The organism is Pseudomonas citronellolis, assembly GCF_029335315.1.
GTDB lineage: Bacteria > Pseudomonadota > Gammaproteobacteria > Pseudomonadales > Pseudomonadaceae > Pseudomonas > Pseudomonas citronellolis_A.
Genome location: NZ_JARJLT010000199.1, coordinates 1 through 45,335, shown reverse-complemented (window position 1 = coordinate 45,335; position 45,335 = coordinate 1). Strand labels below are relative to the sequence as shown.

Sequence of the window (45,335 nt, the reverse complement as noted above, 5' to 3'; positions counted from 1 at the left end):
CGCTCTGGCCAGCAGCCTGTAGCCTGCCGCCATCAGTTCCAACCCGCCCGGTCCATCAGCTTGATGGCCTCGGCCTGGCGCTTGCCGGCGACCTCCACCGGCAGGCTGTCGGCCTTGAACGTGCCCCAGGCGGCGACTTCCTCGGAGGGCGCGACCTTCGGGTTGGCCGGGAATTCCTGGTTGATCCCGGCGAACAGCGCCTGGGCCTCGGGGCCAGTCATCCACTCCACCAGGGCCTTGGCCTGCTCGGGGTGCGGCGCATACCTGGTCAGGCCGATGCCCGAGAGGTTGACGTGCACGCCACGGTCGCCCTGGTTCGGCCAGAACAGCTTGATCGGCAGGTCGGGCTTCTGCTGGTGCAGGCGCCCGTAGTAGTAGGTGTTGACGATGCCGACGTCGCACTGGCCGGCGGCGATGGCCTGGAGCAGCGCGGTGTCGTCGGAGAACACGTCGGTGGCCAGGTTGTTCACCCAGCCCTTGAGGATCTGCTCGGTCTGCTGCTCGCCGTGGGTCTCGATCAGGGTGGCGGTCAGCGACTGATTGTAGACCTTCTTCGCCGTGCGCAGGCACAGGCGGCCTTCCCAGTGCTTGTCGGCCAGCGCCTCGTAGGTGCTCAGCTCTTCCGGCTTCACCCGCTGGGTGGAGTAGGCGATGGTCCGCGCGCGCAGCGACAGGCCGGTCCAGCTGTCACTGCCGGAGCGGTACTGCGCGGGGATGTTGGCGTCCAGCGTCGGCGAGTCGAAGCTCTGCAGGATGCCCATCTTCTCGGCCTGCCAGAGGTTGCCGGCGTCCACGGTGAGCAGCAGGTCGGCCGGGGTGTTGGCGCCCTCGGCCTTGATCCGCGCCATCAGCGGCGCTTCCTTGTCGGTGATGAACTTCACCTGCACGCCGGTCTTCTTGGTGTAGGCGTCGAACACCGGCTTGATCAGCTCATCGATGCGCGAGGAGTACACCACCACTTCGTCGGCGGCCTGGGCGGCGCCGGCCGTGGCGGTGAGGACGAGGGATGCGAGAAGGCCTGTGCGAACCGACATGCTGGCGACTCCTGGGTAACGGAATGAGGTGCCAGATGATAAGGAACCGCATTTACCCCCGGAGCCGGCCTTTGTGACCGGGTGTTTCACCTCGCCGCGACACAGGGTCGCGGCGGCTCAGACCCGCGCCAGGCCCGGCAGGTCGCCGGACAGCCCGAGCGCCTGGCGCACGAACAGGCCCTTGGCCTCGTGGTGGCGGTCGACCAGGCGCAGGCCGGCGTTGCGCAGCCAGCGCACGGCCAGCGGGTCGGCCTGGAACAGGCGCTGGAAGCCTTCCATCGCCGCCATCATCGCCAGGTTGTGCGGCATGCGCCGGCGCTCGAAGCGGCTCAGCACCCGTTCGTCGGCGATGCGCTCGCCACGGGCGTGGGCGTGCAGCAGCACCTCGGCGAGCACGGCGGCGTCGAGGAAGCCGAGGTTGACCCCCTGCCCCGCCAGCGGGTGGATGGTGTGCGCGGCGTCGCCGATCAGCGCCAGTCCCGGCTCCACGTAGCGCTTGGCGTGGCGCTGGCGCAGCGGGATACACAGGCGCGGGTCGACCTGCTCGACCGCCCCCAGGCGCTCCTCGAAGGCCTGGCCGAGGGCGGCGCGGAAGCCGTCGTCGTCCAGCGCCATCAGGCGTTCGGCCTGCTCCGGGGTGGTCGACCAGACGATCGAGCACCAGTGCGCATCGCCCTCGCGGGACAGCGGCAGGAAGGCCAGCGGGCCGTCGTCGGTGAAGCGCTGCCAGGCGGTGGCCTGGTGCGGTTTCGCGCAGCGCACGCTGGTGACGATGGCGTGGTGCAGGTAATCCCATTCGCGGGTGGCGCAGCCAGCCAGGCGGCGCACCGCCGAGTTGGCGCCGTCGGCGGCGACCACCAGCGGCGTGCGCACCTCGCGGCCGTCGGCCAGGCTCAGCAGCCAGTCGTCGCCGGAATGCCGCAGCCGCTCCAGGCGCGCGCCGGGCAGCAGGCCGATGGTGGAGTCGTGCAGGCGCTCCAGCAGGGCGTCCTGCACCACGCGGTTCTCGACGATGTGGCCGAGCACTTCGGCGTGCACGCTGGCGGCGCTGAAGTGCACCTGGCCAGTGCCGGAGCCGTCCCACACGTGCATTTCGCGGTAGGGCTCGCTGCGTCGCGCAACGACGCCGTCCCAGGCGTGCAGGCGCTGGAGGATGCGCCGGCTGGCCTCGGACAGGGCGCTGACGCGCGGCTCGAAGGGCGCCTCGCGGTCGAAGCGCTTGACGCTCAGCGGCGAGCCGTCGATCAGCAGGATTTCCAGGCCGCTGCCCTGCAACGCCAGGGCCAGCGCGCTGCCGACCATCCCCGCCCCGACAATCACCAGATCCGCGTGCATCTGCATTCCTTTTTCCATGTCGTCAGCCGGCCTTGCGCAGGCGCGGCTTGAGCCTGATGTAGAGGGTCTTCTGCACCCGCGCGACCAGCGTGCCCTCGCCGTCGCGCACCTCGGCGTGCAGCTTGGGCAGGAACTTGCCGCCATCGGCGGTGCGCTCGCGGGCCTCGTCCAGCAACTGCTGGTCGATGCGGAAGTCGGCGTAGACCGGCCCCTTGCCCGGGGTGATGAATTCGATGTTGGCGGCCTTGTCCCAGATGATGAAGTCGCGGCCCAGGTTCTCCATCAGCATCAGCATGAAGAAGGGGTCGGTCATGCTGTACAGGCTGCCGCCGAACTGGGTGCCGACGTAGTTGCGGTTGAACCACGAGAGCACCATCTTCACCCGCACCTCGCGGAAGTCCGGGCTGATGTGGCGCACCCGCACGCCGGCGCCGATGTAGGGCGGGTAGAGGTTCAGGCCGATGCGCAGCAGGCGCGCGCGACGGGCCATTCGGCGTGCCGACATGCCCTCTCCCTAGACCGGCCGGGCGCCCAGGCCCATGGCCTGGCGGGCGAACCAGCGTTTGGCCGGGGGCAGCAGGTCGAGGCCGAGCAGGCCCAGGTTGCGCCCGGCGGCGAGCATCGGCTGGGCGTTGGAGAACAGCCGGGTGACGCGGTCGGAGAAGCCCACGGTCATCTGCTGGTCGAGACGCTGGGCGTCCAGGTAGCGTTGCAGCGCGGCGAAGTCGCCGGGCGCGGTGTCGGCGCCGAGCAGCTGGTCGGCCAGGGCCTGGGCGTCGCGCAGCGACAGGTTGAAGCCCTGCCCGGCGATCGGGTGCAGGCTGTGCGCGGCGTTGCCCAGCACCACCAGGTGCGGGCGTACCTGCTCCTCGGCCTCGCTCAGGGTCAGCGGGTAGCAATGGCGCGCGCCGACCTGGCGGAAGCCACCGAGGCGATAACCGAAGGCCGCCTGCAGTTCGTCGAGGAACTGCCGCTCGGGGATGTCGCGCAGGCGCTCGGCGTCGCGCGGCGGGCGCGTCCAGACCAGCGCGCAGCGGTTCTCCGGCAGCGGCAGCAGGGCCATCGGCCCGTGTTCGGTGAAACGTTCGAAGGCCTGGCCGCGGTGTTCCTCGGTCGGGCTGACGTTGGCGATCAGCGCGGTCTGCCCGTAGGGCGCCTGGCGCACGCCGATGCCCAGCTGCTCGCGCAGCCCGGAACGGCCGCCGTCAGCCAGCACGGCGAGGTCGCAGTCCAGCAGCGAGTCGTCGTCCAGGGTCAGCCGGTAGCCGTCGCCCAGGGCTTGCAGGCGGCGCACTTCGGCCGGGCAATGCCAGCTCACCACCTCGCGGTCCAGCGCCTGCCACAGGCACTGGCCGAGCCAGGCGTTCTCCACCACGTAGCCCAGCGCCGGCACGCCCTCCTCCACCGCCGTCAGGCGCGCGGAGCCGAAGCGCCCGCGGTCGGACACGTGGATCTGGCTGATCGGCGCGGCGCGCTGGGCGAGGTGCTGCCACAGGCCGAGGCGTTCGTAGATCTGCCGGCTGCCGAAGGACAGCGCCGAAGAGCGGGCGTCATAGCTGGGCTGGTAGGCGTCGCCGGGGGCGAACGGCTCGACCAGCACGATCCGCCAACCGCGCTCGCGGGCGCCGGCCTGCAGGGTCAGCGCCAGGCTGGCGCCGACCAGGCCGCCACCGATGATCGCCAGGTGCGCGCGTTGCATCTCAGGCCGCCCGCGCCTTGCCGGCCTCGGCCATCAGCGCTTCGATGGCGGCGACGGTCTTCGGCACGCCGTCGGTCAGCACTTCGCAGCCGGACCTGGTCACGACCACGTCGTCCTCGATGCGCACGCCGATGCCGCGCCATTTCTTGGCGACGCTGGTGTTGTCCGGCGAGATGTAGATGCCCGGCTCGACGGTCATCGACATGCCCGGCTCGAGCACCCGCCATTCGCCGCCGACGCGGTACTCGCCGACATCGTGCACGTCCATGCCCAGCCAGTGGCCGGCGCGGTGCATGTAGAAGGCCTTGTAGGCCTCGCTGGCGATCAGCTCGTCGACGTCGCCTTCGAGCAGGCCGAGCTTCACCAGGCCGGCGGTGATGACCCGCACGGTGGCCTCGTGGGCTTCGTTCCAGTGGCGGCCCGGGGCGATGAAGTCGAAGGCCGCCATGTTGGCTTCCAGCACCAGTTCGTAGATGGCCTTCTGCTCGGGGCTGAACACCCCGTTGGCCGGGAAGGTGCGGGTGATGTCGCTGGCGTAGCAGTCGATCTCGCAGCCGGCGTCGATCAGGATCAGGTCGCCGTCCTTGATCTGCGCGTCGTTCTCCCGGTAGTGCAGGATGCAGGCGTTGCGCCCGGTGGCGACGATCGAGCCGTAGGCCGGCATCTTCGCCCCGCCCTGGCGGAAGGCGTAATCCAGTTCGGCTTCCAGGTGGAACTCGTAGAGCCCCGGACGGCACGCCTGCATCGCACGGATGTGGGCACCGGTGGAAATTTCGGCGGCGTAGCGCATCACCTTCACTTCACCGGCGCTCTTGTACAGGCGCTGGTCGTGCAGCAGGTGGTCGAGGGCGACGAACTCGTTCGGCGGCTGCGCGCCCTGGCGGGCCTTGGAGCGGATCACGTTGATCCAGTCCATCAGCCGGCGGTCGAACTCGGGGTTGGCGCCCAGGGCGTAGTAGACCCGCTCGCGGCCTTCGATCAGGCCGGGGAGGATGTCGTCGATATCGCCGATGGGGAAGGCGTCGTCGGCGCCGAAGTCCTTGATCGCACCGTCCTGGCCGGCGCGCAGGCCGTCCCACAGCTCACGCTCGGGATCGCGCTCGCGGCAGAACAGCACGTACTCGCCGTGCTCGCGGCCGGGGATCAGCGCCATCACCGCTTCCGGCTCGGGGAAACCGGTGAGGTACTGGAAGTCGCTGTCCTGGCGGTACACGTGCTCGACATCGCGGTTGCGGATGTACATGGGCGCGGCCGGCAGGATGGCGATGCTGTTGGGCTCCATCTGCGCCATCAGCGCCTTGCGCCGACGGGCGAATTCCGATTTGGCGATACGGATCATGCAGCTACCTCAGTGCAGGGAGGGTTTCTCGGCCGGCGCCGGCACCTTGCCGAACTCGGAGAACAGCAACAGCGGGGCGACCCGCAGGTATTCCTGGACTTCCATGTAGTCCGCCTCGCCATCCTCGGACTCTTCCAGCTGGCCCTGGACCTGGGCGATGGCGGCGATGTCCTGGAGCACTTCGTCGGCTTCGTCGGACAGGCTCGGCTGGCGCAGCGCCAGGCCGAAGCCGGCGAGGAAGCCCTGGCACCACTGGCCCAGGGCCTGGGCGCGCTCGGTCAGCGGCGCGTCGTCGTTGGGCAGCATCAGCACCACGGCCATCTCGCCGGCGCCGAAGTCCTGCTGGACCATGCCGAGCAGGCCGCCGAGGGCCGCCTGCAGGCGTTCGCCGAGGTCGCCGCCGAGCAGTTCGCTGGCGGCCTGCAGCCACTCGGACTGGTCGAAGCCGGAACCGGCGCAGACGCGACCGAGCAGGTGGCCGTGGAGCTCGGCCGGAGAGATCGGCAACGCGGCCTCGGCGAGCAGGTTGGAGAAGGCGGTGTAGGCGGAATTCACTGTGGACATGCTGCGGGACCTGATATCGACGCTAGGCGCCATCGGGCGCTACGCATAGAATGAGAGTCGCTATCCTAGCACCGCCGGGCGCGGTCAGACCATGCGACGGCGTGTCGGACGGGCGTCGCGTTGACCCGTGCGGCGCTGCGCCCTATATAGTTCCCGGTCATTCCCTTTGCCCAAGCGAGAGCCCATGGAAGACGCCGACCTGCACGCGCTGATCGCGAAATTCGACCAGTTGCTCCAGCGCCTGGAGCAGCTCAAGGCGGAGAACCGGCTGCTGCGGTCCCACGAGAAGAGCTGGCGCGAAGAGCGCGCTCATCTGATCGAGAAGAACGAATTGGCGCGCCACAAGGTCGAAGCGATGATTTTGCGCCTGAAAGCCCTGGAGCAGGACTCATGAGCCAGTCGAACACCCTGAACGTGCAGATCCTCGACAAGGAATACTGCATCACCTGTCCCGCCGACGAACGCGTCAACCTTGAGAGCGCCGCGCGCTACCTCGACAGCAAGATGCGCGAGATCCGTTCGAGCGGGAAAGTCATCGGCGCCGACCGCGTCGCCGTCATGGCCGCGTTGAACATCACCCACGACCTGCTGCACAAGCAGGAGCGCATGGACAACGAGCACAGCACCACCCGCGAGCGGGTGCGCGAGCTGCTCGAGCGCGTCGACCGCGCCCTTACCACCGATCAGCCCGGGAGTGAAGACTGACCGGGAGCGAAAGCCTGGGGTATACTGGCCACGCTCCCTGGTGTGTTGGCCAGTCGGTGATGTCCCTGAGCCGATAATCGCAACAACGGAGGTTGCCAGTTGGGCTGGTGTGCATGTCCGCACGACGGAAAGCCTTAAAGCCTACTGCAACCGCCACCTTGAACTTTCGGGTTCAAGGGCTAACCCGACAGCGGCATGTCCGGGGAGCTTCATTCCTTCCATGATCCACGCCCAAGACCTCTCCCGCCCTGCCCTGCGCCGCCTGCTGCGCCAGGCCAGACGCGCACTCAGCCCGCACCAGCAACGCCAGGCCGCCCGCGCCCTGCAGCGCCAGATGGCGCAGCATCCGCTGTTCCGCCGCGCCCGCCATATCGCCCTGTACCTGCCCGCCGACGGCGAGATCGACCCGCGCCCGCTGCTCGCGGCCGCGCAGAAACGCGGCAAGGCCACCTACCTGCCGGTACTCAGCCGCTGGCCGCACACGCACATGACCTTCCAGCGCGTCGGCGTGGGCGAGCGCTGGACGCGCAACCGCTTCGGCATCGCCGAGCCGCTGCCGGATCGCGGGCGCCAGCGCGCGGCCTGGGCGCTGGACCTGGTCCTGCTGCCACTGGTCGGCTTCGATGAGCAAGGCGGACGCCTGGGAATGGGCAAGGGTTTCTACGACCGCACCCTGGCATACCTGGGGCGGCGCAAAATTTGGCGGAAACCGACACTTTTGGGCCTGGCACACGAATGCCAGAAGGTCGACAGGCTGGACCTGGCCAGCTGGGATGTGCCCTTGCAGGGCATCGTCAGCGACGCCGGCTGGTATGGCGCGCTCGCAACGGCGCCGCGATCCCTGCGGCAACCGGCGGAGTGAATCAGGGCTGTTTGGTGACCTGGACCGGCGCGCTGCCCTGGCGGTCCCAGAGGCTCTGGGTGTAACCAGTGGTGACAACGCCCAGGCCGAAAATAATCACCAGCACCCACAAAAGATCGGGCTTACGCTTCATCGATTGCCTCCCCCTTCCAGGCAAACTGTCAACGATGGCCGGCGGTGGTTTTTGGTCCGTCCGGCGCGCCAAGCTGAAAACGGCGGCATTCTCCGACAATGGCAAGCGTCCCGCAATTGCATGCCCGTTCCAGTCGTCGGAGTCAGTCGCTTCCTACGAAACGGCGAAACTGGAGCAAGGTTCATGCCGCACTGGCTGATGAAATCCGAACCCGACGAACTGTCGATCCACGACCTGCAGCGCAAGGGCACGGCGCGCTGGGATGGCGTGCGCAACTACCAGGCGCGCAACTTCGTGCGCAGCATGCAGGCGGGCGAACTGTTCTTCTTCTACCACTCCAGCTGCCCGCAACCGGGCGTGGCCGGTATCGCGCGCATCGAAGGCGAGCCCTACCCCGACCCCACCGCGCTGGACCCGCAGAGCCCCTACCACGACCCCAAGGCAAGCGCCGAGAAGAACCCCTGGAGCGCGCGCGACGTGAGCTTCGTGGAGGCCTTCCGGGAAGTGCTGCCGCTGGCCACGATCAAGGCCGCCGCCGGGCTGGAGGAGCTGGCCCTGGTGCAGCGCGGCAGCCGCCTGTCGGTGATGCCGGTGAGCGAGGAGCAGTGGCAGATCATTCTGGGGTTGGCCAGGCGCTGAGGCGCTGGTGCTCTTCGTAGGAGCGAGGGGCGCCTAGTTCTTGCTCGCGAAGGGTGGCTGTCGGTGGGTACGGTGTGGAAGATGAACTCCGCAACCCTCTCCCCAGCCCTCTCCCTTCAGGGAGAGGGCTGGGGAGAGGGAACGGAACTCAACCTCGCACCGAAGGAACCGGCAGGCGCCCGTTCACGAGCAAGCCCCAACCTCAAGCCATCTGCGAAATGGTCTTGCGGAAGCGCCACAGCGCGCCGCCGAAGAAGGCCGCGCCGATGCCGACGATCGCCAGCAGTTGCGGCCAGACGATGGACAGCCCGGCGCCGCGGAACAGGATGGCCTGGGCCAGGCTGACGAAGTGCGTGGTCGGGGCGAACAGCATGATGTTCTGCACCAGCTCCGGCATGCTCTCGCGCGGCGTGGTGCCGCCGGAGAGGATCTGCAGCGGCATCAGGGTGAGGATCACCAGCAGCCCCAGCTGCGGCATCGAGCGCGCCACGGTGCCGAGGAAGATGCCCATCGAGGTGGTGGCGAACAGGTGCAGCGCCGCGCCCAGCAGGAACAGCGCCACCGAGCCGCTGATCGGCACGTCCAGCCAGCCGCGCACCACCAGCTGCAGCGACAGCGCCGCGGCCACCAGCACCACCACGCCCATCGACCAGACCTTGGCCAGCATGATCTCGAACGCGGTCAGCGGCATCACCAGCAGGTGCTCGACGGTGCCGTGCTCGCGCTCGCGGATCAGCGCCGCGCCAGTGAGGATGATCGACAGCATGGTGATCTGGTTGATCACCTCCATCACCGCGCCGAACCAGGCCTGGGTCAGGTTCGGGTTGAACTCCATGCGCACCGCCAGTTCCGCCGGCATGCTCGCCTCGGCGCGGTAGCGGCCGACGAACTCGCGCACTTCGGTGGCGATGATGTTCTGGATGTAGCCGGCGCCGGAGAACGCCTGGCCGGTCTGGGTGGCGTCGACGTTGACCTGGATCGCCGGCTGGCGGCCGGCCAGCACGTCGCGCTGGAAGTCCGGCGGGATGTCCAGGGTGAAGGTGTACAGGCCGGTGTCCATGCCGCGGTCCATCTGCGCGTGGCCGATCATTTCCGGGGTACGGAAGTACGGGGCCTGGAACGCGTTGATGATCCGCGAGGAAAGCTGCGACTGGTCTTCGTCGACCACCGCGATGGGCGCGTGGTGCAAGGTTTCCGGCACGCCGGTGGCGGAGCTGTAGACGCCCAGGGTGAAGGCCCAGGCGATCAGGATCAGCATCGCGTAGTCGCGGCACAGGCTGCGGAATTCCTTGATGCCCAGGTTGAAGATGTTGGCCAGCTTGCGCATCAGTCCTCCTGCTTCTTCAACAGGGCCACGCTGAGCAGCGTGAGCACGACGATGGAGGCCAGCAGCGGCAGGTAGTACGGCCACAGGTCGGCCAGCCCCAGCGCCTTGGAGAAGGCCCCGCGGCTGATGATCAGAAAGTGCGAGGTCGGGTACAGCTTGCCGATCAGCGCCGCCGCGCCCTCCAGCGAAGACACCGGGTGGATCAGCCCGGCGAACTGGATCGCCGGGATCATGGTGGCGATGGCGGTGCCGAACACGGCGGCGATCTGGCTCTTCATGAAGGTCGACAGCAGCAGCCCGAGGCCGGTGCTGGTGATCACATAGAGCAGCGCGCCGATGCTCAGCGCCAGCAGGCTGCCCTTGAGCGGCACCTGGAACAGCAGCACCGCCATGGCCAGCATCAGCACGAAGTTGACCATGCCCATGCCGATGTACGGCAGCTGCTTGCCGAGCAGGAATTCCAGGCGCGTCACCGGGGTGACGTAGAGGTTGGTGATCGAGCCCAGCTCCTTCTCGCGCACCACGCCCAGGGCGGTGAGCATCGCCGGGATCATGATCAGCAGCAGCGGGATCACCGCCGGGACCATGGCCTTGAGGCTCTCCACGTCGGGGTTGTAGCGGTAGCGCAGCTCGGTGCTGGCCGCCGCGCTGGCCTCTGCGTTGCCGCTCTGCCGGGCGAGGTCGGCCAGGTAGCTGGTGTGCAGGCCCTGCACGTAGCCCTGCACGGTGGTGGCGCGGGTGGGCATGGCGCCGTCGATCCACACGCCGATGGCCGGATCGTCGCCGCGCTTGAGGTCGCGGCCGAAGTTCGGCGGGATTTCCACCGCCAGGCTCAGCTCGCCGCTGCGCAGGCGCCGGTCGAGGTCGTCCGGGTCGCTGATCGCCGGGTGTTCGATGAAGTAGCGCGAGCCAGCGATGTTCAGCGCGTAGGCCTGGCTGGTGGTGGTCTGGTCGCGATCGAGCACCGCGTAGGACAGGTCCTCGACGTCCATGTTGATGCCGTAGCCGATGATGAACATCAGCAGCGCCGTGCCGAGCAGCGCCAGGGTCAGGCGGATCGGGTCGCGGCGCAGCTCCATGGATTCGCGCCGCGCGTAGCTGAACAGGCGCAGCGGGCTGAAGCGCTGGCGTTGCGCGCGCGGCGTGGCGGCCGGCGCGGCGCTGACCGGCGCCTCGGGCGCCACGGGAGGCGTCGCGGCGCCGCCGGCGGCCTCTTCCAGGTAGGCGATGAAGGTGGCTTCCAGGGTCGGCAGGCCGCGCTTGTCGATCAGGCCTTGCGGGGTGTCGCTGTCGAGCACCTTGCCGGCGTGCATCAGCGAGATGCGGTCGCAGCGCTGCGCCTCGTTCATGAAGTGGGTGGAGATGAAGATGGTCACCCCGTCGCGCCGCGACAGCTCGACCATCAGCTGCCAGAAGCCGTCGCGGGCCACCGGGTCGACGCCCGAGGTCGGCTCGTCGAGGATGAGGATTTCCGGCTTGTGGATAACCGCCACCGCCAGCGACAGGCGCTGGCGGATGCCCAGCGGCAGGCTGTCGGGCAGCTCGTCGCGGACCTTGCCGAGGTCGAAGCGCGCGAGCATTTCCTCTACCCGCGGCTCGATCTCGGCGGGCGGCAGGTGGAACAGCTTGGCGTGCAGTTCGAGGTTCTGCAGCACCGTCAGTTCGGCGTACAGCGAGAAGGCCTGGGACATGTAGCCGACCCGCCGGCGCGTCTCCATGTCGTTGGCGTCCACCGGCTGGCCGAACAGCGCGCAGCTGCCTTCGCTGGCCGGCAGCAGGCCGGTGAGCATCTTCATGGTGGTGGACTTGCCGCAGCCGTTGGAGCCGAGGAAGCCAAAGATTTCCCCGCGCTCGATGCGGAAGCTGACGTGGTCCACCGCGACGAAATCGCCGAAGCGGCAGGTCAGCCCCTCGGCCTCGATGGCGATCTGCGGCGCGCCCTCGTTGTGCGGGCGGGGTGGAATCACCAGTTCGTGGTAGCCGGCGCGCTTGCGCTCGGGCAGCAGGGCGACGAAGGCCGCCTCCAGATTCTGCGTGGCGGTCTGCTCGCGTAGCTGCGCCGGGGTGCCGGTGGCCAGCACCTTGCCTTCGTCCATCGCCACCAGCCAGTCGAAGCGCTCGGCTTCCTCCATGTAGGCGGTGGCCACCAGCACGCTCATGCCCTGGCGGCCGGCGCGGATGCGCCCGATCAGCTCCCAGAACTGGTTGCGCGACAGCGGGTCGACGCCGGTGGTGGGCTCGTCGAGGATCAGCAGGTCGGGGTCGTGGATCAGCGCGCAGCACAGCCCGAGCTTCTGCTTCATGCCGCCGGACAGCTTGCCCGCCGGACGCTCGGCGAAGGGCGCAAGGCCCGTGCTCTGCAACAGGTCGGCGATGCGCCGCTCGCGCTCCGCCTTGTCGTGGCCGAACAGGCGGCCGAAGAAGTCGACGTTCTCGAACACCGAGAGCGTCGGGTAGAGGTTCTTGCCCAGGCCCTGGGGCATGTAGGCGATGCGCGGGCACACCGCGCGGCGGTGGCGGGCGTCGCGCATGTCGCCGCCGAGCACCTGCACCTGGCCGTCCTGCAGCTTGCGCGCGCCGGCCAGCAGCGCCAGCAGGCTGGACTTGCCGACGCCGTCCGGGCCGATCAGGCCGACCATGCAGTTGGCCGGGATGTCCAGGCTGACGTCGTCCACCGCGCGGGTCGCGCCGTAGCGCAGGGAGACGCCGGCCAGGCTGGCCACCGCCTGCGCGACGTTCATTGCGGGACCTTGATCTGCAGGTTGTCCGGCCACTGCGCTTCAGGGTCCAGGCGCAGGTAGGCCATGCCCGGCACACCGGTCTTCACATAGGTGACGTACTTCTCCAGCAGGCCCGGATCGAGGCGCGCCTTGACGCGGAACATCAGCTTCTCGCGCTCGTTGGCGGTTTCCACGGTCTTCGGGGTGAACTGGGCGACGCTGGCGACATAGGAGACCTTGGCCGGGATCACGTACTGCGGCACCGCGTCGATCACCAGGCGCACTTCCTGGCCAAGAGCCACGCGGCCGGCCTGGGCGGAGGGCAGGAAGAAGGTCATGTAGACGTCGGTGAGGTCGACCATGTTGAGCAGCTTGCCGCCGGCGGCGAGCACTTCGCCGGGCTGCGCCACGCGGTACTGCACGCGGCCGTCGCGGGGGACGCGCAGCAGGCTGTCGTCGATGTCGGCCTGCAGCCGGGCGACGCTGGCGGTGGCCGCCTCGATCGCCGATTGCGCCTCGATCACCTGGGAGCGCCCGGCCTCGATCGCCGCCTGTGCCGAGACCACCTGGGAACGCGCAGCGGCCAGCGCGGCCTGGGCGCTCTGCAGGGTGGCGCGGTCGTCGTCGAGTTGCTGTTGCGGCAACGCGTTGCGCTTGACCAGCTGCTCGGTGCGGCTGAAGCGCTTCTGCGCGGCGGTGAGTTCGGCCTGGCGCTGCGCCACCACCGCTTCGGCGGTGCTCTTCTCGCTGTTGCGCTGGGCCACCACGGAGCCGGCGGTGAGCTTGGCGTTCTGCGCCTGGCGCACTTCGGCCTGGGCCTGGGCCAGCTGCGCTTCCAGGACCTGGGTGTCCATGCGCGCGACCACCTCGCCGAGCTTGACGAAGTCGCCCTCGTCCACCTTGATCTCGGCGACACGGCCGGGCAGCTTGGTGGCCACGTCCACTTCGGTGGCCTCGATGCGCCCGTTGCCGCCGGCGAAGCCTTCACCCAGGCCGTTCGGTTTCAGCGTCTGCCAGGCCAGCGCGGCGACCAGCGCACAAGCCGCGACTATCGCGCCACGGAACAGCCAGCGTTTCGAATTGCCCTTCATCGTACCCCCTGCTCGTCGGCCATTTCGACAAATCATGTAGGGATCTTCAGCGAAGGGAGGGGAAAAGACCTTGATGCAGGTCAGAGCCGCCGGTTTAAGGCCCTGAACACCCGGCGACTGCGCACGATTCCTGCTTTACGTCACGGCTGCACGATCAGGTTGTTGAACAACAGATCGTCCACCAGCGGCTTCCCTTCCTCTGCGTTGAGGACCGTCTGTACCTGTTTGAGCGCCTCCTGGCGCAGCTTTTCCTTGGCGTCGACGCTGCCGAGGGTCTCGTCGGTCTGCTGGGCGAACAGCATGATCAGTTGGTTGCGGATCAGCGGCTCATGGTGCTCGACCTTGTCCTGGGCCTCCTTGCCGGTGACCTTCAGGGCGATGTCGGCCTTGAAGTACTTGAGCTTGGGCCCGCTGCCGTAGTTGCCCACCAGCGCGGGAGTGAGGTCGACGAACAGCGGCTTGTTGGCGTCTTCCGGCTTGGCTTCCTCCTCCGCCATCACGGGGGTGAAGGACAGGACCAGCAACAGGGCGATCAGGGCTCTCAAGGCGACTTCTCCATGCACGATGCCGGCAAGCATAGCCATACCGGGCGCGCGACCCAAGCCCGACGGTTATGCAGCGGCATAAGCCGGGGCCATACTCGTTTGCCCCCCGCCATGCCACTCCTACACTGCCGGGCATTACACGAAAGGAGTACCTCCGATGAAAGCCGTGCTGTGCAAAGCCTTCGGCCCCGCCGAAACCCTGGTGCTGGAAGACGTCGCCAGCCCCGAGCCCAAGAAGAACGAGGTTCTGCTGGACGTCCACGCCGCCGGGGTGAACTTCCCCGACACCCTGATCATCGAGGGCAAGTACCAGTTCAAGCCGCCCTTCCCGTTCGCCCCGGGCGGCGAGGCGGCCGGCGTGGTCGCCGCGGTCGGCGAGAAGGTCAGCCACGTGAAGCCCGGCGACCGGGTCATCGCCCTGACCGGCTGGGGTAGCTTCGCCGAGCAGGTCGCGGTGGGCGGCTACAACGTGCTGCCGATCCCGGCGGGCATGGACTTCACCACCGCCGCCGCGTTCGGCATGACCTACGGCACCTCGATGCACGCGCTCAAGCAACGCGGCAACCTGCAGCCGGGCGAGACCCTGCTGGTGCTCGGCGCCTCCGGCGGCGTGGGCCTGGCGGCGGTGGAGATCGGCAAGGCGATGGGCGCCAAGGTGATCGCCGCGGCCAGCAGCGATGCCAAGCTGGAAGTGGCCAAGGCCGCCGGCGCCGACGTGCTGATCAACTACAGCGAAGGCAGCCTGAAGGACAAGCTCAAGGAAATCACCGGCGGCCAGGGCGTGGACGTGATCTACGACCCGGTGGGCGGCGAGCTGTTCGAGGAAGCCTTCCGCAGCATCGCCTGGAACGGCCGCCTGCTGGTGGTCGGCTTCGCCAGCGGGACCATTCCCTCGCTGCCGGCCAACCTGCCGCTGCTCAAGGGCGCCTCGGTGGTCGGCGTGTTCTGGGGCGCCTTCGCCCAGCGCCAGCCGCAGGACAACGCGGCGAACTTCCAGCAGCTGTTCCAGTGGTTCGCCGAGGGCAAGCTGAAGCCGCTGGTGTCGCAGACCTATCCGCTGGAGAAGGCGGCGAATGCGATCAACCACCTGGGGCAGCGTCGGGCTGTCGGGAAGGTGGTGGTGCAGGTGCGCTGAGGGTGTTCGGCCTGATGTAGCGGTGTGGGGGATGGGCCTCGTTCCCTCTCCCTAACCCTCTCCCTGAAGGGAGAGGGGACTATCCGTGCCAACGGGCATATTGGCTTTCGCCGGCAATACCGGAGCTGCAATGAGCGCCGGTATTGCACTTCACACCGAACGGCCCCCTCTCCCTTCAGGGAGAGGGCTGGGGAGAGGGTGCTCTTCGGGATGAGCACCAAGCGCCACCGACAAACGCCCGTTCGCGAGCAAGAACTGGGCGTCCCCCTCGCTCCTACGAAAAGCCGTGATCCGCCGTCGACCTCGGTGCCGGGGCCAACGGCGGATAACCGCGAACGGTTATCCGCCCTACGTTCAGCCGTACAACTGCTTGAAGCGCTCGCGCAGCTGGTTCTTCTGCACCTTGCCCATCACGTTGCGCGGCAGCGCGTCCACCACCAGCACCCGCTTGGGCTGCTTGTAGCGCGCCAGCTTGCCGTCGAGGCCGGCCAGGATCGCGTCCTCGCTCGGCGCCTCGCCCGGCTTGGCCACCACCACCGCCGTCACGCCCTCGCCGAAGTCGCGGTGCGGCAGGCCGATCACCGCCGACTCGGCCACGCCCGGCAGGGTATCGATGATCTGCTCAAGCTCCTTCGGGTACACGTTGTAGCCGCCGCTGATGATCATGTCCTTGCTGCGCCCGACGATCTGCACGTAGCCCTTGTCGTCGATGAAACCGATATCGCCGGTCATGAAGTAACCGTCCGCGCGCAATTCCTCGGCGGTTTTCTCCGGCATCCGCCAGTAGCCACGGAACACGTTGGCGCCGCGCACCTCGATCATCCCCGGCTCGCCCTGCGGCAGCAGCTTCGCCTCTTTCTCGGTCGGGTCGGTGATGCGCAGCTCCACGCCCGGCAGCGGGAAGCCGACGGTGCCGGCGATGCGCTCGCCGTCCAGCGGGTTGGAGGTGTTCATGCCGGTCTCGGTCATGCCGTAGCGCTCCAGGATCGCCACCCCGGTGCGCTCGCGGAAAGCCTTGTGGGTCTCGGCGGTGAGCGGCGCGGAGCCGGAGACGAACAGGCGCATGTGCGCCACCGCCTCGCGGGTCAGGCCGGGTTGGTCGAGCAGGCGCGTGTAGAAGGTCGGCACACCCATCAGCAGGTTCACCTGGGGCAACAGCTGCAGCACCTGCGCGGCGTCGAACTTGTCCACATACAGGAGCGAGCCGCCGGCCATCAGCAGGCTGTTGATGGCCACGAACAGGCCGTGGATGTGGAAGATCGGCAGCGCGTGCAGCAGCCAGTCGTCCGCCGTGATGGCCCAGGCCTGGACCAGCGCGCGGGCGTTGGAGACCAGGTTGCCGTGGCTGATCATGGCGCCCTTGGAGCGCCCGGTGGTGCCCGAGGTGTAGAGGATCGCGGCGAGGTCGTCGGCGCTACGCTGCACATCGAGGAAGCGCCCCGGCTTGCCTTCCACGTGGGGCATCAGGCTGCCTTCGCAGCGCTGGCCAAGGCTGGCCACGCGAGCCACGCCACACTGCTCGGCGAGCGCCCGGGCCTGCCCCTCGAAGGCCGGGGCGCAGACGAACAGCGAGGGCTCGGCGTCGCCGAGGAAGTAGCTCAGTTCGTCGGCGGTGTAGCCGCTGTTCAGCGGCAGGTAGACGGCGCCGGCACGCAGGGTGCCGAGGTAGAGCATGACCGCCTCGGGGCTCTTGTCGACCTGCACGGCGACGCGGTCGCCCGGCTTCACGCCGAGCTCCACCAGGGCGTGGGCGAACTGCGCGCTGCTGCGCAGCATCTCGGCGTAGCTGTAGCCGCCGCCTTCCGGGGTGCGGAGGAAGGGCTTGCTGAGGTCTTCGGGCAGGTGCTCGCCGATGGCGGCGAAAAGGCTCTGGTTCATGGTTTGTCCTGGCGGCGTGGCTTGGCCGGTGGCGGGAGATGACGCTTGACCTCGTTGGCGGCGATCACCGTGCCCTGGTTGGCGTAGGCTTCGTGGTTTTTTTCGATCTGACGCAATTCGTAGCGGTAGTTGACCATCAGCCCGGCAGCCTGGCGCAGGCCGCCGGCGGAAAGGTCGCCGCGCCAGTTCAGGCGTTCCAGGCGCGCGCCGTTGCCGAGGTGGAAGCGCGCCACCGGGTCCAGCGGCTGGCCCTGGGCGTTCTTCGCCCGCAGGAAGTATTCGGCGGCCAGCGCCAGCAGCGGCTGTTCCAGGCGCGGCGGTGGCGGCGCGTCGGGCTTGAGCGCCTTCAGGCATTCGGCGACTTCGGCGCGCTCGGCCTGGCTGTCGAGCCAGCGGCGGAAGCCGGGCACCGGCGAAAGGGTGACGTACTGCTTGAGCCCCGGCACTTCGCGGGCCAGCTCCTCCACCACCTGCTTGATCAGGAAGTTGCCGAAGGAGATGCCGCGCAGGCCCTCCTGGCAGTTGCTGATGGAATAGAACACCGCGGTGTCCGGCGCCTCGGCGGCCTCGTTGCGCGGCTCGAGGATTGCCGCGATGGCCGCCGGCATCTGTCGGGTCAGCGCCACCTCGACGAAGATCAGCGGTTCCTCCGGCAAGGCCGGGTGGAAGAACGCGAAGCAGCGCCGGTCGGCCGGCTGCAGGCGGCTGCGCAGGTCGTCCCAGTCCTTGATGGCGTGGACCGCCTCGTAGCGGATGATCTTTTCCAGGATCGCCGCCGGGGTCGACCAGTCGATGCGCCGCAACACCAGGAAGCCGCGGTTGAACCAGGAGGCCAGCAGGTGCTGCAGGTCGTGGTCGACCGCCGCCAGTTGCGGCCGCGCCTTGAGTTCCTGCAACAGCAGGCGGCGCATGGCGATCAGCTCGGCGGTGCCGCCGGGGGCCTGGTTGAGGCGGCGGAACAATTCCTGGCGCGGCGGCTCGCAGGCCTCGAACAGCGCGGTGACCTGCTCGGCGCCGGGCTGCTCCAGGTAGCGCCGGCAGGCGTCGGCGAGGGCTTCACGGGGCGGCGCGAAGTCGTTCAGCAGGTTGTCGAAGAAGGCCTTCTGCTGCTCCACCGGACAGTCGCGGTAGGCGCACAGCACCTGCCGCGCCAGCGCCACGCCGGACGCCTCGCCGTGCCCGGAGAGCAGGCGACGGCTGGCTTCGAGCAGGGTCGCCGCGCTGATCGGCGCCGGCTCGCGGGACTCCAGCAACTGGCGCCCGCGCTCACTGATGCTCTGCAACAGTTCCTGGAAGAAGCTGACGTTCATGGAGCCTCCTTCTGTGCCGCGCGTCACTGCGCCAGGAGCGGCGGCGGGCAGCGGCGGTACCAGTGGGTGGCCTGCTCGTAGGCGTGCGCCAGTTGCAGCACGGCCATGTCGGCCTGGTGCCGGCCGATGATCTGCAGGCCCATGGGCAAGCCCTGTTCATTGAAGCCTACCGGGACGTTGGCCACCGGGCAGCCGGACAGGGTGGCCGGGATCACCACTTCCATCCAGCGGTGGTAGGTGTCCATGGCGCGGCCGGCGATTTCCTGCGGCCAGTGCTGGGCCTTGTCGAACGGGAACACCTGGGCGCTGGGCAGCAGCAGGTAGTCGTAGCGCTCGAACAGGCGCTGGATGGCGCGGTACCAGTCGCTGCGCGCCACCGTGGCCTGGTACACGTCCATGGCCGACAGGCGCAGGCCGTTCTCCACTTCCCAGTGCGCTTCGGGCTTGAGCAGTTCGCGCTTGCCCGGGTCGGCGTAGGCCGCGCCCAAGGAGCCTGCGACGAACCAGTGGCGCAGGGTACGCCAGCAGTCCCACAGGCGCTCGGCGGAATAGCCCAGCTCGCAGGGTTCGACCTCGCAGCCGATGGCCTGGAAGTCGGCGAACGAATGCTGGCACAGCTCCAGCACGCCGCGCTCCATCGGCAGGTGGCCGCCGAGGTCGCCCAGCCAGCCCAGGCGCGCGCCCTTGAAGTCGCGCTCCAGCGGGCCGGCGAAGGCCGCGCCGGATTCGGCGATGGACAGCGGCGCGCGGGCGTCGGCGCCGGCCTGCACCGACAGCAGCAGGGCCACGTCGCGCACGCTGCGGCCCATCGGGCCTTCGTAGCCGAGCTGGTCGAAGAACAGGTCGGCGGCGTCGTCGAAGGGCACGCGGCCCTGGGACGGGCGGAAGCCGATGATGTTGTTGAACGCCGCCGGGTTGCGCAGCGAGCCCATCATGTCGCTGCCGTCGGCCACCGGCACCAGTTGCAGGGCCGCCGCGGCCGCCGCGCCGCCGCTGCTGCCGCCGGCGGTGCGGGTCGGGTCGTAGGCGCAGCCGGTGGCGCCGAACAGCGGGTTGTAGCTCTGCGAGCCGAGGCCGAATTCCGGGGTGTTGCTCTTGCCGATGAGGATGGCGCCGGCGGCGCGCACGCGCTCGACCATGATGCCGTCGCGCTCGGGCACGTAGTCGCGGTACAGCGGCGAACCCAGGGTGGTGCGGATACCCCTGGTCAGCGACAGGTCCTTGATCGCGTGCGGCAGGCCGTGCATCCAGCCCCGGTACTCGCCACGCGCCAGTTCGGCGTCGCGCGCGTCGGCCTGGGCCAGCAGGCGCTCGGCCGGCTCCAGGCTGACCAGGGCGTTGACCGCCGGGTTGAAGCGCTCGATGTGCGCCAGGTAGTCGCCCATCACCTCGCGGCAGGAGACCTGGCGCAGGCGGATGAGCTGCGCCAGTTCGTGTGCCTGGAGCTGGACGAGGGGGCTGATCTTCGGGTTCTGGCTCATGTGACGCGGCCTTTTGTTTACTGGGTTCCCGCGTTCGCGGGAATGACGGAACGATGTTTGTGCAGATGCGACTTTTGGCGTGGTGAGCGAAGCCACGGCGCCCGCCGGCGCCCCGCTCCACCCCGTCACCCCCGCGAACGCGGGGGCGCAGCGCCTTCGATCAGCGCATCAGGTTGGTCCACAGGCGGTCGGCCAGGCGGATCGCGCCTTCGCCGCAGGTCTGGCTGAAGACCACCTTGGTGCCCTCGGGGATGTGCAGCTCCGGGGCGTCCTTCAGGCTCGGGTCGAGGAAGGCGTCGGTGCCCTTGATCGGGCTCTGGTGCTTGAGGAAGTTCTGCGTCAGCGCGGAGTTCTCCGGCTGGCTCATGAAGGCGATGAACTGGCGGGCGGCGTCGGGGTTCTTGCTGCCCTTGGGGATCACCAGGTTATCTACCCAGGCCATCACGCCTTCCTTCGGGTAGAGGTACTTCAGGCTCGGCTTCATCTCCCGGGCGCGCAGCGACGAGCCGCCCCAGAACAGCGACATCGAGGTTTCGCCGGAAGCCAGGTTCTCGCGCACCGAGCCGGCCTTGGAGCTGTAGGTCTTGACGAAGGGTTTCTGCGCCTTGAGCAGGCTGAGCACCTGCTGCACCTGTTTCGGGTCCTCGCTGCAGGCGGGGATGCCCAGGTACAGGCTGGCGGTGTCCATCACCTCGTTGACCGAGTCGAGCATGTTGATCTTGCCCTGCAGCTCCTGCGGCGGCTGGAACAGCAGCGCGTAGCTGTCCGCCGGGCCCTTGTAGGTGGCGGTGTCGTAGACCACGCTGGTGGTGCCCCAGATGAAGGGCACCGAGTAGCCACCCTCCGGGTCCCAGGTGGGTTTCTGCAGGTTGTCGACGATGTTCGCGTAGTACGGCTGCTTGATCGGGTCGAAGCGCTCCAGCAGGTTCTCGTGGACCAGGATCGGCACGAACTGGTGCGAGGGAATGGCCACGTCGTAGCCGCTGCCGCCCTGCTTGAGCTTGGCCAGCAGGGTCTCGTTGGAGTCGTAGGAATCCACGGTGACCTTGATGCCGGTCTGTTTCTCGAACTTCTCCAGGATCTGCGGCGAGAAGTAGCCGCTCCAGCTGATGACGTTGACCTGCCCGGCGGCGTTGGCCGCGCCGGCCAGGCTCAGCGACAGGGTGGCGGCGATGACGGCGATCGACTTGCTCATGTTGACTCCGAGTGGTGGCGTGGCGCTCAGGCTTTGGCTTTGCCGAGCAGGAAGGAAAGGCTGACGAAGAACACCGAAACCCCGAGGATCAGCGTCGACACCGCGTTGACGTCGGGGGTCACGCCCATCCGCAGCAGGCCGAAGATGAAGATCGGCAAGGTGGTGGTGCCGGCCTGGGAGACCATCATCGAGATCACGAAGTTATCCAGCGAGACGATGAAGGCCAGCATCAGCCCGGAGAAGATCCCCGGCATCAGCAGCGGCAGGGTGACCTTGCGGAAGGTCCGCCAGGGCCCGGCGTAGAGGTCGGCGGCGGCCTGCTCCAGGGACAGGTCCATGTCCTCCAGGCGGGCGCGGATCGGCAGGTAGGCGAAGGGAATGCAGAACACCGTGTGGGCGATGATCAGGTTGCCGTAGCCCAGGGAGATGCCGAGGCTGGAGAACAGCGCCAGGGTGGCGACGCCGACGACGATCTCCGGCAGCACCAGCGGCAGCATGATGGTGCCCATGGACAGGCGCATGCCCTTGAACTTCGCCCCGCGCGAGGTGCCCAGCGCGGCCAGGGTGGCGATCGCGGTGGCGATCATGCTGGCGCACACGGCGATCAGCAGGCTGTTGCCGGCGGCGCTGCGCAACGCCTGGTTGGCGAAGGCGGCGCGGTACCAGTCGAGGCTGAAGCCGGTCCACACGGTGGCGGACTGGTTGGCGTTGAACGAGTAGACCACCAGCACCACGATGGGCGCGTAAAGGTAGAGGTAGAACAGCAGGCTGAAACCGCCGAAGCCGGGGAAGTCCTGCACGCCGAGGCGGCGCTTGCGCATCAGGGCCAGCATCACACACCTCCCCGGGCTACGCGCAGGCGCTCGGCGCGCAGGGCGTAGAAGGTCAGGGCGAGCATCACCACCGCCATCAGCACCAGCGACAGGGCGGCACCGAAGGGCCAGTTACGCGAGTCGGCGAACTGCCGGAAGATCAGGTTGCCGAGCATCATCTTGGTGCCGCCGCCGAGCAGCTCGGGGGCGATCATCGCGCCCAGGCACGGCACGAAGGTGAGGATGGCGCCGGCCAGGATGCCCGGCCGGGCGATCGGCAGGACCACCTTGCGCAGGGTGCGCAGGCGCCCGGCATAGAGGTCCTGGGCGGCTTCCAGCAGGCGCATGTCCATTTTCTCCAGGGTCGAGTAGATCGGCAGCACCACGAAGGGCGCGTAGGTGTAGACCAGGCCCAGCAGCACCGCGCCGTCGTTGTAGAGCAGCGGCAACGGCTGCTGGATCAGGCCCAGGCCCATGAGGCCGTTATTGATCACCCCGGTGCCACGCAGCAGCAGAATCCAGGCGTAGGTGCGGATCAGCAGATTGGCCCAGAACGGCACGGTGATCAGGAAGATCAGCAGGCCGCGCCGGCGCGCCGGCTGCATGGCCAGCCAGACCGCGACCGGGAAGCCGACCAGCAGGGTGATCGCCGTGGTCGCCGCGGCGATGCCCAGCGAGCGCAGGGCGATGACCAGGTAGGAGTCGGCGAAGGCCAGGCTGTCGTCCAGCTGGCGCTCGAACAGCAGCGAGATGTAGGCGTCGGCGCTGAACGCGTGATTGACGCCACCGTAGGGGTTGGCCTGCATCAGCGAGTAGGCGACGACGATGAGGATCGGCACCACCAGGAACAGACCGATGGCCAGCAGCGCCGGCGAGACGCCGAGCAGGCCGCCCAGAGCCCGGCGCCGCTCCAGGGCGTTGCCGGGGCGAGTCGTGAGGGAAGTCATGGTGCGTTCCTCGGCTCAGTCCAGCAGCACGCTGGCGCTATCGCGGTCGAACTGCAGGCCCAGGCGCTCGCCCGGGGCGAAGCGCCGGCTCTGCCCGGCGCAGTTGGGCGTGCGCACGCGCAGGCGGGTGCCGTCGGTGAGCTGCACCTGGTACTGCAGGTCGGTGCCCAGGTAGATCTGCTCGGCCAGCGTGCAGGGGGTGGCGTCCGGGGTGTCGGCGCCGACCAGGCGCAGGCGCTCGGGGCGGATCGACAGGGTCACCTCGGCGCCCTGGCGCAGGCCCTCGCGGCTCGCCGCGCGCAGCGTCTGGCCACCGGGCACGCGGAACTGCGCCTGGTCGCCGGCCAGCTCCGCGACCTGCGCGGGGAGGAAGTTGGTCTCGCCGATGAAGTCGGCGACGAAGCGGTTGCGCGGCTGCTCGTAGATGTCCGCCGGGCGCCCGACCTGCTGCACCTCGCCATTGGCGAGCACGGCGATGCGGTCGGACATGGTCAGGGCTTCTTCCTGGTCGTGGGTGACGAAGATGAAGGTGATCCCGGTCTTCGCCTGGATGCTCTTGAGCTCCTCGCGCATGGCCTGGCGCAGCTTCAGGTCGAGCGCCGAGAGCGGTTCGTCGAGCAGCAGCACCTTGGGCTGCGGAGCCAGCGCGCGGGCCAGCGCCACGCGTTGCTGCTGGCCACCGGAGAGCTGCGCCGGGCGGCGCTCGGCGAAGCGTTCCATCTGCACCAGGGCGAGCATCTGGCGCACCCGCTCGGCGACCTCGGCCTTGCCCAGGCGCTTGCCCATGGGGTGCGATTCCAGGCCGAAGGCCAGGTTCTGCGCGATGGTCATGTGCGGGAACAGCGCGTAGTGCTGGAACACCGTGTTGACCGGGCGATCGTAGGGCGCGCGGTTGGCGATGTTCTCGCCGTAGAGGAGGATTTCCCCGGCGGTGGGAAACTCGAAGCCGGCGATCATCCGCAGCAGGGTGGTCTTGCCGCAGCCGGAAGGCCCGAGCAGGGTGAAGAACTCGTTGTCGCGGATGTCCAGGTCGACGCTCTTCAGCGCCACCGGACCGCTGTCCGGGTCGCCGTAGACCTTGCGCACCGAACGAATGGAGACGGCGGCCGTCTGCAGGCTGTGCAGGGCACTCATGGATGTACCTCCGGTTCCCTCTCCCGCTGGCGCTGTCACGCGCGGGAGCTTGTACTTGTTGTGGCAGGAATGGGGAAAAGCAGTGCAGCGGCGCCGGTGTCCGGCTTTGTTGTGGTGAGGCTGCTGGGGTCGAGTGTGGCCAGATTGCGGTTGAGCAAAAAGCTCAATTTTCTTACAGTCGGTATTAAATAATTTAACAGCGCACGAGGCCCACCCTCATGTCCCTCCCCCGCTTGCCGCCGCTCAACGCCGTGCGCGCCTTCGAGGCGGCCGCGCGCCTGGGCAGCTACGTCGCCGCCTCGAAGGCGCTGCACGTGACCCAGCCGGCCATCGGCCGCCACGTGCGCCTGCTGGAGGACTGGCTGGGCGTGCAGCTGCTGGAACGCACGCCGCGCGGGGTCAGCCTGACGCCCGCCGGGCAGCGCTACTACGCGAAGATATCCACGGCGCTGCAGCAGATCGCCGAGGCCAGCCGCGAGCTGGCTCCGGGCGGCTCGGCGCGCTGGCTGAAGATCCTGGTGGTGCCGGCGTTCGCCAAGCGCTGGCTGATGCCCCACCTGGAGACCCTGCGCCAGCAGCGGCCGGGGCTGAAGGTGGCGATCGAGCCGAACCCGACCTTTGCCGAGGTGGACGGCAACAGCGCCGACCTGGGCATCGCCTACGGGATGCCCGGGCAGTACCCGCAGAGCCAGGCCACCCTGTTGCACCCGCAGGTGTTTCCGGTGTGCTCGCCGGCCTACCTGGCGGCCCACGGCCCGCTGGACAGCGCCGAGGAGCTGGTGAGCCACGAGCTGATCCACGTCCACGACGGCGAATGGTGGAACGCCTGGTTCGCCGCCAACCAGCTGGACATCCGCGTCAGCCCCGACGTGCTCTACGTCAGTAATGACCACGCGCTGTCGATGGCCGAGGCCGGCGCCGGCATCGCCCTGGCCAATGACGTGCTGGTGCGCCGGGAGCTGGAGTCCGGCGCGCTGGTGCGCCCGCTGCCGAACCAGGTGCGCCTGGAGAGTTACCAGTTGCTGATTCCGCCGGGGCCGAGCAGCGCCGATATCGAGTGGTTCCGCGACTGGCTGGCGGAGACCCTGGCGGCGGAGTTTCCCGCGGCGTTACCGTAGGAGCGGACGCCGTCCGCGATGGGTGGACCCCGTAGGGCGCATAACGCCAACGGCGTTATCCGCCGCAAGTCCCAGCCATGGCGGCGGGTTGGTGGTCGGCAACGGCGGATAACCGCGAACGGTTATTCGCCCTACGGCGCCGCCCCTTGCAGGAGCGCGCCATGCGCGCGATCACGGGCAAGGCCCGCGCCTACAGGTGGAGATCGGCGGGCGCTCAGCCGCGCGGGGCGTAGGCGAAGACGTCGGCGCGCATCTGGTGCGCGTCCATGCCGGCGGCCACCAGGGCGTCGAGGGTGGCGTAGACCATCGCCGGCGAGCCGCTGGCGTACACGGTCAGACTGCCCAGGTCGGGGAAGTCCTCGCACACCGCTTCGTGCAGCAGGCCGCAACGGCCCTGCCAGCCGCAGCGGTCGCTGACCACCTTGTGCAGGTGCAGGTTGGCCAGGCCCTTCCACTCGTCCCAGTGTGGCAGCGCGTAGAAGTCCTCGGGCCGGCGCACACCCCAGTACAGGTGCACCGGGTGGGCGAAGCCGCGCGCGCGGCAATGCTCGATCAGGCTGTGCATCTGGCCCATGCCGGTGCCCGCGGCGATCAGCACCAGCGGGCCGTCGGGCAGCTCCGCCAGGTGGGCGTCGCCGAAGGGCAGCTGGACGCGGGCGAAACGCTCGCGACGCAGTTGCGCCAGCAGTTCCAAGGCGCTGTTCTCGCGCGCCAGGATGTGCAATTCCAGGTCGCGCCCCTCTTCGGGCGCCGAAGCCAGGGAGAAGGCCGAGTTGTTGCCGCCGTCGCGCTCGATCAGCAGGTACTGCCCGGCGTGGTAGCGCGGCGGCTTGCCGGCCGGGGCGCGCAGGCGCACGCGCCAGACGTCGCCGCCGGCGTCCTCGCAGAGGGTCAGCTGGCAGGCCAGGGTGCGCACCGGCAGCTCGCCCGGGGCCAGCACGCCGTCCCAGTGCAGCACGCAGTCTTCCAGGGGCTCGGCCAGGCAGGTGAACAGCTCGCCGTGGTCGCGCACCTCGCCGGACTGGCGCACGCTGCCTTCCACCAGCAGCGCGGCGCAGACATGGCAGTTGCCGTTGCGGCACGCCTGCGGGCAGTCGAAGCCCAGGCGCCGCGCGGCGTCGAGGATGCGTTCGCCGGGCTGCGCCTCGAAGGTCGCGCCGGAGGGTTGCAGGGTCACACGCACGGCCGCTTCCCCATCAGTCGATCCCCAGGCTGGCCCAGAGCTCGTCGACGCGACGGGTCACCGCCTCGTCCTTGACGATGGCGCGACCCCACTCGCGGCTGGTCTCGCCGGGCCACTTGTGGGTGGCGTCCAGGCCCATCTTCGAGCCCAGGCCGGAGATCGGCGAGGCGAAGTCGAGGTAGTCGATCGGCGTGTTGTCGATCATCACCGTGTCGCGCTTGGGGTCCATGCGCGTGGTTATCGCCCAGATCACGTCGTTCCAGTCCCGCGCGTTGATGTCGTCGTCGGTGACTATGACGAACTTGGTGTACATGAACTGTCGCAGGAACGACCAGACACCCAGCATTACGCGCTTGGCGTGGCCGGGGTACTGCTTCTTCATGGTCACCACCGCCATGCGGTACGAGCAGCCTTCCGGCGGCAGGTAGAAGTCGGTGATCTCGGGGAACTGCTTCTGCAGGATCGGCACGAAGACTTCGTTCAGCGCCACGCCGAGGATCGCCGGCTCATCCGGCGGCCGCCCGGTGTAGGTGCTGTGGTAGATCGGTTTCTGGCGGCGGGTGATGCGCTCGACGGTGAACACCGGGAAGCGGTCGACCTCGTTGTAGTAGCCGGTGTGGTCGCCGTAGGGACCTTCATCGGCCATCTCGCCGGGGTGGATCACCCCTTCGAGGACGATCTCGGCGCTGGCCGGCACCTGCAGGTCGCTGCCCACGCACTTCACCAGTTCGGTGCGATGACCGCGCAACAGGCCGGCGAAGGCGTATTCGGAGAGGCTGTCCGGCACCGGGGTCACCGCGCCGAGGATAGTCGCCGGGTCGGCGCCCAGGGCCACGGCCACCGGGTACGGCTGGTCGGGATGCTTCTGGCACCACTCGCGGTAGTCCAGGGCGCCGCCGCGATGGCTGAGCCAGCGCATGATCACCTTGTTGCGGCCGATCACCTGCTGGCGGTAGATACCGAGGTTCTGGCGCTCCTTGTTCGGCCCGCGGGTGACGGTCAGGCCCCAGGTGATCAGCGGCGCGACGTCGCCGGGCCAGCAGGTCTGCACCGGCAGCTTCGTCAGGTCGACCGCCTCGCCTTCCTCGATGACTTCCTGGCAGGGGCCGTCGCGGAGCACTTTGGGCGCCATGCTGATGACCTTCTTGAAGATCGGCAGCTTGCTCCAGGCGTCCTTCAGGCCCTTGGGCGGCTCGGGTTCCTTGAGGAAGGCCAGCAGCTTGCCGATCTCGCGCAGTTCGGAAACGTCCTCGGCGCCCATGCCCAGGGCCACCCGCTCGGGGGTGCCGAACAGGTTGCCGAGCACGGGGATGTCGAAGCCGGTGGGTTTCTCGAACAGCAGGGCCGGGCCCTTGGCGCGCAGCGTGCGGTCGCACACCTCGGTCATTTCCAGCACCGGTGACACCGGCACCTGGATGCGCTTGAGCTGGCCGCGCTGTTCCAGGGCGGCGATGAACTCGCGCAGGTCGCGATACTGCATGGAAGTCTCGATGGCGAAGGCGAAGATGCGACAGTTTAGCCGTTAACACCCCTTCGCAGAAACACGAAGGCCGGGTTTCCCCGGCCTCGTGGCTTGCTGCTACCGCACAACCGCGCTTACTTGCTGCGCTTCATCGAGTCGAAGAACTCGTCGTTGGTCTTGGTCTGGCGCAGCTTGTCGAGCAGGAACTCGACGGCGGCGATCTCGTCCATCGGGTGCAGGATCTTGCGCAGGATCCACATGCGCTGCAGCTCCTCCTCACCAGTCAGCAGTTCTTCGCGACGGGTGCCCGAACGGTTGATGTTGATCGCCGGGAACACGCGCTTCTCGGAGATGCGACGGTCGAGGATGAGTTCCGAGTTGCCGGTACCCTTGAATTCCTCGTAGATCACTTCGTCCATCTTCGAGCCGGTCTCGATCAGCGCGGTGGCGAGGATGGTCAGCGAACCGCCTTCCTCGATGTTGCGCGCGGCGCCGAAGAAGCGCTTGGGCTTCTCCAGGGCGTGGGCGTCGACACCACCGGTGAGGACCTTGCCGGAGCTCGGGATCACGGTGTTGTAGGCACGCGCCAGGCGGGTGATGGAGTCCAGCAGGATGATCACGTCCTTCTTGTGCTCGACCAGGCGCTTGGCCTTCTCGATCACCATCTCGGCGACCTGCACGTGGCGGGTCGGCGGTTCGTCGAAGGTGGAGGCGACCACTTCGCCGCGCACGGTGCGCTGCATCTCGGTCACTTCTTCCGGGCGCTCGTCGATCAGCAGGACGATCAGGTGGCACTCGGGGTTGTTGCGGGTGATGTTCGCCGCGATGTTCTGCAGCATGATGGTCTTGCCCGCTTTCGGCGGGGCGACGATCAGGCCGCGCTGGCCCTTACCGATCGGCGCGCAGAGGTCGATCACGCGGCCAGTGAGGTCCTCGGTGGAGCCGTTGCCGGCTTCCATGGTCAGGCGCTTGGTCGGGAACAGCGGGGTCAGGTTCTCGAAGAGAATCTTGTTCTTCGCGTTCTCCGGACGATCGAAGTTGATCGAGTCGACCTTGAGCAGGGCGAAGTAGCGCTCACCCTCCTTCGGCGGGCGAATCTTGCCGACGATGGTGTCCCCGGTGCGCAGGTTGAAGCGGCGGATCTGGCTGGGCGAGACGTAGATGTCGTCCGGGCCGGCCAGGTACGAGGAGTCGGCGGAGCGCAGGAAGCCGAAGCCGTCCTGGAGAATCTCCAGCACGCCGTCACCGGAGATTTCGTCGCCGCCCTTCGCGTGCTTCTTCAGCAGCGCGAAGATGATGTCCTGCTTGCGCGAACGGGCCATGTTTTCCAGGCCCATGGCATCGGACATTTCCAGCAATTCGGCAATCGGCTTTTGCTTGAGTTCGGTCAGATTCATAAGAAGGAGGAGTAAATGAGATGAAAGAGAAAGAGGAAAACAAGCGTGTGAGCTTGCTGAGGCCGTGCCGCGAGTGACGACAGGATCGCTTGGAAATTCGAATAGGAAGTGCGTCGGCGACGGCTTGAAGGGGCAACGCAAAACAACGTTGCAGGCCCGAATGTAACACTGGCGCCCCGGGGCGTCTAGGGGACGAAATGAAAAAAGCCCCGCATCCGGCGGGGCTTTTTCACGGGCTGCGTCGACTCAGATGTTGCTGTCGAGGAAGGCCGCCAGTTGCGACTTGGACAGTGCGCCGACCTTGGTCGCTTCGACGTTGCCGCCCTTGAACAGCATCAGGGTCGGGATGCCGCGCACGCCGTACTTCGGCGGGGTTTCCTGGTTCTCGTCGATGTTCAGCTTGCAGACCTTCAGTTTGCCCTGATAGTCCTTGGCGATCTCGTCGAGTACCGGCGCGATCATCTTGCACGGGCCGCACCACTCGGCCCAGTAGTCCACCAGCACGGGACCGTCGGACTTCAGGACGTCCTGCTCGAAGCTGGCATCGGTAACGCTGACGATATGTTCGCTCATGAAATCTCTCCGTGGGAATCGGATGCGAATAAAAGTGGCCCCATCATATCCCGGCTTCATCCCCTTCCGAAAGGCGCTGGCGATTGAGTGTCGCTATCGCCGGTGCGGCAAAAAGCGATCGAAGGGGCGCCGTTCGTTGGCACCCGAGGGCTATCGTGGCAGGATGGCGGGGTTAACAAACGGACCTTCCAAGATGCCCCATACCCCCGCCAAGACCTTCCCGCTGATCGCCGCGCTGGACCTGGGTTCCAACAGCTTCCACATGGTCCTGGCCAAGGCCGATCACGGCGAGATCCGCATCCTTGAGCGACTGGGCGAGAAGGTCCAGCTGGCCGCCGGCATCGGCGACGACCGCCTGCTCAGTGAAGAAGCCATCCAGCGCGGCCTGGACTGCCTGCGGCGCTTCGCCCAGCTGATCAACGGCATGCCGCCGGGCTCGGTGCGCGTGGTCGGTACCAACGCCCTGCGCGAGGCGCGCAACCGCAACGAATTCACCCGCCGCGCCGAAGAAATCCTCGGCCACCCGGTGGAAGTCATCTCCGGCCGCGAGGAAGCGCGCCTGATCTACCTGGGCGTCTCGCACACCCTGCCGGACACCGCCGGGCGCCGCCTGGTGGTCGACATCGGCGGCGGCAGCACCGAGTTCATCATCGGCCAGCGCTTCGAGTCGCAGCTGCGCGAGAGCCTGCAGATGGGCTGCGTCAGCTACACCCAGCGCTACTTCAAGGACGGCAAGGTCACCCCGGCCCGCTACGCCCAGGCCTACACCTCGGCGCGCCTGGAGCTGATGGGCATCGAGAACAGCCTGCGTCGCCTCGGCTGGGACGAGTCCCTCGGCGCCTCCGGGACCATCCGCGCGGTGGGCCTGGCGATCCAGTCCGGCGGTCACGGCAACGGCGAGATCAACCCCGAAGGCCTGGCCTGGCTCAAGCGCAAGGTGCTCAAGCTGGGCGACGTCGAGAAACTCGACCTGGACGGCATCAAGCCGGACCGCCGGCCGATCTTCCCGGCCGGCCTGGCCATCGTCGAGGCGCTGTTCGATGCCCTCGAACTGAAGCAGATGTCGCACTCCGAGGGCGCCCTGCGCGAAGGCGTGCTCTACGACCTGCTGGGCCGCCACCACCACGAGGACGTGCGCGAGCGCACCATCAGCGCGCTGATCGAGCGCTACCACGTCGACCTCGACCAGGCCGCCCGCGTCGAGGCCAAGGCCCTCCAGGCCCTGGACCAGGTCGCCGAGACCTGGGGCCTGCAGGACGACGGCCACCGCGAGCTGCTCGGCTGGGCGGCGCGCACCCACGAGCTGGGCCTGGACATCGCCCACTACCACTACCACAAGCACGGCGCCTACCTGATCGAGCACTCCGACCTCGCCGGTTTCTCCCGCGAGGACCAGCAGGTGCTGGCGCTGCTGGTGCGCGGCCACCGCCGCAACATCCCGGCGGACCGCTTCGCCGAGCTGGGCGTGGAAGGCGACAAGCTGATCCGCCTGTGCATCGTGCTGCGCTTCGCGATCCTCTTCCACCACATCCGTGGCACCCAGGAAATGCCCGAAGTGACCTTCCAGGCCGGCCCGAAGAGCCTGGAAGTGCGCTTCCCGAAAGGCTGGCTGGAGGCCAACCCGCTGACCCAGGCGGACTTCGAGCAGGAAGCCGGCTGGCTCAAGCGCGTGGACTACCAGCTCAGCGTCAGCTGAGGCGCCGCCGCAACGCACGAAGGCCCCGCCGCGCCAGCGCCGGGGCCTTTTTCGTGACGCCGCCACTGGCGGCGTAGCGATGTACACCTCGTAGGGCGCATAACGCCCCAGGCGTTATCCGCCGCCGGGCCCTCGCGCCGGGGCCATCGGCGGATAACCGCGAACGGTTATCCGCCCTACGCCAACCCCGCGGCATCGCAAAGAAAAAGCCCCGGCGCTGGCGCGGCGGGGCTTTCGTCTTGCACCGGGGGCGATCAGCGCGCGCTGATCACCGGCGTGCACAGGCGCTCCAGCAGCATGGCCTGGGCGTTGCGCGGGTTCTGGTTGCCGGTCGGGCTCAGGCGCTGGTAGCTGCCGTCGGGCTGCAGCACCCAGGACTGGGTATTGTCGGCCAGGTACATTTCCAGCTCCTTCTTCACCCGCAGCACCAGCTTCTTGCCTTCCACCGGGAAGCAGGTCTCCACGCGCATGTCGAGGTTGCGTTCCATCCAGTCGGCGCTGGAGAGATAGAGCTTCTCGTCGCCGCCGTTGAGGAAGTAGTAGATGCGGCTGTGTTCGAGGAAGCGGCCGATGATCGAGCGCACATGGATATTGTGCGAAACCCCCGGCACGCCCGGGCGCAGGCAGCACATGCCGCGCACCACCAGGTCGATCTTCACGCCGGCCTGGCTGGCCTTGTACAGCGCGCGGATGACCTTCGGGTCGGTCAGCGAGTTGACCTTCGCCATGATGTGCGCCGGCTTGCCTTCCGCGGCCTGGGCGGCCTCGCGGTTGATCATCTCCAGCAGGTTCTTCTTCAGCGTGAAGGGCGCGTGCAGCAGCTTCTTCATGCGCAGGGTCTTGCCCATGCCGATCAGCTGGTTGAACAGCTTGTGCAGGTCCTCGCACAGCGCCACGTCGGCGGTCAGCAGGCTGTAGTCGGTGTACAGGCGGGCGTTGCCGGCGTGGTAGTTGCCGGTGCCCAGGTGCGCGTAGCGGCGCAGCTCGCCGTCCTCGCGACGGAGGATCAGCATCATCTTGGCGTGGGTCTTGAAGCCGACCACGCCGTAGATCACCACCGCGCCGGCCTGCTGCAGGCGGCTGGCCAGTTGCAGGTTGGATTCCTCGTCGAAGCGCGCGCGCAGTTCGATCACCGCGGTGACCTCCTTGCCGTTGCGCGCCGCTTCCACCAGGGCGTCGACGATCTCCGAGTTGGCCCCGGAGCGGTACAGGGTCTGCTTGATGGCCAGCACGTTGGGGTCCTTGGCCGCCTGGCGCAGCAGGTCCACCACCGGGGTGAAGGACTCGAAGGGGTGCATCAGCAGCACGTCCAGCTTGGCCAGCACGCCGAACATGTTCTCCTTCTTCTGCAGCAGCTTCGGAATGGTCGGGGTGAACGGCGGGTACTGCAGCTCCGGGTGGCTGGCCAGGCCGGTGACGCTGAACAGGCGGGTCAGGTTGACCGGCCCGCTGACGCGATACAACTCGCTGTCGGCCAGGCCGAACTGCTTGAGCAGGTAGTTGGACAGGTGCGTCGGGCAGGTGTCCACCACCTCCAGGCGCACCGCGTCGCCGTAGCGCCGCGAGAACAGCTCGCCGCGCAGGGCGCGCGCCAGGTCCTCGACGTCCTCGGCGTCCACCGAAAGGTCGGCGTTACGGGTCAGGCGGAACTGGTAGCAGCCCTTGACCTTCATGCCGGAGAACAGGTCGTCGGCGTGGGCGTGGATCATCGACGACAGGAACACGTAGTTGTCGCCCTCCCCGGCCACGTCTTCCGGCAGGCGGATGATCCGCGGCAGCGAACGCGGCGCCGGGATGATCGCAAGGCCCGAGTCGCGGCCGAAGGCGTCCATCCCCTCCAGCTCGACCATGAAGTTCAGGCTCTTGTTCACCAGCAGCGGGAACGGGTGGGTCGGGTCGAGGCCGATGGGGGTGATGATCGGCGCGATCTCGTCACGGAAGAAGCGCCGGACCCAGGCCCTGATCTTCGGCGTCCAGTAGCGCCGGCGGATGAAGCGCACGCCGTGCTTGGCCAGTTCCGGCAACAACACGTCGTTGAGGATGCCGTACTGGCGCGAGACCTGCTCGTGCACCTGCTCGCTGATCCGCGCCAGCGCCTGGTGCGGCAACAGGCCGTCGGCGCCGGCCTGTTCGCGGGCGAAGGTGATCTGCTTCTTCAGGCCGGCGACGCGGATCTCGAAGAACTCGTCGAGGTTGCTGGAGAAGATCAGCAGGAACTTCAGGCGTTCGAGCAGCGGGTAGGACTCGTCCAGCGCCTGTTCCAGCACGCGGATGTTGAACTGCAGCTGCGACAGCTCGCGATGAATGTACAGGGCAGTGTCGTCGACGTTGACCGCCGGCGCCGGGGGCGCTTCCACGACGGCTTCGACCACCGCGACCGTCTCTTCGGCCTCGACGGCCTCGGCGGTCTCCGGCTGCTCCACGGTTTCGGTGACAGTCACTTCGGTTTCGATCAGGTCGGTAGCGTTCTGGCCTTCGGTATTCATCGCAAGTCTCGTCGCGGGGGCGTCACCGCCCCCTTTTCAGTTGTTCTGCCGCACGTTTGGCGAAATAGGTCAGGATGCCATCGGCGCCGGCGCGCTTGAAGGCCAGCAGCGATTCGAGGATCACCGCCTCGCTGAGCCAGCCGTTGTTGATGGCCGCCATGTGCATCGCGTATTCGCCGCTGACCTGGTAGACGAAGGTCGGCGCGCGGAATTCGTCCTTGGCCCGGCGGACGATGTCCAGGTAGGGCATGCCCGGCTTGACCATGACCATGTCGGCACCCTCGGCGAGGTCGGCGGCGATCTCGTGCAGAGCCTCGTCGCTGTTGCCCGGGTCCATCTGGTAGGTGGCCTTGTTGCCCTTGCCGAGGTTGGCCGCCGAGCCCACCGCGTCGCGGAACGGGCCGTAGTAGGCGCTGGCGTACTTGGCCGAGTAGGCCATGATCCGGGTGTTGATGTGCCCGGTGGATTCCAGCGCCTCGCGGATGGCGCCGATGCGCCCGTCCATCATGTCCGAGGGAGCCACCACCTGGGCGCCGGCCTCGGCGTGGGACAGCGCCTGCTTGACCAGCACGTCAACCGAGATGTCGTTGAGCACGTAGCCGTCTTCGTCGAGGATGCCGTCCTGGCCGTGGCTGGTGAACGGGTCCAGGGCCACGTCGGTGATGATCCCCAGCTCCGGGAAGCGCTCGCGCAGGGCGCGGGTGGCGCGCTGGGCGATACCGTCGGGGTTGAAGGCTTCGGCGCCGTCGAGGGATTTCTTCTCCAGCGGGGTCACCGGGAACAGCGCCAGGGCCGGGATGCCCAGCTCCACCAGTTGCTCGGCTTCCTTCAGCAGCAGGTCGATGGACAGGCGCTCGACGCCCGGCATCGACGGCACCGCTTCGCGCTGGTTCTTGCCGTCGAGGACGAACACCGGAAGGATGAGGTCATCGACGGTCAGCACGTTCTCGCGCACCAGGCGACGGGAGAACTCGTCGCGGCGGTTGCGGCGCAGGCGGGTGAAGGGGAAGGCACGTTCGGCGGAAATGAAACTCACGGCGTACTCCAGGGCCCGGATAGCAGGCACAGTGTGACAGTTATAGTCCGTGATTATGACCGATTGGTAACAAGCGATGACAGCGACCCAAGGTCGCGGCATCCGGTCGCAGGGGCCACAGGTCGCAGCATACGACCAAAGTAGGCGGCCGGGGCCATGCAAAGGCCAGCAAGCCGCCGGAGGGTGCCTTCCCCCCGGACGACAACCGAGTTAGGCTGCGCGTTCATTTCGCTGCGTTGCCTCGATAATGCTCCAACAATTCCTGCAGGATTTCGGCTATCTGGCCCTGTTTCTCGGCACCTTCTTCGAAGGCGAGACCATTCTGGTGCTGGCCGGTTTCCTCGCCTTCCGCGGCTACATGCAGCTCGAGTACGTGATCGCCGTGGCCTTCCTCGGCAGCTACGCCGGCGATCAGCTCTGGTACTTCCTCGGCCGCCGCCACGGGCGCAAGCTGCTGGCGCGCAAGCCGCGCTGGCAGAAGCTCGGCGATCGCGCCCTGGAGCACGTGCGCCGGCATCCGGACCTGTGGGTGCTGAGCTTCCGCTTCGTCTACGGCCTGCGTACGGTGATGCCGGTGGCCATCGGCCTGTCCGGCTACCCGCCGGCGCGCTACCTGCTGCTCAACGGCATCGGCGCCATCGTCTGGGCCAGCGCGCTGGGCTCGGCGGCCTACTACTTCGGCAGCGTGCTCGAAGGCGTGCTCGGCAACATCAAGAAATACGAACTGATGGTGCTCGGCGGCCTGCTCGCCATCGGCCTGCTGCTGTGGCTGCACCGCCGCCTGAAGAACAACCGCAACGGCGAGTGATCAGGCCGGTTGCGCCTGGCGCCCGTCGTGGCGCAGCGTCCACAGGCCGAGCAGGCTGAGCGCCAGGTGCGCGGCCAGCAGGCCGACGGCCCAGGCCGGTAGCGCCAACCCGGCGCTGGCGGCCACCGCCAGTACCCAGGGCAGGTTCAGCAGCAGCCGCAGAATCTCCACCCGCGCCGCCCAGGCGCGGTTCTCCAGCCAGCCGCCGATGGCGAACAGCCCCGCGGCCATCCAGGCCCAGCCCAGCAGCAGCGCCGGCAGCGGCCAGCCCTCCCCCAGCCCGAGCAGCACGGTGCCGCCGATCACGTAGCCGACGAATTGCAGGGCGGCGTAGCACTGGCGGCCGCGCGAGAGCGGCACCTCGAACTTGCGGAAGGTCGCCAGGTCGGGTTTCTGCAGCGGGTAGCGAGCGGCCACGTCGGCCGGGCGCCAGCCGGTGCGCATGAACCAGATGCGCAGCTTGTCCCACCAGTTGCCGGCGCGGCGCGCGTCCCGCCAGAGCGCGGCGTAGACCTGCAGGTTGGCCCACAGCGGGTTCCAGCTGGCCAGTGGCACGGTCACGCCGAACACCACCGGCTCTTCGTCCAGTTCCTCCTGGAAGGTGCCGAACAGACGGTCCCAGAGGATGAACACGCCGCCGTAGTTGCGATCCATGTACACCGGGTTCTGCGCGTGGTGCACACGGTGGTTGGACGGGCTGATGAAGATCCACTCGAACCAGCCGAGCTTGGGGATGTGCCGGGTGTGCACCCAGAACTGGTACAGCAGGTTCAGCGCGGCGACGGTCAGGAACACCAGCGGCGGCACCCCGGCCACGGCCATCGGCAGGTAGAAGATCCAGCCGAACAGGAAGCCGGTGCTGGTCTGCCGCAACGCCGTGCTGAGGTTGTATTCCTCGCTCTGGTGGTGCACCGAGTGGGCGGCCCAGAGCACGCTGCGCTCATGGCCCAGGCGGTGGTTCCAGTAGTAGCAGAAGTCGTAGAAGACGAAGGCGAACACCCAGACCCAGGCGCTCTGCGTCGACAGCTCGAACAGCGCCAGGTGCTTCCAGGCGAACGCATAGGTGATCAGCCCGACGCTCTTGGTCAGCAGGCCGCTGGTGGTCGACAACACCCCGGCGCTGAGGCTGTTCACCGCGTCGCCGAGGCGGTAGGTGGACATGCCGCGCCAGCGGTCGGCGAGCAGTTCCAGGGCGATCAGCAGGAAGAAGAAGGGGACCGCGAAGAGGATGTAGTTCATGGCGCGACCGAATCGTTATGCTTATGCGACCGATCCTAGTCCCCTGGCGAGCGCGCACAACGGCCGCCGGTGACATCCCGGCCGGCATATGGCGACAGCTGCGTCGCCGCGCCGGCCGTTCGCGAACCAGGAGTACCCGCATGCACAAGAAAGTTGCCGTCATCCTCTCCGGCTGTGGCGTCTACGACGGCGCCGAACTGCACGAAAGCGTGATCACCCTGCTGCGCCTGTCCCAGCGCGGCGCGCAGGTGCAGTGCTTCGCCCCGGACATCGCCCAGCACCACGTGGTCAACCACCTCACCGGCGCGGAGATGCCCGAGAGCCGCAACGTGCTGGTGGAGTCCGCGCGCATCGCCCGCGGCGAGATCAAGGACGTGCGCGAAGCGCGGGTCGAGGACTTCGACGCGCTGATCGTGCCCGGCGGCTTCGGCGCGGCGAAGAACCTCAGCAACTTCGCCTTCGCCGGCGACCAGTGCGAAGTCGAGCCGGACGTGCTGGCGCTGGCCAAGGCCTTCGCCGCCGCGCACAAGCCGGTGGGCCTGATGTGCATCGCCCCGGCCATGGCCGAACGCATCTACGGCCCGGGCATCGAGTGCACCATCGGCCAGGACGCCGACACCGCCGCCGCCCTGGCGCGCATGGGCGCCAAGCACGTGGAATGCTCCGTCGACGAGATCGTCGAGGACACCCGCCACAAGCTGGTGACCACCCCCGCGTACATGCTGGCGCAGAACATCGCCGAGGCCGCCAGCGGGATCAACAAGCTGGTCGATCGGGTGCTGGAGCTGGCCTGATCCCGGCGCTTCCTGTAGGAGCGAGCTTGCTCGCGAACCGCGTCTCCCGGTAACTCCGGCGCCTGGGGCCAGCCTCTTGCCCTCTCCCTAACCCTCTCCCTGAAGGGAGAGGGTTAGGGAGAGGGCGCTCTCAAACCCAAAATCTGCAGCCCCCAGGAAACTCTGTTCGCGAGCAAGCTCGCTCCTACAAAAGACACGACGTCCCCGTCTGCCGCCCCTACCCCCTGTTCAACCGCGTCAACAACCGATCCAGCGCATTGGCGAACGCCTGGCGATCCTTGTCGCCATAGGGCGCCTGGCCACCGCCCATCTGGCCCTGGTCGCGCAGGTCGGTCATCAGGTTGCGCAGCGCCAGGCGCTCGCCCATGTTCTTCGCGTCGAACTCACGGCCGCGCGGGTCGAGGGCGTCCACGCCCTTCTTCACCAGGCGGTCGGCCAGCGGCACGTCGCTGCAGATCACCAGGTCGCCCGGCTCGGCCTGCTCCACCAGGTAGTCGTCGGCGGCGTCCATCCCGCTGGGCACCACCACCAGGCTGACGCAGGCGAACGGCGGCTTGGCCACCGGCTGGCCGGCCACCATCACCACCTCCAGCTTGCGCTTGAGGGCGAACTTCGCCACCAGCTCCTTCGCCGCCCGCGGGCAGGCGTCGGCATCGATCCAGATACGCATCGAACTCGTTTCCCGAAAATGACGACGGCCAGTATCGCACTGGCCGTCGGGGTTTGCCGCGCGCCGCCTCAGGACAACGCCGCGGCCTTGCGTTTCTCCGCCAGCAGGCTGCGCCCGTAGAGCACAACCACCGCCAGCAGGGCCAGGGCCTGGGCCGACAGCGAGTAGGCGTCGGCCTTGATGCCCAGCCAGTCGAAGTCGAAGAACGGCACCGGCCGGGTGCCGATCACCCCGGCTTCCTGCAGCGCCACCACGCCATGCCCGGCGAACACCACCGAGAGCGCGCAGAGCAGCGCCGCGTTGATGGTGAAGAACAACTTCAACGGCAGCTTCGCCGAGCCGCGCAGGATCACCCAGGCCAGGCCGATCAGCAGCACCACCGCGCAGCCGGCGCCGGCGATCACCGCGTTGTGCCCGGCCGGGCCGGCCTGCAGCCAGAGGGTTTCGTAGAACAGGATGACCTCGAACAGCTCGCGGTACACCGAGAAGAACGCCAGCACGGCGAAGCCGAAGCGCCCGCCGCCGCCCACCAGGCTGCTGCGGATGTAGTCCTGCCAGGCCGCGGCGTGGCGGCGGTCGTGCATCCACACGCCGAGCCAGAGCACCATCACGCAGGCGAACAGCGAGGTGAAGCCTTCCATCAGCTCGCGCTGGGCGCCGCCGATGTCGATCACGTAGGCGGCCAGCGCCCAGGTGGCGAAGCCGGCGACGAAGGCCAGCGCCCAGCCGACGTGCACGCCGCGCGCGGCGCTTTCCTGGCCGGTGTTGCGCAGGAAGGCGAGGATCGCCGCGAGCACCAGGATCGCCTCCACGCCTTCGCGCAGCAGGATCAGCAGGGCCGAGACGAAGCTGATGGTGCCGCTCAGGGAGTCACCGCTGAGCGCCTTGGCGGCTTCGCCGAGCTTGCCCTTGGCGCGCTCCAGCTGCTGCGCCACCTGGGCTTCGGGCAGGCCGTCGCGGAGCGTCTGGCGGTAGGCCATGAGCTCTTTCTCGGTGGCCTTGCGCAGGGTCGCGTCGACGTTGTCGAGCGAACTCTCGACCAGTTCGAAGCCTTCCAGGTAGGCGGCGACGGACAGGTCGTAGGCCTGATCGTGGTCGCCCTGGCGGTAGATGGCGAAACTCTTGTCGAGGGTGGCGGCGGTGTAGTCGATCAGCTGCGCCGGGCCACGATGCTCCAGCGGCGGGTGCGCGCGCAGGGCGCGGAAGCTCTGCGCGGCGGCTTCGCCGTCATGCGCAGCGACGTCCGCCGGGGTCTGGGTGGCCAGGCTCGCCAGCGGATAGGCATGCGCGGCATCGGGCTTGGCATCGGCGGCGCTCAGGCCGGCGACGTAGGCCGCGAGGTCCCAGCGCTGGCGTTCGTCCAGTTCGTCGGCGAAGGCAGGCATGTCGGTGCCGGCGATGCCCAGGCCGATGACGGTACGCAGGTCGTAGAGACTCAGCTGATCGAGACGCGCGCGGTCGGCGAGGTTGGCCGGCGGCGGCTGCAGGCCGATGCCCGCCGGACCGTCGCCCTTGCCGGCGTCGCCATGGCAGACCGAGCACTGCTGGGCGAAGATCGGCGCGCCACGGGCCGGGTCGGGGGTGATGGCCGGAGTCTGCACGACCTGGTAGGCATCCGCCACCCGCGCCTCCAGGTGCCGCGCCAGTTGCGCGACCTCGGCGCCCGAACGGCGCTGCTCGATCGCCTGGCGCAGGGCGCCGATCTCCTGCTCGAGCGCGGCGCGCTCGGGCCGTGCCGGCAGCGCCAGCAGCAGCGCCTGCAGCTTGGCGGAGAACTCGAGCTGTTCCTTGTACTCGGTGGGATCGAGCACCTGCCCGGCGCTGACCGTCGGCGGATAGTCGGCAGCCAGGTAGCTCAGCAGATGCAAGGCCTGGGAAGGATCGACAGGGGCATCGGCCACGGCCCCGAAACTCACGGCACACAGCGCTGGCAGCAGCCAGGCGAGAATCCTTGGAAGGCGCATAGCGAAAAGAGATTGAGAATGGAAAGCAGCAATGTTACTCCGCCATCCATTCCCCGCCTAGCTGGCGCCCGTCGTCTCAGGCGGCGGCGCGGCGCACCGTGGCCAGCAGCGCGGCGGCGCCGAGGAACAGGCTGGCGAAGGTGCGGTTCATCAGCCGTTGCTGGCGCGGCGAACGCAGCGCGCGCAGTACCCGCGCGGCCAACCCGGTGTAGCCGGCCATGACGATGAGGTCGACGCAGATCATGGTCGCGCCCATGATCAGGTACTGCATCGCCATCGGCCGGTGCGGGTCGACGAACTGCGGCAGCACGGCGAGCATGAAGATCACCGCCTTGGGGTTGCTGGCGTTGACCAGGAAACCGCGCAGCACCAGGCTCAGCGGGCGGCCGATGGGGCGCTCGGCGTCGGCCTGCATGACCTGTGGCGCGGCCGTCCACTGGCGCCAGGCGAGGTACGCCAGGTAGACCACGCCGAACCACTTGATCACGGAGAACGCCAGCGCCGAGGTGGCCAGCAGCGCGCCGACGCCGGCGGCGACCACGGCGATCTGCAGGGCCAGGCCGATCTGCAGGCCGAGGGCGTTCCAGTAGCCGCGCCAGAAGCCGTACTGCAGGCCACAGGACATCGAGGCGATGGCCCCGGCGCCGGGCGACAGGCTGATGATCCAGCAGGCGATGAAGAAGGCGAACCAGGTGCTGGCGAGCATCACGGACCTCGGGGAGAAATATCCTGTTACGGGCGGCCAGTGTGCCTCAAGCCACGCCCGGCCGCCCAGCCTTGCCGACGAAGGTCGCAGGAGCGCCCGCGGGAGCCCGCGTTCGCGGGGATGACGGGGGATGGATGGGTGCCCCCCAATGCGGGGCCCTGTAGGAGCGAGCTTGCTCGCGAACAGAGCCCGCAGCGGGACAGCGCCCACGAAAGACCGCTCAGGCAGCCGGCGGCGCCATGAAAAAGCCCGGCGCGGGGCCGGGCTCGTTCGTCAGCGCGCGCCGATCAGCTCGGCAGGTCCTTGCGCAGCTTCACCGGCTCTTCGCCGCGCTTGCGCGCCATGGCGCCGCGCAGGCGGATGTTGATCGCTTCCACCGCCAGCGAGAAGGCCATGGCGAAGTAGACGTAGCCCTTGGGCACATGGACCTCGAAGGCCTCGGCCACCAGCACGGTGCCGACCACGATGAGGAACGACAGGGCGAGCATCTTCAGCGACGGGTGCTTGTCGATGAAGGCGCTGATGGTGCCGGCGGCGAGCATCATCACGCCGACCGAGATGACGATCGCGGCGATCATCACCGGCACGTTGGAGACCAGGCCCACGGCGGTGATCACCGAGTCCAGGGAGAAGATGATGTCGATGATCGCGATCTGCACGATCACCGCCATGAAGCCACGGGTCTTGCCGCCGCCCTGCTCGCCTTCCTCGGCGCCTTCGAGGCTGTGGTAGATCTCCATGGTGCTCTTGAACAGCAGGAACAGGCCGCCGAAGAACAGGATCAGGTCGCGCCCGGAAACGCCCTGGCCGAACACGCTGAACAGGTCGGTGGTCAGGCGCATCACCCAGGTGATCGACAGCAGCAGGAGAATCCGCGTGCCCATCGCCAGGGCCAGGCCGAAGAAGCGCGCCTTGGGTTGCTGCGCGGCCGGCAGGCGGCTGACCAGGATCGAGATGAAGATGATGTTGTCGATGCCGAGGACGATCTCCAGGGCGGTCAGGGTCAGAAACGCGACCCAGATTTCAGGGCTGGCGAGCCATTCCATAGTGCGTGGGTATCCGTGTGGGGACTGGGATTGTGGTTATCGTCCGCTGCTCAGCCCGGGGCCCTTCCAGCGGCGGATGGCCTTCTGGAAGAACAGGCTGTTGGGCACCTGCAGCAAGGCGCTGGTGCCGTCCTCGAAGGTTTCCTCGAGGGTGGTGTAAAGCAGGTTGATGGCACTGACGCGACCTTTCACGCCGGGCTTGTCGGCCGATTCGATGACCTCCACCAGGTCGCCCAGGCGGAACGGCCCGACGGTGAAGATCAGCAGTGCGCAGAACAGGTTGGAGAGCACGCTCCAGATGGCGAAGAAGGCCACCGCGGCAACCGCGACGAAGCCGGTCAGGGCCGTCCACAGCACCTGCGCGGAAACGCCCAGGCGCTCCAGCACCATCATCAGCGCCGAGCCCATGATCAGCCAGCGCAGGCCGCCGCGCAGCGGCAGCAGCAGTTCGTGGGGCAGCGGGTAGCGCTGCGCAAGGCGGCCCAGGCCGCGCGCCACCAGGCGCTGGAGGAACCAGGCGAGGACCAGGATGAGGATGATCTGCAGGCCACGCAGCAACGGATCGCTCCAGGCGATGAGCAGCGGCAGGTCGTCCATCACTCGGCGCCTTCCAGTTGGGCCTGGAGGCTTTCCAGGGTTTCCAGGGCCACCAGCCAGGCTTCCTCGACTTCGCTTTCGCGGGTCTTCAGAGCCGCCTGCTGGGCCAGCAGGTCGCGCAGTTCGTCCTTGCGCGCGGCATCGTAGAGGGCGCTGTCGCCGAGCTTCTCTTCGAGCGCGGCGAGCTTGTCGTGGAGGCCGCCGAGCTCCTTCTCCAGCTTGTCCGCCTCGCGCTTGTGCGGCGCCAGTTGCTGGCGCAGCGCGGCGGCGGCCTGGCGCTGGGCGCGCTTGTCGGTCTTCTCGGCGGCCGGCGTGCCGGCGCTGGCCGGCTGCTGCCGGGCGCGGAAGTCGACCAGCCAGCGGGCGTAGTCGTCGAGGTCACCGTCGAAGTCCTGCACGCGGCCGTCGGCCACCAGCAGGAACTCGTCGGTGGTGCTCTTGAGCAGGTGACGATCGTGGGATACCACCACCACCGCTCCGGAGAACTCCTGCAGGGCCATGGTCAGGGCCAGGCGCATTTCCAGGTCGAGGTGGTTGGTCGGTTCGTCGAGCAGCAGCAGGTTGGGCTTCTGCCAGGCGATCAGGGCCAGGGCCAGGCGCGCCTTCTCGCCACCGGAGAAGTTCAGCACCGGCTCGTCGCAGCGCGGGCCACGGAAGTCGAAGCCGCCGAGGAAGTCGCGCAGGGTCTGCTCGCGCTCGCCCGGGGCGATGCGCTGTAGGTGCAGCAGCGGGCTGGCCTTGGCGTCCAGCGAGTCGAGCTGGTGCTGGGCGAAGTAGCCGATGGCGAGGTTCTCGCCGCGCGCCAGGTGCCCGCCGAGCAGCGCCAGGTCGCCGGAAAGGGTCTTGATCAGGGTCGACTTGCCGGCGCCGTTGGGGCCGAGCAGGCCGATGCGCGCGCCGGGCACCAGCTGCAGCTTGACCATATCCAGCACCGCCTTGTCGCCATAGCCCAGGCGGGCCTCGGCGAGGTCGAGCAGCGGGCTGGAGATCTTGTCCGACTCGCGGAAGCTGAAGTCGAACGGCGAGTCGACGTGGGCCGGGGCCAGCTCTTCCAGGCGTTCCAGGGCCTTGATGCGGCTCTGCGCCTGGCGCGCCTTGGTGGCCTGGGCGCGGAAGCGGGCGATGTACTTTTCCATGTGGGCGCGTTGCGCCTGCTGCTTCTCGAAGGCCTGCTGCTGCTGCGCCAGGCGCTCGGCGCGGGTGCGCTCGAAGGCCGAGTAGCCGCCACGGTAGAGGGTCAGCTTGCGCTGTTCGAGGTGCGCCACGTGGTCGACCACGGCGTCGAGGAAGTCGCGGTCGTGGGAGATCAGGATCAGCGTGCCCGGGTAGCCCTTGAGCCACTCTTCGAGCCAGAGGATGGCGTCGAGGTCGAGGTGGTTGGTGGGCTCGTCGAGCAGCAGCAGTTCCGACGGGCACATCAGCGCCTGGGCCAGGTTCAGGCGCATCCGCCAGCCACCGGAGAAGTCGCCGACGCGGCGCTCCATCTGCTCGGCGGAAAAGCCCAGGCCGGCGAGCAGCTTGCGCGCCCGCGCGTCGGCGGTGTAGCCGTCGGCGTTGTCCAGCTCGGTATGCAGGCGGGCCACGGCGGCGCCGTCATGGGCGGCTTCGGCGCTGGCCAGCTGCGTCTGGATTTCACGCAGGCGCACGTCGCCGTCGAGGACGTAGTCCACCGCCAGGCGTTCCAGGGTGTCCACTTCCTGGCGCATGTGCGCGATGCGCCAGTCGGCGGGAATCCGGTAGTCGCCGGCATCCTGCCCGAGCTGGCCGCGCAGCAGAGCGAACAGGCTGGACTTGCCGGCGCCGTTGGCGCCGATCAGGCCGACCTTCTGGCCGGCGTGGAGGGTCAGTTCGGCCTCTTCCAGCAAGCGCTGGGGGCCACGCTGTAGCGTAAGATTTTGGAGTCGAATCATGGCGGCGGAGTTTATCAGCTTCGCCCGCGAATCGCTGTGGGAGCCCTATGACAGAAGATATCTGGTCGTTCGCCGTCGATCTCTACGCGCAACCGGGCGTCGAGGCGGCGTGCCTGGAACTGCAGGAGGCCGGCGCCGACGTCTGCCTGCTGCTGGCTGGTGCCTGGTATGGCACCCGTGGCCGGGCCTGCTCGGCCGCGCGCCTGGAGGCCCTGGCGGCGACCGCCAGCGGCTGGCAAAGCGGCGTGGTGACGCCCCTGCGCGAGCTGCGCCGGCAATGGCGGGCGCAGGCGCGAGACGATGCGCACCTGACGGAATTGCGGGAAACCCTGAAGGGGCTGGAGCTACGCGCCGAGCATATGCAGCTGGAGCGCCTGGCCGAAGCCGGAAGGGACTGGATCGATGACGGCAACGCCGAGCTACGGGACTGGCTGCAGGGCTGCGCCGGTGAAGCGGGGAAAGCGCGCCGCGACGCGCTGGAACGACTGCGCATCGCGGCGGCTTCGGGAGCGGCGTCTTAGGAGGCGCTGCTCGGGGTGGCGGCCGGGGCGCTCGGCGCTACCGCTGCCGGAGCGGCAGTGGCGGCCGGGGCTGCGGCGGGCGCGGCGGTCGGAGCCGGGGTCGGCGCCGGAGCAGCGGGCTTGGCAGCGGCCGGGGCGGCGGGTTTCGCAGCGGCAGGCTTGGCGGCCGGTTTCGCGGCAGGCTTGGCAGCAGCAGGCTTGGTGGCCGGTTTAGCGGCGGGCTTCGCAGCAGCAGGCTTGGCAG

General features: G+C 68.2%; 41 protein-coding genes and 1 other RNA gene. 11 read left to right on the top strand and 31 right to left on the bottom strand.

Going from position 1 to position 45,335, the window contains the following annotated elements; genetic code table 11:
- Positions 1 to 32 precede the first annotated feature (32 nt).
- The 6 genes from P3W75_RS15510 to P3W75_RS15485 form a co-directional block, all read right to left on the bottom strand.
- The gene (locus tag P3W75_RS15510) at positions 33 to 1,034 is read right to left on the bottom strand and encodes a Fe(3+) ABC transporter substrate-binding protein (protein ID WP_276228247.1); all 1,002 of its coding nucleotides are present in this window, start codon (positions 1,032 to 1,034) and stop codon (positions 33 to 35) included.
- Positions 1,035 to 1,151: 117 nt separating this feature from the next.
- Positions 1,152 to 2,369: a 2-octaprenyl-3-methyl-6-methoxy-1,4-benzoquinol hydroxylase gene (locus P3W75_RS15505; RefSeq protein ID WP_276228246.1), complete on the bottom strand. Its 1,218-nt coding sequence runs from the start codon at positions 2,367 to 2,369 to the stop codon at positions 1,152 to 1,154.
- Between the two features lie 22 nt (positions 2,370 to 2,391).
- Positions 2,392 to 2,874, bottom strand: coding sequence for a DUF4442 domain-containing protein (locus tag P3W75_RS15500; RefSeq protein WP_276228245.1), 483 nt, complete (start codon positions 2,872 to 2,874; stop codon positions 2,392 to 2,394).
- A 9-nt stretch (positions 2,875 to 2,883) separates the two neighbouring features.
- Positions 2,884 to 4,068, bottom strand: a complete 1,185-nt coding sequence (gene ubiH, locus P3W75_RS15495; RefSeq protein ID WP_276228244.1) for a 2-octaprenyl-6-methoxyphenyl hydroxylase — start codon at positions 4,066 to 4,068, stop codon at positions 2,884 to 2,886.
- Between the two features lies 1 nt (position 4,069).
- Positions 4,070 to 5,407 (bottom strand): Xaa-Pro aminopeptidase, encoded by a 1,338-nt coding sequence (pepP, locus tag P3W75_RS15490; protein WP_276228243.1) that lies wholly within the window; start codon positions 5,405 to 5,407, stop codon positions 4,070 to 4,072.
- Positions 5,408 to 5,416: 9 nt separating this feature from the next.
- On the bottom strand, positions 5,417 to 5,971 hold the full coding sequence (locus P3W75_RS15485) for a UPF0149 family protein (RefSeq protein ID WP_276228242.1): 555 nt from the start codon (positions 5,969 to 5,971) through the stop codon (positions 5,417 to 5,419).
- Between the two features lie 184 nt (positions 5,972 to 6,155).
- On the opposite strand from P3W75_RS15485, the gene P3W75_RS15480 reads away from it, so the two are divergent.
- The 4 genes from P3W75_RS15480 to P3W75_RS15465 all read left to right on the top strand — a co-directional run bounded on the left by P3W75_RS15480 (position 6,156) and on the right by P3W75_RS15465 (position 7,538).
- Positions 6,156 to 6,365, top strand: a complete 210-nt coding sequence (locus P3W75_RS15480) for a TIGR02449 family protein (protein WP_276228241.1) — start codon at positions 6,156 to 6,158, stop codon at positions 6,363 to 6,365.
- Positions 6,362 to 6,676: a cell division protein ZapA gene (locus P3W75_RS15475; protein WP_276228240.1), complete on the top strand. Its 315-nt coding sequence runs from the start codon at positions 6,362 to 6,364 to the stop codon at positions 6,674 to 6,676. Before P3W75_RS15480 ends, P3W75_RS15475 begins: the two co-directional genes overlap by 4 nt.
- A 31-nt stretch (positions 6,677 to 6,707) precedes the next feature.
- A non-coding RNA gene (gene ssrS / locus P3W75_RS15470) (6S RNA) lies at positions 6,708 to 6,886 on the top strand.
- A gap of 10 nt (positions 6,887 to 6,896) precedes the next feature.
- Positions 6,897 to 7,538: a 5-formyltetrahydrofolate cyclo-ligase gene (locus P3W75_RS15465; protein WP_276228239.1), complete on the top strand. Its 642-nt coding sequence runs from the start codon at positions 6,897 to 6,899 to the stop codon at positions 7,536 to 7,538.
- A gap of 1 nt (position 7,539) precedes the next feature.
- Here P3W75_RS15465 and P3W75_RS15460 read toward each other — a convergent pair whose 3' ends face one another.
- Complete coding sequence (locus tag P3W75_RS15460; protein WP_276228238.1) at positions 7,540 to 7,671, bottom strand: hypothetical protein; 132 nt, start codon at positions 7,669 to 7,671, stop codon at positions 7,540 to 7,542.
- Positions 7,672 to 7,854: 183 nt separating this feature from the next.
- Between P3W75_RS15460 and P3W75_RS15455 the strand changes: the two genes are divergently transcribed.
- Positions 7,855 to 8,310, top strand: coding sequence for an EVE domain-containing protein (locus P3W75_RS15455; protein ID WP_276228237.1), 456 nt, complete (start codon positions 7,855 to 7,857; stop codon positions 8,308 to 8,310).
- A gap of 202 nt (positions 8,311 to 8,512) precedes the next feature.
- Here the strand turns inward: P3W75_RS15455 and P3W75_RS15450 are convergent, their stop codons facing one another.
- From P3W75_RS15450 to P3W75_RS15435, 4 genes are all read right to left on the bottom strand, one after another.
- Positions 8,513 to 9,637, bottom strand: a complete 1,125-nt coding sequence (locus P3W75_RS15450; protein ID WP_276228236.1) for an ABC transporter permease — start codon at positions 9,635 to 9,637, stop codon at positions 8,513 to 8,515.
- Positions 9,637 to 12,378: a ribosome-associated ATPase/putative transporter RbbA gene (rbbA, locus tag P3W75_RS15445; RefSeq protein WP_276228235.1), complete on the bottom strand. Its 2,742-nt coding sequence runs from the start codon at positions 12,376 to 12,378 to the stop codon at positions 9,637 to 9,639. The genes P3W75_RS15450 and rbbA overlap by 1 nt, the downstream gene beginning before the upstream one ends.
- On the bottom strand, positions 12,375 to 13,448 hold the full coding sequence (locus P3W75_RS15440; protein WP_276228234.1) for an HlyD family secretion protein: 1,074 nt from the start codon (positions 13,446 to 13,448) through the stop codon (positions 12,375 to 12,377). The genes rbbA and P3W75_RS15440 overlap by 4 nt, the downstream gene beginning before the upstream one ends.
- A 140-nt stretch (positions 13,449 to 13,588) precedes the next feature.
- The gene (locus P3W75_RS15435; RefSeq protein WP_430765380.1) at positions 13,589 to 14,026 is read right to left on the bottom strand and encodes a flagellar basal body-associated protein FliL; all 438 of its coding nucleotides are present in this window, start codon (positions 14,024 to 14,026) and stop codon (positions 13,589 to 13,591) included.
- Positions 14,027 to 14,150: 124 nt separating this feature from the next.
- Between P3W75_RS15435 and P3W75_RS15430 the strand changes: the two genes are divergently transcribed.
- Positions 14,151 to 15,128: an NADPH:quinone oxidoreductase family protein gene (locus tag P3W75_RS15430; RefSeq protein ID WP_276228233.1), complete on the top strand. Its 978-nt coding sequence runs from the start codon at positions 14,151 to 14,153 to the stop codon at positions 15,126 to 15,128.
- Between the two features lie 354 nt (positions 15,129 to 15,482).
- Here the strand turns inward: P3W75_RS15430 and P3W75_RS15425 are convergent, their stop codons facing one another.
- The 7 genes from P3W75_RS15425 to P3W75_RS15395 all read right to left on the bottom strand — a co-directional run bounded on the left by P3W75_RS15425 (position 15,483) and on the right by P3W75_RS15395 (position 23,885).
- Entirely contained in the window at positions 15,483 to 17,006 is a 1,524-nt protein-coding gene (locus tag P3W75_RS15425; RefSeq protein WP_276228232.1) for a malonate--CoA ligase, read from the bottom strand.
- Positions 17,003 to 18,316 (bottom strand): malonyl-CoA decarboxylase, encoded by a 1,314-nt coding sequence (locus P3W75_RS15420; RefSeq protein ID WP_276228231.1) that lies wholly within the window; start codon positions 18,314 to 18,316, stop codon positions 17,003 to 17,005. Before P3W75_RS15420 ends, P3W75_RS15425 begins: the two co-directional genes overlap by 4 nt.
- Positions 18,317 to 18,339: 23 nt before the next feature.
- Positions 18,340 to 19,797 carry an amidase gene (locus tag P3W75_RS15415; protein WP_276228230.1) on the bottom strand — a complete coding sequence of 486 codons (1,458 nt, stop codon included), beginning with the start codon at positions 19,795 to 19,797 and terminating at the stop codon, positions 18,340 to 18,342.
- 160 nt (positions 19,798 to 19,957) lie between these two features.
- On the bottom strand, positions 19,958 to 20,992 hold the full coding sequence (locus tag P3W75_RS15410; protein ID WP_276228229.1) for an extracellular solute-binding protein: 1,035 nt from the start codon (positions 20,990 to 20,992) through the stop codon (positions 19,958 to 19,960).
- A gap of 26 nt (positions 20,993 to 21,018) precedes the next feature.
- Positions 21,019 to 21,825, bottom strand: a complete 807-nt coding sequence (locus tag P3W75_RS15405; protein WP_276228228.1) for an ABC transporter permease — start codon at positions 21,823 to 21,825, stop codon at positions 21,019 to 21,021.
- The gene (locus P3W75_RS15400) at positions 21,825 to 22,751 is read right to left on the bottom strand and encodes an ABC transporter permease (protein WP_276228227.1); all 927 of its coding nucleotides are present in this window, start codon (positions 22,749 to 22,751) and stop codon (positions 21,825 to 21,827) included. Before P3W75_RS15400 ends, P3W75_RS15405 begins: the two co-directional genes overlap by 1 nt.
- A 15-nt stretch (positions 22,752 to 22,766) precedes the next feature.
- Complete coding sequence (locus P3W75_RS15395; RefSeq protein WP_276228226.1) at positions 22,767 to 23,885, bottom strand: ABC transporter ATP-binding protein; 1,119 nt, start codon at positions 23,883 to 23,885, stop codon at positions 22,767 to 22,769.
- A gap of 218 nt (positions 23,886 to 24,103) precedes the next feature.
- Here P3W75_RS15395 and P3W75_RS15390 point away from each other — a divergent pair, with 218 nt between their 5' ends.
- Entirely contained in the window at positions 24,104 to 25,003 is a 900-nt protein-coding gene (locus P3W75_RS15390; protein WP_276228225.1) for a LysR substrate-binding domain-containing protein, read from the top strand.
- 214 nt (positions 25,004 to 25,217) lie between these two features.
- Here P3W75_RS15390 and P3W75_RS15385 read toward each other — a convergent pair whose 3' ends face one another.
- The 4 genes from P3W75_RS15385 to trxA all read right to left on the bottom strand — a co-directional run bounded on the left by P3W75_RS15385 (position 25,218) and on the right by trxA (position 29,618).
- On the bottom strand, positions 25,218 to 26,186 hold the full coding sequence (locus P3W75_RS15385) for a CDP-6-deoxy-delta-3,4-glucoseen reductase (protein ID WP_276228224.1): 969 nt from the start codon (positions 26,184 to 26,186) through the stop codon (positions 25,218 to 25,220).
- Positions 26,187 to 26,199: 13 nt separating this feature from the next.
- A complete protein-coding gene (ubiD, locus tag P3W75_RS15380; protein ID WP_276228223.1) occupies positions 26,200 to 27,666 on the bottom strand; it encodes a 4-hydroxy-3-polyprenylbenzoate decarboxylase in 1,467 nt (488 codons plus the stop codon).
- Positions 27,667 to 27,782: 116 nt separating this feature from the next.
- Positions 27,783 to 29,045: a transcription termination factor Rho gene (gene rho, locus P3W75_RS15375; protein ID WP_276228222.1), complete on the bottom strand. Its 1,263-nt coding sequence runs from the start codon at positions 29,043 to 29,045 to the stop codon at positions 27,783 to 27,785.
- Between the two features lie 246 nt (positions 29,046 to 29,291).
- A complete protein-coding gene (gene trxA, locus P3W75_RS15370; RefSeq protein WP_276228221.1) occupies positions 29,292 to 29,618 on the bottom strand; it encodes a thioredoxin TrxA in 327 nt (108 codons plus the stop codon).
- A gap of 193 nt (positions 29,619 to 29,811) precedes the next feature.
- On the opposite strand from trxA, the gene ppx reads away from it, so the two are divergent.
- Positions 29,812 to 31,314 (top strand): exopolyphosphatase, encoded by a 1,503-nt coding sequence (ppx, locus tag P3W75_RS15365; RefSeq protein ID WP_276228220.1) that lies wholly within the window; start codon positions 29,812 to 29,814, stop codon positions 31,312 to 31,314.
- A gap of 254 nt (positions 31,315 to 31,568) precedes the next feature.
- Here the strand turns inward: ppx and ppk1 are convergent, their stop codons facing one another.
- Positions 31,569 to 33,800, bottom strand: coding sequence for a polyphosphate kinase 1 (gene ppk1 / locus P3W75_RS15360; RefSeq protein ID WP_276228219.1), 2,232 nt, complete (start codon positions 33,798 to 33,800; stop codon positions 31,569 to 31,571).
- Positions 33,801 to 33,822: 22 nt separating this feature from the next.
- A complete protein-coding gene (gene hemB / locus P3W75_RS15355; protein WP_276228218.1) occupies positions 33,823 to 34,836 on the bottom strand; it encodes a porphobilinogen synthase in 1,014 nt (337 codons plus the stop codon).
- A 244-nt stretch (positions 34,837 to 35,080) separates the two neighbouring features.
- Here hemB and P3W75_RS15350 point away from each other — a divergent pair, with 244 nt between their 5' ends.
- Positions 35,081 to 35,644: a DedA family protein gene (locus P3W75_RS15350; RefSeq protein WP_276228248.1), complete on the top strand. Its 564-nt coding sequence runs from the start codon at positions 35,081 to 35,083 to the stop codon at positions 35,642 to 35,644.
- Here P3W75_RS15350 and P3W75_RS15345 read toward each other — a convergent pair whose 3' ends face one another.
- Positions 35,645 to 36,883 carry a sterol desaturase family protein gene (locus tag P3W75_RS15345; RefSeq protein ID WP_276228217.1) on the bottom strand — a complete coding sequence of 413 codons (1,239 nt, stop codon included), beginning with the start codon at positions 36,881 to 36,883 and terminating at the stop codon, positions 35,645 to 35,647. It abuts the gene before it with no gap.
- 140 nt (positions 36,884 to 37,023) lie between these two features.
- On the opposite strand from P3W75_RS15345, the gene elbB reads away from it, so the two are divergent.
- On the top strand, positions 37,024 to 37,677 hold the full coding sequence (gene elbB, locus P3W75_RS15340; protein WP_276228216.1) for an isoprenoid biosynthesis glyoxalase ElbB: 654 nt from the start codon (positions 37,024 to 37,026) through the stop codon (positions 37,675 to 37,677).
- A gap of 217 nt (positions 37,678 to 37,894) precedes the next feature.
- On the opposite strand, the gene P3W75_RS15335 is transcribed toward elbB, so the two are convergent.
- The 6 genes from P3W75_RS15335 to P3W75_RS15310 form a co-directional block, all read right to left on the bottom strand.
- On the bottom strand, positions 37,895 to 38,347 hold the full coding sequence (locus tag P3W75_RS15335; RefSeq protein ID WP_276228215.1) for a YaiI/YqxD family protein: 453 nt from the start codon (positions 38,345 to 38,347) through the stop codon (positions 37,895 to 37,897).
- Positions 38,348 to 38,415: 68 nt separating this feature from the next.
- Positions 38,416 to 40,311 carry a cytochrome c/FTR1 family iron permease gene (locus P3W75_RS15330; protein WP_276228214.1) on the bottom strand — a complete coding sequence of 632 codons (1,896 nt, stop codon included), beginning with the start codon at positions 40,309 to 40,311 and terminating at the stop codon, positions 38,416 to 38,418.
- A gap of 76 nt (positions 40,312 to 40,387) precedes the next feature.
- On the bottom strand, positions 40,388 to 41,017 hold the full coding sequence (locus P3W75_RS15325) for a LysE family transporter (RefSeq protein WP_276228213.1): 630 nt from the start codon (positions 41,015 to 41,017) through the stop codon (positions 40,388 to 40,390).
- A gap of 287 nt (positions 41,018 to 41,304) precedes the next feature.
- Positions 41,305 to 42,063: a TerC family protein gene (locus P3W75_RS15320; RefSeq protein ID WP_276228212.1), complete on the bottom strand. Its 759-nt coding sequence runs from the start codon at positions 42,061 to 42,063 to the stop codon at positions 41,305 to 41,307.
- A 36-nt stretch (positions 42,064 to 42,099) separates the two neighbouring features.
- Positions 42,100 to 42,660 carry a mechanosensitive ion channel family protein gene (locus tag P3W75_RS15315; RefSeq protein WP_276228211.1) on the bottom strand — a complete coding sequence of 187 codons (561 nt, stop codon included), beginning with the start codon at positions 42,658 to 42,660 and terminating at the stop codon, positions 42,100 to 42,102.
- A complete protein-coding gene (locus P3W75_RS15310) occupies positions 42,660 to 44,570 on the bottom strand; it encodes an ATP-binding cassette domain-containing protein (RefSeq protein WP_276228210.1) in 1,911 nt (636 codons plus the stop codon). The genes P3W75_RS15315 and P3W75_RS15310 overlap by 1 nt, the downstream gene beginning before the upstream one ends.
- A 47-nt stretch (positions 44,571 to 44,617) precedes the next feature.
- Between P3W75_RS15310 and P3W75_RS15305 the strand changes: the two genes are divergently transcribed.
- Positions 44,618 to 45,091, top strand: a complete 474-nt coding sequence (locus tag P3W75_RS15305; RefSeq protein WP_276228209.1) for a TIGR02444 family protein — start codon at positions 44,618 to 44,620, stop codon at positions 45,089 to 45,091.
- The last annotated feature ends 244 nt before the right edge of the window (positions 45,092 to 45,335 follow it).

Bases quoted from the DNA above. Each gene is read 5' to 3' on its own strand.
- P3W75_RS15510 (WP_276228247.1), bottom strand. From the start codon at position 1,034: ATGTCGGTTCGCACAGGCCTTCTCGCATCCCTCGTCCTCACCGCCACG.
- P3W75_RS15505 (WP_276228246.1), bottom strand. From the start codon at position 2,369: ATGCACGCGGATCTGGTGATTGTCGGGGCGGGGATGGTCGGCAGCGCG.
- P3W75_RS15500 (WP_276228245.1), bottom strand. From the start codon at position 2,874: ATGTCGGCACGCCGAATGGCCCGTCGCGCGCGCCTGCTGCGCATCGGC.
- ubiH (WP_276228244.1), bottom strand. From the start codon at position 4,068: ATGCAACGCGCGCACCTGGCGATCATCGGTGGCGGCCTGGTCGGCGCC.
- pepP (WP_276228243.1), bottom strand. From the start codon at position 5,407: ATGATCCGTATCGCCAAATCGGAATTCGCCCGTCGGCGCAAGGCGCTG.
- P3W75_RS15485 (WP_276228242.1), bottom strand. From the start codon at position 5,971: ATGTCCACAGTGAATTCCGCCTACACCGCCTTCTCCAACCTGCTCGCC.
- P3W75_RS15480 (WP_276228241.1), top strand. From the start codon at position 6,156: ATGGAAGACGCCGACCTGCACGCGCTGATCGCGAAATTCGACCAGTTG.
- P3W75_RS15475 (WP_276228240.1), top strand. From the start codon at position 6,362: ATGAGCCAGTCGAACACCCTGAACGTGCAGATCCTCGACAAGGAATAC.
- P3W75_RS15465 (WP_276228239.1), top strand. From the start codon at position 6,897: ATGATCCACGCCCAAGACCTCTCCCGCCCTGCCCTGCGCCGCCTGCTG.
- P3W75_RS15460 (WP_276228238.1), bottom strand. From the start codon at position 7,671: ATGAAGCGTAAGCCCGATCTTTTGTGGGTGCTGGTGATTATTTTCGGC.
- P3W75_RS15455 (WP_276228237.1), top strand. From the start codon at position 7,855: ATGCCGCACTGGCTGATGAAATCCGAACCCGACGAACTGTCGATCCAC.
- P3W75_RS15450 (WP_276228236.1), bottom strand. From the start codon at position 9,637: ATGCGCAAGCTGGCCAACATCTTCAACCTGGGCATCAAGGAATTCCGC.
- rbbA (WP_276228235.1), bottom strand. From the start codon at position 12,378: ATGAACGTCGCGCAGGCGGTGGCCAGCCTGGCCGGCGTCTCCCTGCGC.
- P3W75_RS15440 (WP_276228234.1), bottom strand. From the start codon at position 13,448: ATGAAGGGCAATTCGAAACGCTGGCTGTTCCGTGGCGCGATAGTCGCG.
- P3W75_RS15435 (WP_430765380.1), bottom strand. From the start codon at position 14,026: ATGCTTGCCGGCATCGTGCATGGAGAAGTCGCCTTGAGAGCCCTGATC.
- P3W75_RS15430 (WP_276228233.1), top strand. From the start codon at position 14,151: ATGAAAGCCGTGCTGTGCAAAGCCTTCGGCCCCGCCGAAACCCTGGTG.
- P3W75_RS15425 (WP_276228232.1), bottom strand. From the start codon at position 17,006: ATGAACCAGAGCCTTTTCGCCGCCATCGGCGAGCACCTGCCCGAAGAC.
- P3W75_RS15420 (WP_276228231.1), bottom strand. From the start codon at position 18,316: ATGAACGTCAGCTTCTTCCAGGAACTGTTGCAGAGCATCAGTGAGCGC.
- P3W75_RS15415 (WP_276228230.1), bottom strand. From the start codon at position 19,797: ATGAGCCAGAACCCGAAGATCAGCCCCCTCGTCCAGCTCCAGGCACAC.
- P3W75_RS15410 (WP_276228229.1), bottom strand. From the start codon at position 20,992: ATGAGCAAGTCGATCGCCGTCATCGCCGCCACCCTGTCGCTGAGCCTG.
- P3W75_RS15405 (WP_276228228.1), bottom strand. From the start codon at position 21,825: ATGCTGGCCCTGATGCGCAAGCGCCGCCTCGGCGTGCAGGACTTCCCC.
- P3W75_RS15400 (WP_276228227.1), bottom strand. From the start codon at position 22,751: ATGACTTCCCTCACGACTCGCCCCGGCAACGCCCTGGAGCGGCGCCGG.
- P3W75_RS15395 (WP_276228226.1), bottom strand. From the start codon at position 23,885: ATGAGTGCCCTGCACAGCCTGCAGACGGCCGCCGTCTCCATTCGTTCG.
- P3W75_RS15390 (WP_276228225.1), top strand. From the start codon at position 24,104: ATGTCCCTCCCCCGCTTGCCGCCGCTCAACGCCGTGCGCGCCTTCGAG.
- ubiD (WP_276228223.1), bottom strand. From the start codon at position 27,666: ATGCAGTATCGCGACCTGCGCGAGTTCATCGCCGCCCTGGAACAGCGC.
- rho (WP_276228222.1), bottom strand. From the start codon at position 29,045: ATGAATCTGACCGAACTCAAGCAAAAGCCGATTGCCGAATTGCTGGAA.
- trxA (WP_276228221.1), bottom strand. From the start codon at position 29,618: ATGAGCGAACATATCGTCAGCGTTACCGATGCCAGCTTCGAGCAGGAC.
- ppx (WP_276228220.1), top strand. From the start codon at position 29,812: ATGCCCCATACCCCCGCCAAGACCTTCCCGCTGATCGCCGCGCTGGAC.
- ppk1 (WP_276228219.1), bottom strand. From the start codon at position 33,800: ATGAATACCGAAGGCCAGAACGCTACCGACCTGATCGAAACCGAAGTG.
- P3W75_RS15345 (WP_276228217.1), bottom strand. From the start codon at position 36,883: ATGAACTACATCCTCTTCGCGGTCCCCTTCTTCTTCCTGCTGATCGCC.
- elbB (WP_276228216.1), top strand. From the start codon at position 37,024: ATGCACAAGAAAGTTGCCGTCATCCTCTCCGGCTGTGGCGTCTACGAC.
- P3W75_RS15335 (WP_276228215.1), bottom strand. From the start codon at position 38,347: ATGCGTATCTGGATCGATGCCGACGCCTGCCCGCGGGCGGCGAAGGAG.
- P3W75_RS15330 (WP_276228214.1), bottom strand. From the start codon at position 40,311: ATGCGCCTTCCAAGGATTCTCGCCTGGCTGCTGCCAGCGCTGTGTGCC.
- P3W75_RS15325 (WP_276228213.1), bottom strand. From the start codon at position 41,017: ATGCTCGCCAGCACCTGGTTCGCCTTCTTCATCGCCTGCTGGATCATC.
- P3W75_RS15320 (WP_276228212.1), bottom strand. From the start codon at position 42,063: ATGGAATGGCTCGCCAGCCCTGAAATCTGGGTCGCGTTTCTGACCCTG.
- P3W75_RS15315 (WP_276228211.1), bottom strand. From the start codon at position 42,660: ATGGACGACCTGCCGCTGCTCATCGCCTGGAGCGATCCGTTGCTGCGT.
- P3W75_RS15310 (WP_276228210.1), bottom strand. From the start codon at position 44,570: ATGATTCGACTCCAAAATCTTACGCTACAGCGTGGCCCCCAGCGCTTG.
- P3W75_RS15305 (WP_276228209.1), top strand. From the start codon at position 44,618: ATGACAGAAGATATCTGGTCGTTCGCCGTCGATCTCTACGCGCAACCG.